Below are 57,671 nucleotides of genomic sequence, written 5' to 3'. Positions count from 1 at the left end.
CGTCGTCGGGCTCGAGCAGCCTGATCAGCTTGTGCGCAAGCCACGCGTTGACGCGCCGGTAGCCGGCGTATTCTTCGCGCTCGTAGCGCGCGAGGTCATTGCGGTAGTGGAACACCGGCCACAGCGTCGCGTTCGAAAAACCACGGTAGTACTGGTCGTAATCCTTGCGCGTGAGGCCGACGGTTGCGAAGGTCACCGCGCCGTCCTGTTCCAGCGTCGGCCCGGCATTGGCGACGGTCTCGCTGACCACGTCGCCGCTCCAGCCGAACCACACGCCGCCCGCGTCTTTCAGCGCGCCGAAGACGCCGACCGCAAGACCGCCGGCCGAGCCTTTGGTTTCCGTCGGCGTTGCGACGCGATTCGACACGACGATAAGTCGGCCCATGTTGTGTTCTCCCTGGTTCGTGCGGCGCGGGCGGGGGCTGGGTGTGGCGATCGGGTTGTAGCGTCGCGCTGCGTGGCCGCTGTCTATGCGCTGCGTACGCTCTGTCCATGCGCCGCGAGACGCGATCAAACGCTGCGACCGATCGCCGAAACCACCATGAAGCGTGCCCTGCCGCGCCGGGTTGGTGAGTCGGTGGACTATTCGACCGCTTTAGTGCCCGATCAGTTGCATCGATCTGCAGGCGCATGAATGCGGTTGGCGGTGGTGAACTGTATCGAACCGACCAGGCCGACCAAGCCGACCAAGCCGACCAAGCCGAACCTGGTCCGAATGCAGTCGCTCGCAGAGCAGTCGCAGCGCAATCCGAGCGCCATGACCATCCGGGCGCCACGCCCTTGCGTCAGACCTTTTCCTGCGCGTTGGACTTTGCCTGCGCAGACTGCGCCGCCGCGTCCGCAGCCACCACCGGCACCCTGCCGCTGCGGCTCGCCACCGGATCGGCCTCGGTATGCGCGGCCGTGCTACCGGCCGGCGTATGCAAGCCGCGCGGCACCCAGTCCAGTGGTTCACCCTTGCCGTTCTCGAGTTCGGCCGATACATCGGCGCGCGCGCGCGGCAGGTACTGCGGATAGTGCTTTTGAATAAACTCGAGCAACCCCTCGCGCACGCGGCACCGCAAATCCCAGTTCAACCCCGAATCGAGCGAACTGACCAGCGCGCGCAACTGCATCGACCGTTCCGTGCCGTCGGTGACCTGCAGCACCTGCACGCGGCGGTCCCACTCCGGCGCGGCCTCGACGATGCGCGCCAGTTCCTCGCGCAGCGGCGCGAGCGGCATACGGTAATCGACGTACAGAAACACCGTGCCGATGATCTGCGAACTGCTGCGCGTCCAGTTGGCGAACGGATTTTCGATAAACCACTGCAGCGGCACGATCAGCCGCCGCTGGTCCCACAGACGCACCGACACGTACGTGCCGGTGATTTCCTCGATCCGCCCCCACTCGCCCTGAATCACGACGACGTCGTCGAGCCGGATCGGCTGCGACAGCGCGATCTGCAGCCCGGCGATCAGATTGCCGAGCACTGGCCGCGCCGCGATACCCGCCACCAATCCCGCCACCCCCGCCGACGCCAGCAGGCTTGCGCCGATCTGCCGGACGTTCGGAAAGGTCATCAGCGCGCCGCCCACACCGATAATCACGATCACCAGCATCACCGAGCGCGCCAGCACCCGCGCCTGCGTATGGATGCGGCGAGCCTGCAGGTTGTCGGCGGTATCGAGCGGATGCGCCTGAATGATCGCCTCGCCGATCGCGGCCGCCGAGCGCACCGACAGCCACGTGATGGCGCCGATCATGGCGATTCCGGCGGCGTCGCGCAGCGGCGTGATGAAAGTGAGCGTGTCGGGCGCCTCCCACCAGACGGCCTCCAGCGCGAGGATCACGAGGAGCAGGCGCGACGGTTTGTCGATATAGCGCAGCACCACGCTGGTCAGCGGATACGGCCGCGCGATGCGCGTCACGATGCGTGCGCCGACGCGTTGAATGCCGAGCGCCAGCAGCGCCGCGACAACCGACACGACCAGCGCGCCGGGCCACGTATGCAGCGGCGCTTCGGCGATACGGGCGAGGTCGTCGAGAGTGGGCATGGGGGGATGGTCCTCCTGACTCGAGAGGTGGAAATGGACGGTCCCCGCGACGGCGGGTCGAACCCGAACCCGGGGCGGGTTCAGACGGGGTCAGCCCGGTTCAGCCCATCTCGCGCGAGGCCGGAGAAGCCTGGCGCGATCAACGCCGGGCGCCCGCCGCACGCGCGTCGAGCACGCGCCGGGCGCCCCGTGGATTCAGCTCAATTACCGCTCTTGCAAGGAAACGCCTTGCCGAGCCCGAGCGAGATCGCCGTGCTGGCGTTATAGCCCGCGACGATCGGATTTTCCGCAATGTATTTGCGCACCGCGTCGGTCAACTGCGCCGAGCGCGCGTCCTGGGGCAGGCAGAAATACTGGCCGACGCGCGGGCCGGTCGTGCCGCCGATTGCGTCGATGGTATTGAAGATGCCGTCGGCGGCGCCTTCGATATAGGCCGCGCATGCACTGCGCGAGGCCACGTCCGTCTTGGTGCACAGCTTGTTGAGGTCGCCCCCCGTGAACGCGGCTGCCGATAGCGGTACGGCAAGCGCGCTGGCGAAAATCAAAGCCCGCAGCATGGTGTTCCTTTCCAGGGTCGTTTATCAGGCGGTCTTTCGCCGCATCCGGACGGCGCGCCAAACGGCGCGCCAAAGTCGTCATTCTGCACTGTTTTGCGAAGCGCAAGCGCGTCAACTGGCGCTATCTTCAGGCAAAACTATGGGAACGGGTGAATCGCGCCGTGTTGCATTCAGGCTTCGGCGCCCTGGCTACCCGGCACGTTGCTTTTCAGGCCCCCGAGCGTTTCCGCCCGTCGGCCACCGTACGCGCTCGCCCCCGTTCCCGCGCCGCTTACTTCTGCTGCATCTGCTGCAGCCGCGCGGTCAGCCCTTCGACCACGTCCGGCTCTTTATACGTCTTCGCGAAATCGAGCGCCGTCAGGCCGATCTGGTTTTTCACCGTCAGATCCGCGCCATTGTCGAGCAGCAGCTTGACCGTCGACACATGGCCGCCGCGCGCCGCCATCATCAGCGGCGTGGTGCCGTTCGGCGAGCCCGCGTCGACATAGGCCGAATGGTCGAGCAGCACCTTGACGATGTCGTCGTGGCCGTTCGCGGCCGCGTAGTGCAGCGGCGCCCAGCCCTTCTTGTTCACTTCGGCGTCTTTCGCGATCAGCTGGTTGACGAAATCGAGGTCGCCGTTGAGCGCGGCCATCATCATCGCGTTCTCGCCGGCCTTGTCCTGGATCTCGATGTTGGTCTTCGGATTGGCGAGCAGCGCGGCGCCGACCTTGTCCGACTTTTCGCGCGCGGCGATCACCAGCAGCGGAATGCCCTGGTTATCGACGCTGTTCGGGTCCATGCCCTTGGCAAGCAGTTTGTTGACGCCGTCGACGTCGTCGAACTTGACCGATTTGATCAGCGAGTCGATCGGCGCGGCCTGCGCCGGCGACACGATCAACGTGCTCAACGTGACGCACGCCAGCGCCGCCGCAAACGCCGAGCGCAGCGCGCGCGACGCGCGCAACACGCCGCGGCGCGACGGAACCCGCACGGTGCGTGCGGCGGAAGTCTTCTGAATGGCAACGATCGACATCGGAATATTTCTCATATTGTGCTTTAGGAACCTTCCCTATCCTATTGATATTTATCGACTTATAAAGTCACGCACCAGCCGGCACGGGAATCTTGAAGAGCCGGAAAAAGTTTTGCGTCGTCGCGGCGGCCAGTGCCGTCTCCGGCATCTCGCGTTGCTGCGCGATGTAGCGTCCGACATAACTCACGTACGCAGGTTCATTGGGCTTGCCGCGATACGGCACGGGCGCGAGGTACGGCGAATCGGTTTCGATCAGCAGACGCTCCAGCGGCACGCGGCGCGCGACGTCCTGCACCTCGGTCGCGCTCTTGAACGTGACGATGCCCGACAGCGAAATGTAAAAATTTTGCGCCAGCGCCTGTTCGGCGACGGCCCACGGCTCGGTGAAACAGTGCATCACGCCGCCCGGCTCGCTCGCGCGCTCCTCGGCCATGATGCGCAGCGTGTCTGCCGACGACGAGCGCGTGTGGATGATCAGCGGCTTGCCAGAGGCATGCGCCGCGCGGATATGCGTGCGAAAGCGCTCGCGCTGCCACTCCATGTCGGCGATCGTGCGGCCTTCCAGGCGGTAGTAGTCGAGCCCGGTCTCGCCGATCGCCACCACCTTCGGATGCGCGGCCAGTTCGATCAGCTCGGCCAGACTTGGCTCGCGCATGTCCTCGTGATCCGGATGCACGCCCACCGACGCGTAGACGTTGTCGTGCCGGCTGGCGATCTCCAGCACCGACGGCAGCGTCTCCAGATCGACCGACACGCACAGCGCATGCGTGACCGAATGGCTGCGCATGTTTTCGAGCACCTGCGGCAAGCGGTCGGCGAGTCCTTCGAAGTTGATGTGGCAGTGCGAGTCGACAAACATGGTGAGGTCCTGCGTAAAAATGACGTGAGGTGAAGCGCGCGCAGCCAGTTGGCTTTAATCGACCCCGGCGGCCCCTACGGCTTCGGTCGGCGCGTCGAGGCGCTTGCCGAGAATCACCAGATCGCGCTCCACGTCGTCCAGCACGGCGACGCGCGGCAGCGAGCCCCACGTGTCGAAGCCGAAGCCGCGGAACAGCCGCAAGCTCGCATCATTGTGGCCGAAGATGAAACCCAGCACCGTGTCGATGCCGAGCGCCGGCGCGGCCGCCAGCGACGCCGCCAGCAGCTGCTTGCCGAGGCCACGGCCACGGGCGCTTTCGTCGAGATAAATACTGACTTCCGCCGTGCGCAGATAGGCCGGCCGGCCGTAGAAATCCGAAAAGCTCAACCACGCGATCACGCGGCCGGGCTGCTGCGAATCTTCCACCACCCATAACGGACGTTTTTGCGGGCCGTGCGCATGAAACCACGCCAGGCGGCTTTCAACGCTGACCGGTTCGAGGTCGGCGGTGACTTGCCGCGACGGCACGGTCGAGTTGTAAATAGCGACGATGGCGGGCAGATCGTCGAGCGTGGCATCGCGGTAGGCAAGGCTCATGGTGCGTTGAAGGTGAGGTAGAAGGTCGGGAGAAGATCCGAGCGGACCCGAATGGACTCAAACGGACCCAAATGGACCCAATCGGGGCTTAAAAACCGCAGAGGTCCTACGCGAACAGCTCGCGGTAGCCGAGAAACAGCTCCTCGAACACCAGCCGCGCATTCAGCGGATGGTTTTCGACAGCGCGCTGGCGCGTCACGGTGCGCATGAAACGCGCGAACGCGCTGGCGTCCGCCTGCGACGCGCAGCGTGTCAACGCCGCCGACGCCTGCGGAAAATAGCGCGGTGCGCCTGCGGTGCGCTCTGCCAGCAAATCGTACATCCAGCGTTGCAGCCAGCCGAGCACCAACGGCACCGGCAGCTTCTGCAGCGCCTCGCCGCATGCGAACGCGTCGCACGCGGCGCCGGCGGCCAGTTGCTTCAGAGTCCAGTCGCGCAGCGCGCGGTTTTCGTCGCTGGCGAGCGCGAGCGCCGCGAGCGGCGCGCCGCCGGCTTCGGCGAGCAATGCGGGCGCGTCGGCCACCCCTTGCGCGGCCAGCCATTGCGCTGCGAGTTCCGGCGCGGGCACGCTCATCGGCCATTGGCGGCAGCGGCTGATGATGGTGGGCAGCAGACGGTCGATCCGCGCCGACACCATCAGGAACACGACGCCCGCCGGCGGTTCCTCGAGCGTCTTCAGCAACGCGTTGGCCGCGGCGATGTTCAGCGCTTCGGCCGGATACAGCACCACCACGCGCGCGCCGCCGCGATGCGATCCCACGCCGACGAAGTCGAGCAGACCCCGAACCTGCTCTATCTTGATCTCCTTGCTGGGCGCGCGGGTCTTTTTACCTTCGTCGGCGTCGGCTTTCTCGGCCTTTTCGTCGGCGGCGCTGTTCAGGCCAGCCTCGGCGGCCAGCGCCTCGGGCACGACGATGCGATAGTCCGGATGATTGCCCTGGCTGAACCAGTTGCAGGCCACGCAGGCGCCGCACGGTTCGCCGTTGGCCCGTTGCGCCTCGCACAGCAAGCCTTGCGCGAGATGCTGCGCGAAGCGCAGCTTGCCGATGCCGCCTTGTCCATACAGCAACAACGCATGCGGCCAGTGGCCGCGCAATTGTTGCAGGCGGTTCCAGTCATCGGCTTGCCACGGATAAATCATCGTTTCTCTTTGAAATCAATCGGCTAGCGAAGCAAGGCAAGATACTGCCCGAACTTTGCCGGCCGTTATAAACCAGGGTTATATTCTTTTAAAATCAAAGAACTGCAATCAATTCTTCAAGTTGTTTCTGAATCCGCGCGATGGTCTGCGAGGAGTCAATGATAGCGAACCGGTACGGCGCCTCTTCCGCACGGCGCAGATATTCGCCGCGGGTGCGGTTGAAGAACGCCGTCGACTCGCTCTCGAAACGGTCAGGATCGCGCACCGCGCTGCGCCGTTCGTCGGCGACTTCCGGGTCGAGGTCGAATAGCACCGTCATATCCGGCTGGAAACCGCCCTGCACCCAGCGCTCCAGCGTTTCCAGCTTGTCGCGCGGCAGCCCGCGGCCGCCGCCCTGGTACGCGAAAGTCGCGTCGGTGAAACGGTCCGAGAGCACCCAGTCGCCGCGCGCGAGCGCCGGTTCGATCACCTCGGCCAGATGCTGGCGGCGCAGCGCGAACATCAGCAGCGCCTCGGTTTCGAGATCCATCTTCTGATGCAGCACGATCTCCCGGATCTGCTCGCCAAGCGGCGTGCCGCCCGGTTCGCGCGTCATGACCACCGCGCGGCCCGTGTTCGCCACCTTGTGCTCGAGGCGCTCGCGAAACCAGCTCAGATGCGTGGTTTTGCCGGCGCCGTCTATGCCCTCAAACGTAATGAATTTGCCCCGCGCCATCATTGCCCTCGAATGTATTTGTCCACGGCCTTGTTGTGATCGCCGAGGTTGTCGGAAAAGATGCTGCTGCCGTCGCCGCGCGACACGAAATACAGCGCGGTGCTTTGCGCCGGGTTCATCGCCGCCTGCAGCGATGCGACACCGGGCAGCGCGATGGGCGTAGGCGGCAAACCCATCCGGGTGTAGGTATTGTAGGGAGTGTCCGTCTGCAGGTCTTTCTTGCGGATGTGCCCCGTGTAAGTGTCGCCCATGCCGTAAATCACGGTCGGGTCGGTCTGTAACGGCATACCCACCCGCAGACGGTTGGCGAACACCGCCGCCACCATCGGCCGGTCGGACGGCTTGCCGGTCTCCTTTTCGATGATCGACGCCATGGTCAGCGCGTCGTACGGCGTCTTGTACGGCAGGTTCGGCGAACGCGCGAGCCACGCTTCGTCCAGACGCTGGCGCATCAGGCGATACGCGCGGCGGTACACGTCGAGGTCGCTGGTGTTCTTGTCGAACAGATAGGTGTCGGGGAAAAACAGCCCCTCGCCGTTACCGATCGACGCTTCCGGCGCACCGATCGCCGTCATCAGATCGGCGTCGCTCATGCCGGCCGTGTCGTGCCTGAGCGCCGGATTGGCGTCCAGTTCGGCGCGCATGCGCTTGAAGGTCCAGCCTTCGATAATGGTCGCCACGTATTCGTTGACGTCGCCGCGCGCGATCTTCTGCAGCACTTCATACGGGCTCACGCCGGTCTTGAACTCGTAGTTGCCCGATTTCAGCTCGCTTTGCAGCCCCAGCAGCCGCGTCATGACGACGAACAGCTCCGGCTCGACCGGCACGCCGCCGCGATTCAGTTGCAAGGTGACGCTGCGCAGGCTGCTGTGCGGTTTGACGGTGACGTCGAGTTGCGCGGGGTTCAGATCGAGCGGGCTGGTGGCCCAGTGATAGCCGGCTGCACCGGCGGCTACGGCCAGCACAACGACGAGTGAGCCGGCGACGAAACATTTCTTCAGGAGGGACATGCCGAACGTGACGGGAGTGGACTGCATATAATACTTGTTTGCCTTAGCTAAAGTCAGAATTGACTGTTCTCCGAATCCATGAACACACCGCTCGCTACCGCTTCAGGCATGGCCCCAGTCAACCCTTCCGCTGCTGCCGCTGCACCGGCTTCGTCCGTCGCGCTGCCCGTGCTGTCGCGTCCGTCCGCCAATGAGTTCGACGCCGTCGTCCAGCACGGCGCCTACATGCCGCTCACGCAGTTCGGCGTGATCGACACGATCGGCGACGACGCGGCCAGCTTCCTGCACGGCCAGCTCACCAACGACACCCAGCATCTCGACGCCGCCAACGCGCGGCTGGCCGGCTATTGCTCGGCCAAGGGCCGGCTGCTGGCGTCGTTCCTGACCTGGCGCAGTGGTGAGGCGATCCGCCTGCTGGTGTCGAAAGACGTGCAGGCCGCGGTGCAAAAACGGCTGTCCATGTTCGTGCTGCGCGCCAAGGCCAAACTGGTGGACGCGAGCGGCGAAGTCGCGGTGATCGGCCTTGCAGGCGACGTGCGTCATGCGCTGTCGGGCGTGTTCGACGCGCTGCCGGACGGCGTGCATGTGAAGGTGGATGGTCCGTCGGGCTCGCTGATTCGCGTGCCCGACGCGCTCGGGCGGCTGCGCTATCTGTGGATCGGCCCGCAAGCGCAGATCGAAGCGCATCTGCCGGCGTTGGAGGACAAACTCAAACGCGTGTCGCCGGCGGTGTGGGACTGGCTCGACATTCGCGCCGGCGAGCCGCGCATCACCCAGCCGGTGGTCGAGCAATTCGTGCCGCAAATGGTCAATTTCGACGTGCTCGGCGCGGTGAATTTCCGCAAAGGCTGCTATCCGGGTCAGGAAGTGGTGGCGCGCAGCCAGTATCGCGGCACGATCAAGCGGCGCACGTCGCTGGCGAATGTGGCGGGCGAACTGGACACCGTGAAGGCCGGCACGGAACTGTTCCACTCGGACGATCCGGGTCAGCCATGCGGCATGGTCGTGAACGCGGCCTCGGCACCGGACGGCGGCGTCGATCTGCTGGTGGAGATCAAGCTCGCGGCGCTGGAAAACGGTTCGGTGCATCTGGGCGCGGCGGACGGCGCGGCACTGCGGTTTCTCGCGCTGCCGTACGGGTTGCCGACCGAGGTTTGAGCAGTCTCCTGGCGTAAGAAGCGGCGCATCAAGGCGCCGCTTTTCGTTGGCGGCAGCAGCGCTGCTGCCAGGTTGAGCGGGTCCAGCGTCAGCATTAAAGGACCGACTCAGGCCGACCCACCCACTCCGATCGACAGGGAGAGTTCCGCCGATGTGCCTGATCGTCTTCGACTGGCGACCCGATGCGGTCGACGGCCCGCTCTTCACGCTTGCCGCCAACCGCGACGAATTCTTTCGGCGCACCGCCGATCCGGTCAACTGGTGGCACGACGCGCCGGCCGTGCTGGCCGGCCGCGACCTGATAGGCGGCGGCACATGGTTGGGCGTGTCGCGCGACGGCCGTTTCGCCGCGCTGACCAATTACCGCGCACCCCATGAAATGCGTGCAGACGCGCCGACCCGCGGCACGCTCGTCAGCGACTGGCTGAGCGGCGCCGCCCGCGACGCGCAGGGTCAGCCGCACACCACGCCGCTCGCGTATCTGCGCCACATCGCGCAAACCGGCGACATCTATAACGGCTTCAATCTGCTGGTGGGCGACTGGACGCGCCGCGAACTCGGCTGGTACTGCAACCGTTCGCCGCTCGCGCCCGCCTTGCTGAGCGCAGGCACGCACGGCATTTCGAACGCGGTGCTCGATACCGCGTGGCCGAAGCTCGTCAACAAGCGCGCCGAACTGGGCGCCCTGCTCGCACGCCAGACCATGCCGCCGCTCGAACGGCTGATCGATCTGATGCGCGACCCGCGTCTCGCGCGCGACGACGAATTGCCGTCCACCGGCATTCCGCTGGAACGCGAACGGGCGTTGTCGGCGGCGTTTATCGAAACGCCGGAATACGGCACGCGCGGCACCACCGCACTGCGCGTGGCCGCGCATGGCGACGTGATCAGCGTGGCGATCGCCGAGCGCAGCGACGATAACGGCTCGCACCGGATAGTGCGGCCCGGCGACTTCGAGCGCAGCTTCGCATTCAATATCGAACGGGAGATCGCGGGATCGGCGGTTTGATGGCTAGTCCACGCCGAACGCACCGCGCAACGCTGCGGCGGCATCGGCGTGCGCCTGCGCCACGTCCGGCACGAAGCCGCCCATCTTGAAGAACTCGTGGATCATGCCCGGGTAGCGCAGCAACATCACCAGATTGCCTGCGGCGCGTAACTTTTCCGCGTAAGCCTCGCCCTCATCGCTCAACGGATCGTATTCGGCGGTGGCGATCCAGGCCGGCGCGAGATCGCCGAAAGCGGGCGCGCCGCGTTGGCCGTCGAGCGGCGCGAAACGCCAGTCGTCGCGATCGCTGGTGTCGCGCACGTAGTGATCGAAGAACCACTGAATCGTCTCGCCCGACAGCAGGTACCCGTTGGCCAGACGCGCATGCGATTCCGTTTGTTGATGGCCGCTCGTGCCGGGGTAGATCAGCAATTGCAGCGCGAGCTCGATATCCGCGTCGCGCGCCAGCACGGCGCAGACGGTCGCCAGCGTGCCGCCCGCGCTATCGCCGCCCACCGCCAGGCGGTTTTCGTCGATGCCGTATTCCGCCGCGTGCGCGTGCAGCCAGCGCAACGCGTCGAACGCGTCGTCGACCGCGGTGGGAAATGTGTGCTCGGGCGCGAGTCGGTAATCCACCGACAACACCGCACAGCGGCCGTCGCGCGCGAACATCCGGCAGAGCGCGTCGTGCGTGTCGACGCTGCCCACCGTGAAGCCGCCGCCGTGGAAATACACCAGCGCCGGAACCGGCTCGGCCCAGCCCGGTTCGGCCGGAAAATAAAGACGCGCGCGAATCGTCGCGCCGTCGCGCGTGGGCACGCGCAGATCGTCGACAGAGAACATCGGCGCGCTGGCGACCTCCAGGATCGGCGCGCTTTTTTCGTAGGACGCGCGCGCCTGCTGCGCGGTCATTTCATGAAGCTGCGGTCGTTTGGCCCGCGCGATCATATCGAGCACCTGCTCGATCTTCGGATTCAGCGGCATGGTGCGTCTAACGGCGCCAATGCGCCAAAAAAGTAAAAAGAGAACCGGCGAACGTCGACTCGGCACGCATCACGACACCGCGCAACACGTCGCAACGAGGCTACACGGCAGCGCGGCAACGCCCCGGTCATGCCGGCGCACCGCTAACCCGCGTTCTTCACTTCGGGCTTCAGCGACATCGGATCGGTCGGATTGCGCAAATGCTCGATATCCTCGTGACGCAGTTCCACCGTCGCCATGATGCCCGGGTGGGTGATGATGTAGAAACGCCGCGCGGCGATCGCTTCGAAAGTGATATCGGCGACGTCGGCGGCGCTCAGCTTGCCCGACTGCACCGCGCGCTGCAACTGCTTGCCGGCAGCGATCTGTGAGCGGGTCGGGCCGCTGTCGTTGCGCAGCGTGGCGGGGCGCGCGCGCTCGGCGTTGGCGATACCGGTCGGCACGAAGGCCGGGCACAACAGCGAACAGCTCACCAGCGCACCGGGTGCGCCTGCCAAACCGTCGGCCCCCGCACGGCGTCCCGGCTGCCCCACTTCCGCAGCCTGCGCCACCTGAGCCGCCTGCGCCAGTTGCAGGTCGTGATACAGCGTTTCGGTGAGCGACACCACCGCATGCTTCGACGCGTTGTAGATGCCCATCGCGGGCGGCGACAGCAAGCCCGCCACCGACGCCGTATTGACGATATGCGCCGGCTCGTTCTGCGCCAGCATGATCGGCGTGAAAACACGCACGCCGTGCGCGACGCCCATCACGTTGACGCCGAACACCCACGCCCAGTCGTTCACCGAGCTCTCCCACAGGAAACCGCCCGAGCCCACGCCCGCGTTGTTGAACAGCAAATGCACCTTGCCGAATGCCGTGAGCGCCGCCTGCGCAAGCGCTTCGACCTGGGTCGCGCTGGCGACGTCGGTCGGCACGCCGATCGCTTCGGCGCCGCCGGCGCGCAAGGCGTCGACGGTTTGCGCGAGCGCCTCGGGATTCACGTCGGCCAGCACGAGTTTCATGCCGAGCGCCGCGCCCTTCTCCGCGAACGCCCGGCCGAAGCCGCTCGCCGCGCCGGTGATCACCGCCACCTTGCCTGTGAATTCGAACATCGTGCGACTCCGTGGTTGGCTCAGATCAGCTTGACGAGTTGCTTGCCGAAATTCTTGCCTTTGAGCAGGCCCATGAATGCCTCGGGCGCCGCGTCCAGACCTTGTGCAATCGTCTCGCGATATTGCAGCTTGCTTTGCGCGACCAGCGTGCCGAGCTGCTTCAGCGCTTCCGGCCACACCTCCATATGCTCGCTGACGATAAAACCTTGCACCAGCAAACGCTGCGTGAGCATCAACGAAGGATGCTTGAGCGGCAACGGCTGGCCGTCATAGCCCGCGATAAACCCGCACAGCGCGATCCGGCCGAACGCGTTCATGCGCGCCAGCGTCACGTCGAGCACTTCGCCGCCGACGTTCTCGAAGTAGCCGTCCACGCCATCCGGCGTCACCGCCTTGAGGTCCTGGTACAGATTGCCGGCCTTGTAGTCGACGCAGGCGTCGAAGCCGAGTGTCTCGACCACGTAGCGGCACTTGTCCGCGCCGCCCGCAATACCGACCGCGCGCGCGCCGGCCAGCTTCGCCAGTTGCCCGACCACGCTGCCCACCGCGCCGCTCGCCGCGCTGACCACCACGGTCTCGCCCGCCTTCGGCGCGATGATGCGGTTCAGGCCGTACCACGCGGTGACGCCGGGCATGCCGACCGGTCCGAGATAGGCCGACAGCGGCACGTGCGTATCGTCCACTTTCTGCACGCCCGCGCCGTTCGAGACGCCGTACTCCTGCCAGCCGAACATCGCGACGACCTTGTCGCCCACCGCGAATTTCGGGTTCTTCGATTCCACCACTTCACCGACCGTACCGCCGATCATCACTTCGTCCAGCGGCTGCGGCGCCGCGTACGACTTGCTGTCGTTCATGCGGCCGCGCATGTACGGATCGAGCGACAGGAAGTGATTACGCACGCGCAATTCGCCCTCGGCGAGCGGCGCGAGCGGCGTTTCGACGAGCCGGAAGTTGTCCGGCGTGACGGCGCCTTGCGGGCGCGAAGCCAGCACGAGTTGACGGTTGATCTGGGGCATGACGGTCGTCTCCATGAGTTGCCGGTTTGCGCGGCGAGTAATTTGAAACGGTTACGGTCGTGAGAAGTAAAAGCGGCGTGGCCGGCGTGGTAATCGGACAGCACATGCACGCTCTCGCACCTGCACTGCGCCGGTGTTCAACCGTCGCTCGGACCGGGTTTCGCCGACGGGTCGCTGCGCAAGCGCTGCCGCGTCACCTCGCGGCCCACCGCGAGGCGTCGCATGTATTTGAACGTGCCGAGCGCCTTGGCGACGAAATGGCCTTCGCTGTCGCGAACCTCGCCTTCGCAATAGGCCATGGTGGTCGAGCGGTGCAGCACGCGAGCGGTCGCGCGCAACTCGCCGCGGCCCGGCTGCATGAAGTTCACCTTCATTTCGACCGTGACCACGCCGACCCCGTCGCCGGCCAGACTGCGCGCGGCCATGGCCAGCGCGACGTCGGCGAGCGTCATCGTGACGCCGCCGTGGGCGACGTCCCAGGTGTTCATGTGATCGGGCTGCAGCGGCAGCACGACTTCGCTGGCGCCGTCCGCTGCGCTCACGAGCCGCGCGCCGAGCCGGTCGACGAACGGGCTCTCGGGCAAGCTCGCGTTATTGCTTTGGGGTGAAGATGAATCGGTCATTGCGGTTGTCTGAATTCATGCTCGACGCGTGATGAATCACGACGCGATACGGGTTGAGCAGGTTGTGTGGTTTCGGCGGATAGCAGCAGGAAATCATACCCGTTATGGCGTTTTCGCATGCGCGGCCATCCGCGTGGCGAGTCGGCCGAGCTTGCGCACCGCTTCGTCGGTCCGTTCGATATCCGTACTCGGACAACTCAGCCGAATGAAATGATCGAAGCGCCCCGCGTTCGAATACACCGTGCCGGGCATCACGCGAATGCCTTCGAGCAAAGCGGCCTCGAAGAACGCCGACGACGACACCGTCCGCGGCAACTCGATCCAGAAAAACATCCCGCCGCGCGGCGGCGTGAACCGCGTGCCCTCCGGAAACGACGCGGCAATCGCCGCCGCCATCCGCTCGCGTTGAAGCCGCAGCCGGTCGCGCAAGCGCCGCAGATGCCGCTCATACGCGCTGGTTTGCAGAAACTCGGCGAGCACCACCTGCGCCAACGGTTCGTTGTGGCGCGACTGCGCAAACTTCAGCATGCCGACGCGCGGATGCCAGCGGCCGCCGTTGATCCAGCCGACCCTCAGACCGGGCGCCAGGGTCTTGTTGAACGACGTGCAGTGGATCACCGTGCCGTCGGTGTCCCACGCCTTGAGCGAGCGCGGCGACGACGCCGCGTCGACGAGTTCGCGATACGGATCGTCCTCGATCAGCGCAATGCCGGCTTGCGAGCACAGTTCGACGAGCCTCGCCTTGTGCGCGTCGGGCATCACGCTGCCGAGCGGGTTCTGCAGGTGTGGCACGACCACCATGGCCTTGATGTCGGGATGCGTTTGCAGCGCGAACGCCAGCGCTTCGACGGCCAGACCGGTGCTTGGACTCGCGGGAATTTCGAGCGCGCGCAAACCGAGGCTTTCCAGTGCCTGCAGCAAGCCGAAAAAACACGGCGACTCGACCGCGACGGTGTCACCCGGCTGGGTCACCGCGCGCAAGGCGAGGTTCATGGCCTCGATGCCGCCATGCGTCATGATGACGTCGTCCGCGCCGATCTGGATGCCGGCCTCGAGCACGCGCCGCGCAATCACCGCGCGCAACGCCGGATCGCCGTGATCGTGGCCGGCGGCGGTCAGCAAGGTGGGCTGCCGGCGCAACGCGCGCAGCGCGGTTTGCTGCAACGCCGCGGTCGGATACAGATCGGGCGACGCGGTCGAACCGCCCAGATTGAGCGCGTCCGGATAGCGCCGGTATCTCGACACGATCGCCGAGATCGTCGCGTGAATCCCGACGAATTGCGCGGCGCCCGGCTGCAAGGCGAGATCCGTCGCGTCCGGTTCGGCGGCAGCCGGCAACGCGGCGGCCGGCGGCACCCGCACGAAATAACCGGCGCGCGGCCGGGCGTCGATCAGCGCGGCGCGTTCGAGCACGCGGTAGCTTTCGGTCGCCGTCGCGAGACTCACGCCGTGGCGCTGCATGAATGCGCGCATCGACGGCATGCGATCGCCGGGCCGCAGCACGCCGCTGCCGATCGCGCGGCGATATTGGTCGGCCAGTTGCCGGTAAAGCGGCTGGCCATCAGCGGCGCGATCCGCCGGGTGCGGGCTGTCCTGCAGGGAAGTGGGCTGTGTCATGCGACGATGGTGCGGACTGTTTGCGTGCTGCAACAGATACACATCGGTGCCATTCGCACCGATACAGCACGAGAAAAAGCTTCACTGTACCGGTTCAGATAGTCGAGCGTTGCGGCTGTTTTCACGTCGACGGACTCCTTAAGCTGTGTGGCATGAAAACGGTTTAAAGGAATCGCTCATGTCGGTCCGTCAACCTAGCGCCTTCTCCCCTCGCGATGCCGCGCCCTTGCAACTGCCCGCCGGTCGACTGGCCATGCATGACCTGCGTGCGCACACCGCGATCGTGGCCGTGAAAGGCGCGCTGCAACTGCAGTTACGCGATCGCTCGCTGGCCTGGCTCGGCGACGCCGTGCCCGTCACCACGATCCGCTTGCAGGAAGGCGAGTGTTTCGTGATACCGCAAAGCGGCGTCGTGTCGATCAGCGCGGTTCACGCGCAAGCGGCGGCGTTCGTATTGCAGCCGCCGCGCCTGCACAACAATCTCTACGACCTGCTCCGCCGGGCGCCGCAATCGCTGGCCGGGCTCGTCAAAACCTGGTGGCGGCGCACTGCCTGACACGCGTGAACGAAAAAGCGGGCGTCATGGATTCATCGCTATTACGCCGAACCGCACGACACCCGCTTTTTTTGCCGAGCCAGATCACGAGAGGTCACGTGAAATCACGCGACCTCGCGCAACAGCCTCACACGACTTCGAACAACCCCGCCGCGCCCTGGCCGCCGCCGATACACATTGTCACGACCACCAGCTTCGCGCCGCGCCGCTTGCCTTCGATCAGCGCATGACCGGTCAGCCGCGCGCCCGACACGCCGTACGGATGGCCGACCGCGATCGCGCCGCCGTTCACGTTCAGGCGGTCGTGCGGAATGCCCAGCTTGTCGGCGCAATACAGCACCTGCACCGCGAACGCCTCGTTCAGTTCCCACAGGTCGATGTCCTCGACCTTCAGGCCGGCCTGTTTGAGCAGCTTCGGCACCGCGAACACCGGCCCGATCCCCATCTCGTCGGGCTCGCAACCGGTCACTGCGAAGCCGCGGAAAATACCCAGCGGCTGCAGGCCTTCGCGCTCCGCCACTTTTGCGTTCATCACCACGCACGCCGACGCGCCGTCCGAAAACTGGCTCGCATTGCCCGCCGTCACGACGCCACCCGGCAGCGCGGTGCGGATCTTCGACACGCCTTCGAGCGTGGTGTCGGCGCGAATGCCTTCGTCGCCGCTAACGGTGACTTCTTTCGTGAACAACCGGCCGCTCGCTTTATCGGCGACACCGGCCAGCACCGTCAACGGCACGATCTCGTCCCTGAACCTGCCGGCTTCGAGCGCGGCCGCGGCGCGTTGCTGCGAGCGCACGCCGTATTCGTCCTGACGTTCCTTGGAAATCGAATAGCGTTTGGCGACGTTTTCCGCGGTCTGCAGCATCGACCAGTAGATTTCCGGCTTGTGCTCGCTGAGCCAGCCTTCGGTCATCATGTGGCGGTTCATCTCGTTCTGCACGCACGAGATCGATTCCACCCCGCCCGCGACGAACACGTCGCCTTCACCGGCAATCACGCGTTGCGCGGCGAGCGCGATGGTCTGCAAACCCGACGAGCAGAAACGGTTCACCGTCATGCCCGGCACGCTGACCGGCAGGCCGCCGCGCAGCGCGATCTGCCGCGCGATGTTCATGCCCGTCGCGCCTTCCGGATTGGCGCAGCCCATGATCACGTCCTCGACACGCGCCGGGTCGAGCTTCGCGCGTTCTACCGCGGCTTTCGTCACGTGGCCGCCGAGCGTCGCGCCATGCGTCATGTTGAAACCGCCGCGCCAGGATTTGGCGAGGCCCGTGCGGGCGGTCGATACGATTACGGCGTCAGTCATGCAAATCTCCTGTTTCGACGAGAGTCAGCCTGTCGGTCGGAGTGAGCGCTTTTAGCGCCGACTCGGGCCCCATGACGCTGACTCTCGTCCCCTGCAAGTTGGTCGGACTATCCCGATCTCGATGGTGGCGCCTGCGCTTCGCCGTACGGCCGTTGGCCGTTATCGGGCACGCGCCACCCCGGTCATTTCACTCGAACGGCCTGAGGCTCTCCCGAGCCTCAGCCGTTGAACCCGCGCCCGCTCGCCGCCAGTGCCGCGATGCTCGGCGCGAGTTGCCACGCGTCACCGTTCGGCCGCGCGGCATAGCGGCGAATCGCGCGCTCGACGTTGTAGAGCCCGACGGTATCCGCGTACAGCATCGGACCGCCGCGATAGAGCGGAAAGCCGTAGCCGGTCAGATAGACCATGTCGATATCCGACGCCTTCGACGCAATGCCTTCTTCGAGAATCTTCGCGCCTTCATTGACGAGCGCGAACACCAGGCGTTCGACGATTTCCTCGTCGCCGATCTTGCGGCGCTCGGCATTGGTTTCCTTCGAAAACGCGCCGATCATCTCGTCGACCACCTTCGACGGATACGCCGTGCGGTCGCCCGCCTTGTAGTCGTACCAGCCGCCGCCGGTCTTCTGGCCGAAGCGCCCGGTCTCGCACAGACGATCGGCGATCTTCGAATAGTGCATGTCGGGATGTTCCTGATAGCGACGCTTGCGGATCGCCCAGCCGATGTCGTTGCCGGCCAGATCGCTCATGCGGAACGGGCCCATCGCGAAACCGAATTTCTCGATGGCCTTGTCGACCTGCGCGGGCAACGCGCCTTCTTCGAGCATGAAGAGCGCCTGGCGGATGTACTGCTCGATCATCCGGTTGCCGATAAAGCCGTCGCAGACACCGGAGACCACCGCGGTCTTTCTGATCTTCTTCGCGAGCTTCATGACGGTGGCGAGCACGTCTTTCGCCGTGTCCTTGCCGCGCACCACTTCGAGCAGCTTCATCACGTTGGCCGGGCTGAAGAAGTGCATGCCGACCACGTCCTGCGGACGCTTCGTGAACGCGGCGATCTTGTCGACGTCCAGTGTCGAGGTGTTCGACGCGAGGATCGCTCCGGCTTTCGCCACTTCGTCGAGTCGCTTGAATACCTGTTCTTTCACGCCGAGTTCCTCGAACACGGCTTCGACGATCAGGTCGGCCTGCTTCAGGTCCTCGTAGGACAGCGTGGGCGTGATCAACGCCATGCGCTGGTCGAGCGCCTCGGGCTTGAGCTTGCCCTTCTTCACGCTGGCTTCGTAGTTCTTGCGGATCGTCGCGAGGCCGCGATCGAGCGCATCCTGTTTCGTTTCCAGCAGCGTGACCGGAATGCCCGCGTTGATGAAGTTCATCGCGATGCCGCCGCCCATCGTGCCCGCGCCGATCACCGCCACCTGGGCGATGTCGCGCACCGGCGTGTCGGCCGGCACATCGGGAATCTTGCTGGCCGCGCGTTCGCCGAAGAACGCATGACGCAGCGCGTGACTCTCGGGCGTCTGCACCAGCGCGACGAAGCAGTCGCGTTCGAATGCGAGGCCCTTGTCGAAACCGTTTTGCACGCCCGCTTCCACGGCGTCGATACATTTGAGCGGCGCGGGGAAATTCTTCGCCATCGCCGAGACGGTGTTGCGCGCGAACTGGATGAAACCGGCGGCGTTCGGATGCTCGATCTTGCGATCGCGCACGCGCGGATGCGGGCCTGCCTGCGCGCCGACCTTGCGGGCAAACGCGAGCGCCGCTTCGGCCAGATCGCCTTGCGCGATGTCGTCGAACAGTCCCGAATCGGCCAGCTTCTCGGACAGGACCGGCGCGCCGGACACGATCATATTGAGCGACGCTTCGAGGCCGATGGCGCGCGGCAGACGCTGCGTGCCGCCCGCGCCCGGCAGAATGCCGAGCTTCACTTCCGGCAGCGCGATCTGCGCGCCGGGCGCCGCGATCCGGTAATGCGCGCCGAGCGCCAGTTCCAGACCGCCGCCCATCGCCACGCTATGAATCGCCGCGATCACCGGCTTCGCGCTGCTTTCCACCACCTTGATGACGGTGGCGAGCGTCGGCTCCTGGGTCGCTTTCGGCGTGTTGAATTCGGTGATGTCGGCGCCGCCCGAAAAGGCTTTGCCCGCGCCCGTCAGCACGATCGCCTTGATGGCCGGATCGTTCTGTGCGCGCTCGATGCCCTCGACGATGCCGGCTCGCGTCGACAGGCCGAGGCCGTTCACGGGAGGATTGTTCAGCGTGATGACGGCCACGCCGTCATGAGTTGTGTAGTCCACTGCCATCTCTGCCTGCCTCCATGCGATTCATGCCATGTTGCGGTTGAGGCGGCGCACGCTGCGCCGCCCGTCCGGTTCACCGGGACGGATCATTGTCCGCTTGTTTCCGCTCGTTGCCGGCGCGTGGGTCACGCACTGGCTCGGCGTGACCGGCTCGCCGACCGGTTCACCGGGGTCAGCAGGCAGAATACACAAAAAAGCACGCTCGTTCAATTTACTGTTGGGCGGGGTTTCCCCTAACCAGCGGACAATCCTTCTGGTCTTCCAACGCCGACGGCAGCACGTGGTCGCGGAACTGATCGCGCAGTTTCAGTTTCTGCAATTTGCCGGTGGCCGTGTGCGGCAGTTCGTCGACAAAGACGACGTCGTCGGGAATCCACCATCTCGCCACCTTGCCGTCGTAGAACGCGAGCAGTTCCTCGCGCGTCACGTCGAAACCCGCGCGCCTGACGACCACCAGCAGCGGCCGCTCGGTCCATTTCGGATGCGCGCAGGCGATGCAGGCCGCTTCGGCGACCGCCGGATGCGCGATCGCGACGTTCTCGACGTCGATCGAACTGATCCATTCGCCGCCGGACTTGATCACGTCTTTCGAACGATCGGTGATGTTCAGAAAACTGTCGCGGTCGATCGTCGCGACGTCGCCGGTGGGAAACCAGCCGTCAATCAGCGGCGAGTCGTCCTTGCGGAAATACCGGTCGATCACCCACGGTCCACGCACATGCAGATCGCCGAACGCGACCCCGTCCCAAGGCAACTCCCGACCGTCTTCGCCGACGATCTTCATGTCGACCCCGTACAGCACATGGCCCTGCTTCTCCAGCGATTTGCGCTGCTCGGCGAGCGGACGTTGCGATTGCTCCCACGTCAGTTTCGACAGCGTGCCGAGCGGCGACATTTCAGTCATGCCCCATGCGTGAATCACCTGCACGCCGTAGTCGTCCTCGAACGCGCGCAGCATGGCCGGCGGGCACGCCGAGCCGCCGATCACCGTGCGATTCAACGACGAAAACCGCACCCCTGCCTCGCGCAGATAGTTCAGCAAACCGAGCCATACGGTCGGCACGCCGGCGGAATACGTGACGCGTTCGCTCTCCATCAACTCGTACAGCGATTTGCCGTCGAGGTCCTTACCGGGGAACACCAGCTTCGCGCCGGTCAATGGCGCGCTGTGCGGAATGCCCCATGCGTTCACATGGAACATCGGCACGACCGGCAGCACGGCGTCGCGCGCGGACAGACTCATGGCATCGGGCAAGGCCGCGCCGAATGCATGCAGCACCGTCGAGCGATGCGAGTACAGCGCGCCCTTCGGATTGCCCGTGGTGCCGGACGTATAGCAAAGGTACGACGCCTGGCGCTCGTCGAGCTCGGGCCACGCGAAGTTGCCGTCCTGTGCGTCGAGCAGCGTTTCGTAACCGAGCACCGGCGTTTGCATGACCGGCAGATGCGCTTCGTCGGCGAGCGCGATCCAGCCGCGCACTTTCGGGCACTGCGGCGCGAGCGCGTCGACCAGCGGCGCGAAGGGGGCGTCGAACATCACGTAGGCGTCGTCGGCGTGATTGACGATGTAGGCGATCTGATCGGGAAAGAGCCGCGGATTGATCGTGTGGCACACGGCGCCGAAACCGGTCGTGCCGTAATACGCCTCGAGATGCCGGTAGCCGTTCCAGGCCAGCGTCGCCACCCGTTCGCCGGGCTCCACGCCTAGCGCGATCAGCGCCTGCGCGAGCTGCTTCGCGCGTTTTTCGCATTCGCGGTAGGTGTAGCGATGCAGGTCGCCTTCGATACGCCGCGACACGATTTCGGTGCCGCCGAAATGCCGCGCGGCATGCGCGAGCAACGAGGATACGGTGAGCGGCACGTCCATCATCTGTCCGGGCAGCGACGTCGTCATAAAGAGAGGTCTCCTCGTTCTGGTTGCGTCAATGGGAAGCCAGCCTGCAGCGCCGCTGGCGCGGACTTACAATATCGGTTAATCCAGAGGCGCTCAACATGTCGTTTTCCCCAAGCTTTGCAGGGTTATCCGGGCCGTTAGCGGCCCTTTCCAATGCACTCGTCACTGCGCCTGAAAACGCGTTCGCGCGGCTCGGCAGCGTCTTTCTGACCCGTCTGCCGGCGGCGCCGCTCAATGCGCCCTACATGGTCGGCTTCTCCGCCCAGACCGCCGCGCTGCTCGGTATAGAGCCGACCCTCCAGCACGATCCCGGCTTCGCCGAGCTGTTCTCCGGCAACGCCACGCGCGAATGGCCCGCCGAGGCGCTGCCGTATGCGTCGGTCTATTCGGGGCATCAGTTCGGCGTGTGGGCCGGCCAGCTCGGCGACGGCCGCGCGCTCGGTCTCGGCGAACTCGCGCATGACGGGCAACGCTTCGAGCTGCAGCTCAAAGGCGCGGGGCGCACGCCCTACTCGCGCATGGGCGACGGCCGCGCGGTGCTGCGCTCGTCGATCCGCGAGTTTCTGTGTTCGGAGGCCATGCATCACCTCGGCATTCCGACCACCCGCGCGTTGTGCGTAGTCGGCTCCGATCAGCCGGTGCGGCGCGAAGAGATCGAAACCGCCGCGGTGGTCACGCGGGTCGCGCCGAGCTTCGTGCGCTTCGGCCACTTCGAGCATTTCTATTCGAACGATCGCACCGACGCGCTGCGTGCGCTCGCCGATCACGTGATCGAGCGTTTCTATCCGCATTGCCGCGATGCCGGCGACCCCTATCTCGCGCTGCTCGGCGAAGCCGTCAAATCCACCGCCGACCTGATGGTCGAATGGCAGGCGGTCGGCTTCTGCCACGGCGTGATGAATACCGACAACATGTCGATTCTCGGCCTGACGATCGACTACGGTCCGTTCGGTTTCATGGACGGTTTCGATGCCGGCTACATCTGCAATCACTCCGATTCGCAAGGCCGTTACGCCTACAAGATGCAACCGCAGATCGCCTACTGGAATCTCTTCTGTCTGGCGCAAGGGCTGTTGCCTCTGCTCGGCGAACAGCACGACGAAAGCGTGCGCGGCGACAAGGCGATCGAAGACGCGCAGCGCGTGCTCGGCGGCTTCAAGGAGCGTTTCGCGCCGGCGCTGGAACGGCGCATGCGCGCGAAGCTCGGCCTCGAGATCGAGCGCGACGGCGACGACGCGTTGGTGAACCGTCTGTTCGAAGTGATGCACGCCAACCGCGCCGACTTCACGCTGACGTTCCGCCATCTCGCGCGCGTATCGAAACACGATGCCAGCGGCGATACGGCGGTGCGCGACCTGTTCCTCGACCGCGCCGCGTTCGACGCGTGGGCGAACGACTACCGCGCGCGCCTGTCCCATGAAACACGCGACGACGCCGCGCGCGCCATTGCAATGAACCGGGTCAACCCCAAATTCATTCTTCGCAATCATCTGGCGGAAACGGCGATCCGCCGCGCGAAAGAGCAGGACTTTTCCGAAGTGGAGCGTCTGGCCGCCGTGCTGAGCCGCCCGTTCGACGAACAGCCCGAACATGAAGCGTATGCGGGACTGCCGCCCGACTGGGCGAGTTCGCTGGAAGTGAGCTGCTCGTCGTGACCCGCCGCAGCCTGCCGTCATTCGCATGAACGCAACCTGACCTAGTGCCGTCCCCAAAACAAGCCCCGAGACAGGAACCCCGACCATGAACAAGCCCGACGACCTCAACCCCAACGCGCCCGACGTCCCCGCCGTGCAGAAAGACGACGCCGAGTGGCGCGCGCAGCTCTCCGACGTCGAATACCAGGTGACGCGCCACGCGGCCACCGAGCGCCCGTTCACCGGCCGCTATCACGACCACTGGGACCGCGGCATTTACGACTGCGTGTGCTGCGGCACGCCGCTCTTCGAATCCGACACCAAGTTCGACGCCGGCTGCGGCTGGCCGAGCTACTTCAAGCCGATCAACGGCGAAGTGATCGCCGAGAAAACCGACCGCACGCACGGCATGCTGCGCATCGAAGTGCAATGCAAGAACTGCGGCGCGCATCTGGGCCACGTGTTCGAAGACGGCCCGGCGCCGACGGGTCTGCGTTACTGCATCAATTCGGCTGCGTTACAATTCGAGCCCAAGTAACGCAGCGCGGAGTCCGACGCATTGCCGGCGGGGCCTGCGTTGCAGGCACCTGCCGGCCGTTTCGCGCCGCGTCCCTCATTCCTCGACTCCTTCTGCGAATTCCCGACCAGATAATGAAATTCCTGTTCGATCTGTTCCCGATCATCCTGTTCTTCGTCGCCTTCAAGATCTGGGGCATTTTCACGGCGACGGCAGTGGCGATCGTCGCCACGCTGGTGCAGATCGCGTGGGTGGCGTTCCGCCACCGCAAGGTCGATCCGATGCTGTGGGTGAGCCTCGGCGTCGTCACCGTGTTCGGCGGCGCGACGCTCGTGCTGCATAACGACACCTTCATCAAATGGAAACCCACCGTGCTGTACTGGGCGTTTTCCGTCGCGCTGATCGTCTCGCAACTGGCCTTCAACAAGAACCTGATCGAAGCGATGATGGGCAAGCAGATCACGCTGCCGCACGCGATCTGGGGCAAGCTGAGCGTGGTGTGGGCGATCTTTTTCGTGCTGCTCGGGCTCGTCAATCTGTTCGTCGCGTACCACTACAGCACCGACCAATGGGTCAATTTCAAGCTGTTCGGCGCGACCGGTTGTCTCGTGGTGTTTATCGTCGGACAGAGCTTGTGGCTGTCGAAGTACATGAAGGAAGAATGACATGACCGCCGACACCAATGTTTTCATGCACGCCACCACCGCGGAGCGCGCCGCGCTGATCGAAGCGCGCCTCGGCGCCGCGCTCGCGCCGGTCGCGTCGATCACCATCACCGACGACAGCGCGCAGCACGCGGGCCACGCCGGCGCCTCGGCCGGCGGTCATTTCAGTGTCACGATCGTGGCCGCCGCATTCGCCGGCAAGGCCCGCGTGGCGCGGCATCGCATGGTGTATGATGCGCTGGCCGATGCCATGCAGCGCGGCATTCATGCCCTTGCAATCACGGCGTATACGCCCGAAGAATTCGCTTTGTTGCCCCGCTAGGAACCTTCCGATGACCTTGAAGAAAACCCACCTTTGGGTATTGCTGGCTGCGTTCGCGGCCGCACCTGCATTTGCACAGAACATCGCAGTCGTGAACGGCACGCCGATTCCGAAAGCACGCGCCGACGCGCTGATCGAACAACTGGTGCATCAAGGCCAGCAAAACACGCCGCAACTTCAAACGGCCGTGCGCGAAGAACTGGTGAACCGTGAAATCCTGATGCAGGAAGCCCTGCGTCGCGGCCTGCCGAATCGTCCGGACATCAAGGCGCAGATCGCCGTCGCGCAACAAACCGTGGTGCTGCGCGCGCTGATCGAAGATTTCGTGAAGAACAACACGCCGAGCGACGCCGAAGTCACCGCGCGTTACAACGCGCTGATCAAAGATGCGGGCGGCAAGGAATATCACCTGCACCACATCCTGGTGGACAACGAACAGCAGGCCAAGGACCTGATCGCGAAGATCAAGGCCGGCGCAAGCTTCGAAGATCTGGCCAAGCAATACTCGAAAGACCCGGGATCGGGCAAGAACGGCGGCGACCTGGACTGGTCGGACCCGAAGGCTTATGTGCCTGAATTCGCGGACGCGGCCACGCATCTGCAGAAAGGCCAGATGACCGACACGCCGGTGCATACGCAATTCGGCTGGCACATCATTCGCCTCGACGATACGCGCGCCATCACGCCGCCGCCGCTGGAACAGGTGCGCCCGCAGATCGTGCAGCAGATCCAGCAGGAAAAGCTGCAAGCGTTCGAAGAAGGTCTGCGTAAGAACGCGAAGATTCAATAAGCGGGCTCTTTGCTAGCCTACTGATCGAAACGAACAAGCCGCCCTCGGGCGGCTTGTTTGCTTTGATGACCTGGTTGTTTTACGTTTTGCTCAGCGTGAAAAAAAACCGCCCGAGGGCGGTTTTTTGTTTCTGCTCGATCTCAGCTTCAACCCAACCAGCGGCGGGCGTTCTGGAACACGCGCATCCACGGGCTTGCGTCCGTGCTGCCTTCGCCCCAGCCTTCCGGATGCCAGCTCATCTGCACCGCGCGATGCACGCGCTCGGTGTGCGGCATCAGCACGGTGAAGCGGCCGTCCGGCGTGGTGACCGACGTGATGCCGTCCGGCGAACCGTTCGGGTTGAACGGATACTGCTCGGTCGCCTGACCACGGTGATCGACAAAGCGCATGGCAACCGCCACCTTCGACGCGTCGCCCTGCTGCGAGAAGTCCGCGTAGCCTTCGCCATGGGCGATCGCCACCGGAATGCGCGAGCCTTCCATGCCGTTGAAGAAGATCGACGGCGAAGCCTGCACTTCGACCAGCGAGAAGCGCGCCTCGAATTTCTCCGACTTGTTGCGCGTGAACTTCGGCCAGGCTTCCGCGCCCGGAATCATCGACGCGAGGCTGCTCATCATCTGGCAACCGTTGCAGATGCCCAGCGCGAACGTGTCTTCGCGACCGAAGAACGCGGCGAACATGTCGGCCAGTTGCGCGTTGAAACGGATCGCCTTCGCCCAGCCTTCGCCGGCGCCGAGCGTGTCGCCGTACGAGAAGCCGCCACACGCCACCGCCCCGGCGAAATCCGCCAGATTGGCGCGGCCCGCCAGCAGGTCGCTCATGTGCACGTCGTGCGCGTCGAAGCCGGCGCGGTCGAATGCGTAGGCGGTTTCGAGGTGCGAGTTGACGCCCTGCTCACGCAGGATCGCGACACGCGGACGCGCGCCCTTGCCGACGAACGGCGCGGCCACGTCTTCTTTCGGATCGAAGCTCAAGACCGGCGTCATGCCCGGATCGGCCGCGTCCGACAGCATGTCGTATTCGGCGTCGGCGCAAGCCGGGTTGTCACGCAGACGCGAGATACGCCAGCTCACTTCGCTCCAAGTGCGATGCAGCTCGGTGCGCGGCGCTTCGTAGATCTTCTTCGCGTCGCGATAGATTTCGATCGTGTCGCGCTCGTTGAGCTTGCCGATCACATGCGAGCACGCCGACAGACCGTGTTCGCGCAATGCGGCGAGCACGGCGTCGCGGTCCGTTGCCCGCACCTGAATCACCGCGCCGAGTTCTTCGTTGAACAGCGCGCGGATCGTGCGGTCTTCGCGACGGCCGCTGGTCTGTTTGGCCCAGTCTTTCGCATCGCCGTAATCGGATTCGTGGTTAGGATCGAGCACCAGCATGTCGACGTTCAGCGACACGCCCACGTGACCCGCGAACGCCATTTCGCACACTGTGGCCCACAGGCCGCCGTCCGAGCGGTCGTGGTACGCAAGCAGCTTGCCTTGTTGATTCAGCGCCTGGATCGCGGCGAAGAAACGCTTCAGATCGTCCGGATCGTCGACGTCCGGCACCGTGTCGCCGACCTGCTGCGTGACCTGCGCGAGAATACTGCCGCCCAGACGATGCTGGCCACGGCCCAGATCAATCGCGATCAGCACCGAGTCGCCCACGCCGTCGGTACCGTTCGCACGACGCAGTTGCGGCGTGAGATGCTTGCGCACGTCTTCAACCGGCGCAAATGCCGAGATGATCAGCGAGACCGGCGCGACCACCTCTTTGGCGACACCGTGGTCTTCCCACTTGGTGCGCATGGACAGCGAATCTTTACCGACCGGAATGCTGATGCCGAGCGCCGGGCACAGTTCCATGCCGATCGCCTTGACCGTGTCGTACAGCGCGGCGTCTTCGCCGGCCGCGCCGCACGCGGCCATCCAGTTCGCCGACAGCTTGAGCTTGTCGAGCGATGCGATCGGCGCCGCCGCGATGTTGGTCACCGCCTCGCCGACTGCCATGCGGCCCGACGCCGGCGCGTCGATCACGGCGAGCGGCGTGCGCTCGGCCATGGTCATCGCTTCGCCGCGGAAGCCCGCGTAATCCATCGTGGTGATCGCGACGTCGGCCACCGGCACTTGCCACGGACCGACCATCTGGTCGCGCGCGGTCGTGCCGCCCACCGAACGATCGCCGATGGTGATCAGGAACGACTTGCTCGCGACCGTGGGGTGACGCAGCACACTGACCGCGACGTCCGGCAACGCAATGCCGGTGACGTCCACCGGTTCCAGCTTCTGCTCGACCCGCTTGACGTCGCGATGCATGCGCGGTGCCTTACCGAGCAGCACTTCCATCGGCATATCGACCGGCTGATGCGCGCTGTCCGCGTTCTGCGCGGAGTCGATCACCTTCAGTTGACGCTCGGCGGTCGCCGTGCCGATCACCGCGAACGGGCAGCGTTCGCGCAGGCACATGGCTTCGAACGCCGGCAGATCGGCCGGCGCGATGGCCAGCACGTAACGTTCTTGCGCTTCGTTCGACCAGATTTCGCGCGGCGACAGCCCGCTCTCTTCGAGCTGGATCTTGCGCAGATCGAACAGTGCGCCCTTGCCGGCGCCGTCGACCACTTCCGGGAACGCGTTCGACAAACCGCCCGCGCCGACGTCGTGAATGCTCAGAATCGGGTTCTTGTCGCCGAGTTGCCAGCACGCGTTGATGACTTCCTGCGCACGGCGTTCGATTTCGGGGTTGCCGCGCTGCACCGAGTCGAAGTCGAGCTCGGCAGTATTGGTGCCGGTGGCCATGGAACTCGCCGCGCCGCCGCCCATGCCGATCCGCATGCCGGGGCCGCCGATCTGGATCAGCAGCGAGCCTTCCGGCAGATCGTGCTTATGCGTGTGCTGGTCCGAGATATTGCCGATGCCGCCGGCGATCATGATCGGCTTGTGATAGCCGCGCACCAGACCCGCGACGTTCTGCTCGTAAGCGCGGAAATAGCCACCCAGATTCGGCCGGCCGAATTCGTTGTTGAACGCGGCGCCGCCGAGCGGACCGTCGATCATGATTTGCAGCGGCGACGCGATGCGGTCCGGACGGCCGTACGCTTCGTGCTGTTCGGCCGGATTGCGGTGGGCGAGCGGCTGCGCGACGTCGCGCGCGTTTTCCCACGCCTCGACGCCGTCCGGCAACGCCAGGTTCGACACCGTGAAGCCCGCCAGACCCGCCTTGGGACGTGCGCCGCGACCGGTCGCGCCTTCGTCGCGGATTTCACCGCCCGAGCCGGTGGACGCGCCCGGGAACGGCGAGATCGCGGTCGGGTGGTTATGCGTTTCCACCTTCATCAGCGTGTGCGTGAGTTCGACGCCACGGCGATAGTGCTCCGGCATCGCGCCGGGCTCGGCCGGCGTACGCGGGAACCAGCGCTCGGCCATGCCGCCCGCCATGATCGCCGAGTTGTCCGAATACGCGACGATCGTGCCTTGCGGGTTCAGCTTCTCGGTATTGCGGATCATGTTGAACAGCGAGATGTCCTGCTTCTCGCCGTCGATAGTCCAGTCCGCATTGAAAATCTTGTGACGGCAGTGTTCGCTGTTGGCCTGCGCGAACATCATCAGTTCGACGTCGGTCGGGTTGCGGCCGAGCTTCGTGAACGCGTCGACCAGGTAGTCGATTTCGTCGTCGGCGAGTGCAAGGCCCAGTTCCGTGTTCGCCGCTTCCAGCGCGCCGCGGCCGTGGCCGAGCACGTCGACGGTTTGCAGCGGCTTGGCCGGCAGTTCGTCGAACAGATGCAACGCGTGGTCGCGCGAGCTCGACACGCTTTCGGTCATGCGGTCGTGCAGCGCCGCGGCGACGGCCGCGCGGGCTTCGTCGGAAAGCGCCTTCTTGCCGCCCAGCAGGCCGCTCTTCAGCGTGACCGTGTACTCGACGCCGCGCTCGATCCGGCGCACCTGCGTGAGACCGCACAGATGCGCGATGTCGGTGGCCTTGCTGGCCCATGGCGAGACCGTGCCGAAACGCGGCACCACGAGGAAGGTTTCGGCCGTGCCGCGCTCATTGCTTGCCTCGAGCGGATCGCCGTAGTGCATCAGTGCTTCGATCTTCGCCGTGTCTTCAGCGGACAGCTCGCTGTGGGCGTTGACGAAGTGCAGATACTGCCCGCGCACCCCGGTGATGTTCGGGTCGATGCGCATGAGCGTGTCGAGCAGGCGGGTTTGACGGAAATCGGAGAGGGCCGAAGCGCCGGGGAAACACGAGAAGTGGGCCATGGACTTGACTTTGCGTCGCTCAGTGATGCCGAGAAGTCGCGCATGCAGGCGACGTGAGGCGGAAAGGAAGTCCGAGATTATACCCCGGGAAAGGGCTTCCGGCGGGCTTGCCGGTGCGCTTTCGGGCCGCTCGCGGCGCGCCGCGCGACGCTTTCCGGCGTGCCGCCCGCGTGGCCGCGCGAGCGCTTTGGCTGCTATCATTCGCCCTTTCACCAGATCGGCGCGAGCGGCCTGAGGCAACGAGTCAGGCCGTGCAATGCGCGCCGCATGTCACGCTCAACGGGAGCGCGCCGCTTCGGCGTCCCGTCGGCCATTCGAATCAGAACATGGATGTCATCGTCATCGGCGGCGGGATTGCGGGCGTCGCCACCGCTTATCAATTGCGCGCGGCCGGTCATCGGGTCTGCGTGGTCGAACGTCACGCCACGGTGGCGCAAGGCGCGACCTATGGCCACGGCGGCACCGTGCTGCCCACGCCGCTCGACGTCTGGTTCGGCCCGACCTTCATGGCGAGCCGGCAGAACGCCAGAAACGGCGTGATCAGCAAGACCGGCTTCACCGGGCCGGCGCGCCAGTTCGTCAAACAGCTCGCCACGTTGCAGGACCCCGAGGCCTTCAGCCGCCAGTATGGCCGGCTGCGTCCGCTGATCGAGCTGTCGCGCGAAACCATGGCCGACGTCGAGGCGCGCTTCGGCCTGGAATTCGAACAGACCAGCGGTTTGCTTTACCTGGTGCGCTCCACCCAGGAGTGGGAGCAGACCCAGCCGGCGCTCGAGTTGCTGCGCCAGAACGAAGTGCCGCATCACGTGCTGACGCCCGCCGAATGCAGCGCGTTCGAGCATTCGGTGCGCGCCGAGCCGGAGTTCGCCGGCGGCGTGCTGTTCGATCAGGAACGCACGGCCAACTCGCCGCTGTTCGCCAAGCTGCTCAAGCAGACGCTCGATACCCAGGGCGGCGTGCAGTTCATGCTCGGCTGCGAAGTCTCGGCAATCCGTCTCGAAGGCCAGCGCGCGTCGGTGGAACTGGCGCCGCGGCCGGGCGCGTCGTCGCGTTCGCGTGAGGTCGACGTGATTCATGCGGACGCGGTCGTCGTGGCGGCCGGGCACGGCAGTCTCGCGCTGCTCGACCCGCTCGGCCTGCGCCTGCCGCTGCATCCGCTGCGTTTGCACACGCTGGTCGCGCCGATCGCGCATGAAGAATGCGCGCCGCACTTGGCGATCGTCGACGCGGTCAAGCGGATTGCGATCAGCCGGATGAATCATCGGCTGCGGATTGCGGGCGGCGCGGTGCTGCAGAGCGCCGCACAGATCGACAAGCCGCTCGGCGAAGCGCTGACCAAGGAAGCGCTGGCGCTGCTCGGCCAGGCCACGCACGACTGGATTCCGGGCGCCGCGCGAATTTCGGCGGCGCTGCCGTGGGAAGGCGTCAAACTGCTGTCGCCCGACGGCTTGCCGGTGATCGGCAACGCGCTGCATCCGCGCCTCTTCGTCAACCTCGGGCATGGCCCGGCGGGCTGGGGGCTGGCTTGCGGCGCGGGCAAACTGATCGCCGATCTGATGTCCGCTCAGACGCCGGACATGCCCGCGGACACGCTGGCGGCGCTGCGCGCGGACCGCTTCTAGCCGTTGCCGGCCGATGGGTTCGCGCGGCGCGCTCATCGGCACTACCATAGCGGCTTCTCCAGCTTCCTCGCCCTGGGCCTTGCGCCCGGGCGAATCGCCCGCCGCCATGACCGAAGCCGACCTCACCCCGCCTATCCTCACCCGCCCTCGCAACAAGGCGCTGCCGCTACTGACGCTGACCGATCTGCGGCTCGCCGAAGCGCAGGCCGCGGCCGGCTTGCCCGAGCACACGCTGATGGCGCGTGCCGGCAAGTCCGCGGCGAGCTTCCTGCAGGAGCTGATCACACGCGACACCTCGATCGAACGCGCGAAGCAGAAGGTGTGGCTGATCGCCGGCCCCGGCAATAACGGCGGCGACGCGCTGGTCCTCGCCACCGAGCTGCACAAGGACGGCATTGCCGTGGAACTGTGCATGCCGGTCGAAGTAAAACCGGACGACGCCCGCTGGGCTCTCGAACTGGCGCGCACTGCAGGCGTGGCGATCAGCGCAACGCCGCCCGCGTCGCTGGACGGCTACACCTGGCTGGTGGACGGCATGTTCGGCATCGGCCTGACACGTGCGCTCGACGGCGTCTTCGCGACGCTCGCGCGGCAGCTCTCGCAGCGTGCCCGGGCGCGGCCGCGCAAGGGCGGCGTGCTGGCACTCGACGTCCCCAGCGGCCTCGACAGCGACACCGGCACCGTGGTCGGCGAGAGCGAACGCGACAGCGTGGCCGTGCACGCCACGCACACGATCAGCTTCATCGCCGCCAAACCGGGCCTGTTCACCGCGCAAGGCCGCGACCTCGCCGGCGCGGTTACCGTCGCGCCGATCGGCATCGACTCCAGCAAGCGCACGGCCGTGCAACTGAACGCGCCCGACCTGTTCGCCGGCTTCCTGCCGCCGCGCGATTTCGCGACCAACAAAGGCACCTTCGGCAGTCTCGCCGTGGTGGGCGGCGACACCGGCATGTGCGGCGCGCCGATCCTCGCGTCGCGCGCGGCGCTTTATACCGGCGCGGGCAAGGTGCACCTCGCGCTGCTGGGCGACGGTGCCCCGCCCTACGATCCGCCGCATCCCGAACTGATGCTGCACCCGATCGACGCGCTGCCGCTCGAGAAGATGGACGCGCTCGCGATCGGCTGCGGCATGGGCGAGCGCGAGCGCGCGACGCAGGTGTTGCACGACGTGCTGCGACTCGACATGCCGAAGCTGTTCGACGCGGACGCGCTGAATCTGATCGCGAAAAATCCGTCGCTCGCGGCCGAACTCACCGCGCGCGGCGCACAAGGCGATCCGTGCGTTCTCACGCCCCATCCGCTCGAAGCCGCACGCCTGCTCGGCACCGACGCGCCCGGCGTGCAGCGCGACCGGCTCGGCGCGGCGCGCGCGCTAGCCGCGCGGTTTGCCAGCGTGGTGGTGCTGAAAGGCACCGGCACGATCGTCGCCGCCCCCGACGGCCGCCTCGCGATCAATCCGACCGGCAACGCCGCGCTCGCGACGGGCGGCACCGGCGACGTGCTCGGCGGCATCATCGGTGCGTTGCTCGCGCAGCATCTGCCGCGCTACGAGGCGGCCCTCGCGGGCGTCTATCTGCACGGCCTCGCCGCCGATACGCTGACGGCGCAAGGGCACGGTCCGGCGGGCTTGACGGCGGGCGAACTGGCGCCGATGGTGCGGAGTTTGCTGAACCGGCTGTTTTATCCGTCGGCGGAAGGCTGAGATGTGGCAAGTCAGGCACGCGAGGCCCGCGCGCGCTCAAAGCGCGCCTGCCTGTCACCCTTCACGCAAGGCCGCTATACTGAACGACTGCGCCGCGCGTCGGATTCGAAGCGGGTGGCGGCGAAGCTTTCGCGCACGTTCGCATCGCGCGGCGAACGCCGCAAGCTTCCCCACCGCTCATGCATCGCCGGCCGCGCGGCATCGCTCTAACAGCATCGTTGCTTCATTCTCGGCAGCGCTTCACGCGCTCGCCTCCCTTCGTGCCCTTGGTTAGACGGACGCTATGACGCAGAACTCGCTCCCCTCCTGGTCCTCGCTGCAAACGCATTACGAGAAGATTCGCGATGCGCACCTGCGCGACTGGTTCGCCCCCGAGAACGATCCCGCCCCCACTCGCGCCGAGCGCTTCGCGTTCGCCGGCGGCGGTCTCGCGGCCGATTTCTCGAAGAACCGCATCACCGACGAAACGCTGCAGCTGCTCGTGCAACTCGCGCGCGAAGCCGGCGTCGAAAAGCGCCGCGACGCGATGTTCGCCGGCGAGGTCGTGAACCCGACCGAAGGCCGCGCCGCCTTGCACACCGCCTTGCGCGCCACCGACCCGAAAGCGCCGTTCTTCGACCAGGTGCAGGCCGAGCGCGCGAAGATGGCCGCGTTCGCCGACCAGGTGCGCAGCGGCGCGTGGACCGGCTACACCGGCAAGCGGATCCGCTACGTGGTGAACATCGGTATCGGCGGTTCGGATCTCGGACCGAAAATGGTCGTGCACGCGCTGCATCACCTGGCGACACCGGAGATCGCCACGCACTTCGTGTCGAATGTGGACGGCGCCGATCTGTACAACGTCATGCAGCAGATCGATCCCGAGGAAACGCTCGCGATCATCGTCTCCAAGACGTTCACCACGCTCGAAACCATGACCAACGCGCGCTCGCTGCGCGACTGGTTCATCGAGAAGGGCTGCCCGGAAAGCGCGCTGGCGAAGCACTTTGTCGGCGTGTCGGCGAATCCGTCGGAAGTGATCAAGTTCGGCATCGCGAAAGAGAACGTGTTCGAGATGTGGGACTGGGTGGGCGGGCGCTATTCGCTGTGGTCGGCGGTGGGCCTGTCGATCATGATCGCCATCGGTCCGCAGCAGTTCGGCGAACTGCTCGCCGGCGCCAACGAGATGGATCAGCATTTCCGCGACGCACCGCTCGAGAAGAATCTGCCCGTGCTGCTCGGCATGATCGGCATCTGGTATCGCAACTTCTTCGGCTCGCAAAGCTATCTGGTTGCGCCGTATTCGAATGCGCTGCATTTCCTGCCGTCGTATCTGCAACAGCTCGAAATGGAAAGCAACGGCAAGTCCGCGCGACTCGACGGCGCGATGGTCGACTACCCGACCGCCGCCGTGACGTGGGGCGAACCGGGCACGAACGGCCAGCACGCCTTCTTCCAGATGCTGCATCAGGGTCCGACGATCGTGCCGATCGACTTCATCGCCGTGATGACGCCGGAGCATCCGCTCGTCAGCCATCATCCGAAACTGTTGGCCAATTGCTTCGCGCAAAGCGAAGCGCTGATGCTCGGCCGCACGCTGGAAGAAGCGAAGAAAGTGGCCGGTCCGGACAAGCCGGAGCTCGCGCCGCACCTGGTGTTTCCGGGCAACCGGCCGACCAGCACGCTGCTGGTCGACGCGCTGACCGCGCGCGCGCTCGGCGCTTTGATTGCGCTGTACGAGCACAAGGTGCTGGTGCAGGCGTCGGTGTGGAACATCAACCCGTTCGACCAATGGGGTGTGGAGCTCGGCAAGATTCTCGGCAAGGTGGTCGAGGCCGATCTGACCTCGGCCAGCGTGGACGAGAAGAAGCATGACTCGTCGACCTCGGCGTTGATCGCGCGGGCGCGGGCGGCGTTGAAGAAGTGACTTGAGTCGCGCGAGCGATCGCGCTGACCAGGCAATAAAAAAGCGGGCCATGCGTGGCCCGCTTTGCTTTTGATGCGACGGTTTTGTAACGCCGGTTCCGGCTGGCGTCAGGCGAGTGACGAGGTGGTCGCCTCAAGCCAGCCGACCCGCCTCGATCGTCACGGTCGTGTCGCAACGACGCGCCAGTTCGATGTCATGCGTCACCAGAATCAGCGTGGCGCCGTTCGCGCGATTCATCTCGAACATCAGGTCGATCACGGCATGGCCGGTGGCGGCGTCGAGACTGCCGGTCGGCTCGTCCGCGAAGAGGATGGCCGGATGCGTGACGAACGCGCGCGCCAACGCCACACGCTGCTGTTCGCCGCCCGACAGCAGCTTCGGATAATGGCTCGTGCGCTGGCCGAGCCCCACCTGCTCCAGCAAAACGCGCGCACGTGTGGCGGCTTCGCGCGTGCCCACACCGCCCTGCAACTCGAGCGGCAACGTGACGTTTTCGAGCGCGGTCAAGTGCGGCATTAATTGAAACGACTGGAACACGAAACCGACCGAGCCGCTGCGCAATGCGGCCCGCTCGTCTTCGCTCAATTCGGTGAGCTCGCGCCCAAGCAGTCGAACCGAGCCCGAGCTCGCACTGTCCAATCCCGCGAGCAGGCCGAGCAGCGTAGACTTGCCCGACCCGGATGCGCCGACGATCGCCACGCTGCTGCCGGCATCGATAGCAAGATCGATGTTGTCGAGAATCGTCAGCTCGCCCGTTGCATCCTTAACCTTCTTGCACAAACCCCGCACTTCAATGACCGGATCAGTTTTGTTTAGCATGGTGAAGCGTAGGTTGAAAGTGCTTGCCATGGCGCCGCGTTCTGCAACGCCGACTTCGGCATTCGGCTTGGGCCTGATGGCCGCCACCCTGTTTGCGCTGCCCTTCGCGGCGCGTGCCGCCAACGCGCCGGAACCGGCCAGGCCGGTAATCGTCGTGCTCGGCGACAGCATCTCCGCCGAATACGGCCTGCCGCGCGACACGGGCTGGGTTGCCTTGATGCGCCAGCGCCTGGCGGCAGAGCGAATCGATTATAGCGTCGCCAATGCAAGCATTAGCGGCGACACCACCAGCGGCGGACGCGCCCGTTTGCCGGCCTTGCTGGAACGTTTGAAGCCGAGCATCGTGATCGTCGAACTCGGCGCTAACGACGCCTTGCGCGGCGTGCCCCTCTCGACCACCGACGACAACCTGCGCACGATCGTCGAGCAGGCTCAACAGGGTCACGCGAAGGTCGTGCTGGTCGGCATGTACGTGCCGCCTAATTACGGCCCCGACTACACCCAAAAGTTCCACGCCATGTACGGCCAGCTGTCGCAGCAATTGCATGTGCCGCTAGTGCCGTTTCTGCTCGCCGGCATCGCGGACAAACCGGACATGTTCCAGGCCGATCAGATGCATCCGACCCAGCAGGCACAGCCAGTGCTACTCAACAACGTGTGGCCTGTGGTTAAGCCGCTCCTTCGACCAAGTTCGCCGCGCTGAATAGCGCGCCGACAACTTGTTTTTAGAACTTTGGGAACACGGATCGGCAAGGTCTATCCGACACTTACGTAATCCCGTGTCACCCGGCTCGATTTTTGAGCGACTCTTGAGGAGATAACGTGAAATATCTACCGTTAATCGCTTTGACCGTGGCAATTTCTGCCTGCGCCGCTCAACCGCCTGCAGGCGTCCAATCTGTCGGTCAAAGCCAGCAACCGGTGAAGGCCGTTGCCACCTGCATCGCGCAGAAATGGGCGGACGGCTCGCAACAGCAGGTCGTGTCGCAGGACACGATGGCTAACGATCAGGCCGTGGACGTGTATGTCCCGGGCCAGCAGCCGCCTAACGGCGCGGCCGCGGTGGTGCGTCCGTCGTATTCCGGCAAGGGTACGTGGGTGGGTTTCCGCGCGAATGGCGGTGCGGGTAGCGACGCTACCGGCGCCATTAGCGGCTGCCTGTGATCCGCTCTTTGAAACACTGCAGCAAACCGTTTGGCGATCCCTATCGGTAAAGCGTCTGGAACTCCGGCACGCTCGCCAAATGAAAAGCCCCGCACTATGCGGGGCTTTTTTTGCATGCTGCAGCAATCGGCGCGAATGTTAAGGCTTATTCGCCGCTCGCCTGCGCATTGCTGCTGTCCAACGCGCCGAAGAACTTCACCTTCGAACGGGCTCGCACGGCCTGCAGATACGCTTCCGATTCGGACTGCGCGTCGACTTGTCCAATCTGTTGCTGCGCCGCAGCCAGACGCTGTGGGTCGATCGGTGCGCCCGCAACCACCGCGTTCACACGATAGATCGCGTAACCGTCGTCACCGAGGTCCACGCCGACGTAGGCCGGCAATTTTTGCGCGTCTGCCTTGTAGATTGCACTCAGTGCTGCCGGCGGCACGCCTTGCGCATCATTGCGCGACACCTTCAGCGGCGACGAGAAACCCGCGGTCGATTTGGACTTCTCAAAGTCGGCCAGCTTCGCGATACCGTCTTTGTGCGCCGCTTCGTCCGACTGCACTGCGATCACCTTCTGACGCACCGCGTCTTTGACCGCGTCGAGCGCCGGCACGGCGGCCGCTTTGTAATCGGTGACGTGTGCCGCGATCAGCGTGTTGCCGCCAACGTCGATGGCCTGCGTGTTGTTGCGCGCGGTCACGGCGTCGCTCGCGAATACGGCGGCCAGGAACTTCGGATTGCCGAGCGGGCTGCCAGGCGGCAGCTTCGGATCCGGCTGCGGCGTGACCGTGGCGGTTTGCACTTGCAGCTTGTACTTGTCCGCGGCCGGTTGCAGGCTCTTCGCTTTTTCGTAGACGATCGACGTGAAGCCTTCCGAATCGTCGCTGAATGCCTTGGTTGCCAGTTGCGTCTTCAGGTCTTTCGAGATCTGATCTTTGACTTCGTCGAACGGCTTGGTGACCGCCGGCTTCACGTCCGTCACCTTGACGATGTGATAGCCGAAGTCCGTTTGCACGATGCCGCTGACTTCGTCTTTCTTCAACGCGAACACCGCGTCGTCGAAGGCCTTGCCGCCGGCGATCATGCCGGGACCGAAGTAACCGAGATCGCCGCCCTTCGACGCCGAGCCCGGATCTTGCGAATTCTGCTGCGCGAGCTGCGCAAACTGATCCGGGTGTGCCTTGACCTGCGCGAGCAACGCTTCAGCTTTCTGCTTCGCCTTGGCTTTGTCCGCCGCGCTCGCGTCTTTCGGCGCCGCGATCAGGATGTGGCTGGCTCGCACCTGGCCGTCCGTGCGGAAGTGCGCGATGTTGTCGTCGTAGTACTTTTTCAGATCGGCGTCGCTCGGCTGCGCGGACGCCGCCAGCGTGGCCGGCGACATCACCAGATACTGGATCGTGGCGGTGGCGGGCGTGGCGAAGTCGTTCTTGTGCGCGTCGTAATACGCCTGCAGTTGCGCGTCGGTCGGCTGCACTTTCGCCGCGTAGTCGCGCGGATGGAAGGCGATGCCCTGCACTTCACGCTGCTGCTCGGCGAGCTCGGTCAGATGCTGCGCAAGCGTCTTCGACGTGAACGCGCTGCCCTGAATCGAGGCCGGCAGTTGCTGCGTGGCGATGCTGTAGCGCACGCGCTCGTCGTATTGATCGGGCGTCATGCCTTGCATGGCGAGCAACTGCTTGTAGTGCTCGACGTCGATCGAACCGTCGGGATTCTTCAGCGACGAGATCACCGGGTCGTTCAGCAGCACGCGACGCACCGCGTCGTCCGACGCAGTGAGATGCAGGCGCTGTGTTTCGTCGGCCAGTACGCGTTGCTCGATCAGACCGTCGAGCATTTCGCTACGACGTTCAGGCGTATCGAACGACTTCATGTCGAACTGCGCGCCGAGCATCTGACGGGCACGGTCGAGTTGCTGACGCATCGCGTCGTCGTATTCGGCGCGCGTGATCTTGTGACCGTTGACGCTCGCGACATTCGCGCTTTCGTCGAAGAAGCCGCGGAAGCCTTGAATACCCACAAAACCCAACCCCGGCACAATGACGAGGATGAGCATGACCATCATCAGGCGTTTGTGATTACGGAAAAAATCGAGCATGCGTGAGGGGTGCCAAAAACAGAACGCCCGATCTTACAACAGCGGGCAATAAAAAAGGCGAACCGTAGTTCGCCTTTCGAGGATGTCTGGCGGAGTGGACGGGACTCGAACCCGCGACCCCCGGCGTGACAGGCCGGTATTCTAACCGACTGAACTACCACTCCTTGTACTTCACTGTTACTGCGCTGACTGAGACACTCGATTAAACCGGAAACTGGTGGGTGCTGAGAGGCTCGAACTCCCGACCTACGCCTTGTAAGGGCGCCGCTCTACCAACTGAGCTAAGCACCCGTTTCACGATCCAATACCACTTCAGTGAATCAGCTTGCTTATTTTCTGCCGCCTGATTTCCCAAGCAGCAAGCCCATTAGTTTAGCGCATCCTTCAGAGCTTTGCCAGGCCTAAATTTGGGCACCTTTGCCGCCTTGATCTTGATCGCGGCGCCCGTGCGCGGATTGCGGCCCGTACGCGCGGTGCGCTTGCCGACCGCGAACGTACCAAAGCCGACCAGCGTCACCGATTCGCCCTTCTTCAACGTTCCTTTGACACCGCCGATCACGGCGTCGAGCGCGCGGCCCGCCGCAGCCTTCGAAATGTCGGCTTGCTGTGCAATGTGATCGATCAATTCCGTCTTGTTCATTCCAACCCCCGAGAATGTGTATGGCGATCGTGATGGCGCTCTGCAGCGCCTGGCTTCACGCGGCCGGCGGGCTACGCCGAGCCGAATCATTAGAATTGGCCGAAACCCTTGTGTCAAGCGGGGTTGAGCCTGATTCGGCGGGTTTTGCAAAGGCCTGTTTATCACCGAATCTTGCCGTCAATCGATGTACGTGCAACCCGTCGGCGCGCAGGTCGTGCGATTGTTCAAAGGTTGGGAAACCCGGTGCTAAAGCGGCATGACAGACGCGCTGCGAAACGCGTGGCGAGGCGCGATGGAGATCAAGCGATAACCGGGCGATAAAAGGAGCAGGCAATAAAAAACCCGCGGCATGACCGCGGGTTTTTTGTCCGGCAAGCAGCTTTCGCCGTGTGCCGCTTTAGCGCTTGAACATTAGTGCTTTACGACTTCCGTCGCACCGACATCTTTACCTGCCTCAGCCGCAACCGGAGTAGCCGGTTTCGGCTCTTCCTCCGGCAACGCCTGCGGCACACGTTCGAGCGCCAGTTCGAGCACCTTGTCGATCCAGCGGACCGGCACGATTTCGATTGCGTTCTTCACGTTGTCCGGGATCTCCGTCAAGTCCTTGACGTTTTCTTCCGGAACCAGCACCAGCTTGATGCCGCCGCGATGCGCCGCCAGCAGTTTTTCTTTCAGGCCGCCGATCGGCAGCACTTCGCCGCGCAACGTGATTTCGCCCGTCATCGCGACATCGGCACGTACCGGAATACCGGTCAATACCGACACCAGCGCGGTCGTCATCGCGATACCGGCCGAAGGGCCGTCTTTCGGCGTGGCGCCTTCCGGCACGTGAATGTGAATGTCCTGCTTCTCGAACGCTTCGTCCTTAATACCGAGACGACGCGAGCGCGAACGAACCACCGAACGTGCAGCCTCGACCGATTCCTTCATCACGTCACCGAGCGAACCCGTGCGGATCACGTTGCCCTTACCCGGCATCACCGCGGCTTCGATGGTCAGCAGATCGCCGCCCACTTCCGTCCACGCGAGACCCGTAACCTGGCCAACCTGATTTTCCTTCGCTGCCAGACCGAAGTCGTACTTGCGCACGCCAAGGAACGTGTCGAGGTTGCTGCCGTCGACCTTCACCGCGCCTTCCGCCTTCTTCAGCAGAAGCATCTTCACGACCTTGCGGCAGATCTTCGAAATTTCACGCTCGAGCGAACGCACGCCCGCTTCACGCGTGTAGTAACGAATGATGTCGCGGATCGCCGTTTCCGTCACATCGACCTCGCCTTCCTTGAGGCCGTTGTTCTTCTTCTGCTTCGGCAAAAGATAACGTTGCGCGATGCTGACCTTCTCGTCTTCCGTGTAACCCGACAGACGGATCACTTCCATCCGGTCGAGCAGCGGCGGCGGAATGTTCAGCGAGTTCGACGTCGCCACGAACATCACGTCCGACAGATCGAAGTCGACTTCGACGTAGTGATCGGCGAACGTATGGTTCTGTTCCGGATCAAGCACTTCCAGCAATGCCGACGACGGATCGCCGCGGAAATCCTGCCCCATCTTGTCGACTTCGTCGAGCAGGAAGAGCGGATTGCGCACGCCGACCTTGGTCAGGCTTTGCAGAATCTTGCCGGGCATCGAACCGATATACGTACGACGGTGACCGCGAATCTCGGCTTCGTCGCGCACGCCGCCGAGCGCCATACGCACGAACTTGCGGTTCGTGGCACGAGCGATCGACTGGCCGAGCGACGTCTTACCGACACCCGGAGGCCCAACGAGGCACAGGATCGGCGCTTTCACCTTGTCGACACGTTGCTGGACCGCGAGATACTCGAGAATGCGTTCCTTCACTTTCTCGAGACCGAAGTGGTCTTCGTCGAGCACGCGTTCCGCATTCGAGAGGTCGTTGTTGACCTTGCTCTTCTTGCGCCACGGCAAGCCGATCAGCGTGTCGATATAGTTACGCACGACGGTGGCTTCAGCCGACATCGGCGACATCAGCTTGAGCTTTTTCAGCTCGGCGTCAGCCTTCTTCTTGGCTTCCTTCGGCATGCGGGCAGCCGTGATGCGCTTCTCGAGTTCCTCGAGATCCGCACCTTCCTCGCCTTCGCCGAGTTCCTTCTGGATCGCCTTGACCTGCTCGTTCAGGTAGTACTCGCGCTGGCTCTTCTCCATCTGGCGTTTGACACGCCCACGGATGCGCTTTTCGACCTGCAGAATGTCGATCTCGGCTTCGAGTTGCGCGAGCAGATGCTCGAGACGCTCGATCACCGGGAACATTTCGAGGATGTGCTGCTTCTGGTCGAGCTTCAACGGCAGATGCGCCGCGATCGTATCGGCCAGACGACCAGCCTCGTCGATACCCGACAGCGACGTCAGGATCTCCGGCGGGATCTTCTTGTTCAGCTTCACATACTGGTCGAACTGCGACACGATCGCGCGGCGCAGCGCTTCGGTTTCAGCGCTGTCGGCGTGGTCGGGTTCGAGCGGCATGACTTCGCACGAAAACTGCGTTTCCTGTTCTTCGATGGAAAGCGTCTTCGCGCGCTGCAAGCCTTCGACGAGCACCTTCACGGTACCGTCGGGCAGCTTCAGCATTTGCAGGATGTTGGCGATACACCCTACTTCGTACATGTCCTTTTCGGTCGGCTCATCTTTCGCAGCCGTTTTCTGGGCGACGAGCATGATGTGCTTGCCGCCTTCCATCGCTGCTTCGAGAGCCTTGATCGACTTCGGGCGGCCTACGAAGAGCGGAATCACCATGTGCGGGAAAACGACTACGTCACGCAGCGGGAGCAGCGGGAGCGTAATGCGTTCCGGCGGGAGGAGTTGGGTTCCTGACATTTCATTTCCCCATGAGTGGAATCAGTTCGTTCGATAGGTGAGGCCAGCAGAAAATATTGCAAGCCTCCGCGTGTGGGAAAAGTTCAGTGACTCCGAAGGTTCAGTGACTCCATAGTGAAAACAGACTTCCTTGACCACACGATAAACGAAAAAAGCCGTTCACGTCGCCATGAACGGCTTTTTTTGCAGAACCCGAAAGCCGATCAGTTCGAACCCGCCACTTTTGGCGCGTCTTCATAGATCAGCAGCGGTTTGCCGTCGCCATCAATCACGTTGTCGTCGATGATGACCTTGCTAACACCTTTCATTGCCGGCAGATCGTACATCACGTCAAGCAACGCCTGTTCCAGAATGGAGCGCAGACCCCGTGCACCCGTCTTGCGACGAATCGCCTTACGTGCCACGGCCTGCAACGCGCCCGGGCGAATTTCGAGCTCGACGCGTTCCATGTTGAACAGCTTGTGATACTGCTTCACCAGCGCGTTCTTCGGTTCGACGAGGATCTTCATCAGCGCCGTTTCGTCGAGCTTGCCGAGCGTGGCCACCACCGGTAGACGACCGATCAGTTCCGGAATCAGACCGAACTTGATCAGATCTTCCGGCTCCACTTCGCGCAGCACTTCGCCGGCGTCGCGGTCCTGCTTGCTCTTCACGCTGGCGCCGAAGCCAATACCGGTCTTCTCGGTACGATCGACGATGACTTTTTCGAGTCCGTCGAACGCGCCGCCGCAAATGAACAGGATGTTGGTCGTGTCGACCTGGATGAAATCCTGATTCGGATGCTTACGACCGCCCTGCGGCGGCACCGACGCCATCGTGCCTTCGACCAGCTTCAGCAATGCCTGCTGCACGCCCTCACCCGACACGTCGCGGGTGATCGACGGGTTGTCGGACTTGCGGCTGATCTTGTCGATTTCGTCGATGTAGACAATGCCGCGCTGGGCTTTGTCGACTTCGTAATTGCAGTTTTGCAGCAGCTTCTGGATGATGTTCTCGACGTCTTCGCCGACATAGCCGGCTTCCGTCAACGTGGTTGCGTCGGCAATCACGAACGGGACGTTCAGAAGACGCGCCAATGTCTGCGCGAGCAAAGTCTTGCCGGAACCCGTCGGGCCGATCAGCAGAATGTTGCTCTTGGAGAGTTCGATCTCGTCTTTCTTGTCGAGATGCTTGAGGCGTTTGTAGTGGTTGTACACCGCCACAGCGAGAATCTTCTTCGCGCGTTCCTGACCGATCACATACTGGTCGAGGATTTCACGGATTTCCTGCGGGCTCGGCAGATCGGACTTGGACAAGCCGGCCTCGATGCCCGCACCTGCCGCTTCGTCACGAATGATTTCGTTGCACAGGTCGATACATTCATCGCAGATGAACACCGACGGGCCGGCAATCAGTTTTTTGACCTCATGCTGGCTCTTGCCGCAAAACGAGCAATACAACAGCTTTTCGCTGTTAGAACTTTTCTTGTCCGCCATAGATGTGTGAGCCTCCGGACACTCGATTACATGATACGCCGTTTGCCCCGGCCTCACAGTTGGGGCGCGGCAGGGGCTGAGCCAAGGTGACGGCGTTTGCCGCAGGCGCTCGGACGAGTTTTGATTATTTCACAAACCGATCGGACGACGGCTTTGCCTCGTTTCGAGGCAAAGCCGCACCAGATCAAGGACGCTTGTGCGCGACCTGGTCGACCAGACCGTAAGCTTGCGCGTCGTCACCCGACATGAAATTGTCGCGGTCGGTGTCGCGTGCAATACGCTCGACCGGTTGGCCGGTATGGTGCGCCAGCAGATGATTCAGCCGCTCCTTCAAATACAGGATTTCGCGCGCCTGAATTTCGATGTCCGACGCCTGACCACGTGCGCCACCCAACGGCTGGTGAATCATCACGCGCGAGTTCGGCAACGCGAAACGCTTGCCCTTCGCGCCGGCCGCCAGCAGGAACGCGCCCATGCTGGCCGCGAGCCCCATGCACAGCGTGGAAACGTCGGGTTTGATGAACTGCATCGTGTCGTAGATCGCCATGCCCGCCGACACCGAGCCTCCCGGGCTATTGATGTAGAAGCTGATGTCCTTGTCCGGATTTTCGCTTTCAAGGAACAGCATCTGCGCGACAACCAGATTGGCCGTCTGGTCGTTCACCTCGCCGACCAGGAACACAATGCGTTCCTTCAGCAGACGCGAATAGATGTCATACGAGCGCTCGCCCCGGCCGCTCGTTTCCACGACGATCGGCACCAGTCCGAGCGCCTGCGCTTCGAGATCCCGGGACGACTGGGAGGTCAACGTGTCCAGCATTTGGGCGCGAAAGGTCATGCAATTGATCCTTGTCTGGAAATATTCTAAATATTAGATGCTAGACAGGTGTGGTCGACGAGCCCGTATTCAAGTGCGCGATCAGTGCGAGCGCCGCATGCAACGTGGCGCAACACGCCATGCAAAATACAACGCATGCTCACTACCCGTTCGCCGCACAAAAAAACGGCGTGCGGGCCGTCACTCCGACAGCCGGCACGCCGTTGCAGCGACGCTTACGCTTGCGCCGTTGCGCTTGCCAGTTCTTCGAAGCTTACTTCCTTGTCCGTCACCTTGGCCTTGCCGAGGACGAAATCGACGACGTTGGCTTCAACGACATACGCTTCCATTTCAGCAAGACGTTGCTGGTTGGAATAATACCAGCGGACGACTTCCTTCGGGTCTTCGTAGCTTTTCGCGAATTCGTCGACTTCGGCACGAATCTGCTCAGGCTTGGCTTGCAGCTCATTCGCCTTGACCAGTTCGGCCAGCACGAGACCCAGCTTGACGCGGCGCTCGGCCTGGTCCTTGAACATGGCAGCCGGGATCGGTGCGTCTTTGGCGTTCGGCACGCCGCGCTGCTCCAGATCCTGACGCGCCATCACGACGAGGCGTTCCTGGTCCTGTTCGATCAGCGCGTTCGGCACGTCCAGCTCCGAAATCTTCAGCAGCGCGTCCATCACCTGATTCTTGACGATCGCTTGCGTGCGGCGCTTCGCTTCACGTTCGAGATTGTCTTTGATCTCGGCGCGCATCTTGGTCAGATCGCCGTCTTCGATACCGAGCGACTTTGCGAATTCAGCGTCGATTTCCGGCAGATGCGGCCATTCGATCTTCTTCATCGTGATCGTGAATTGCGCGGTCTTACCGGCGACTTCCTTGCCGTGGTAGTCCTCAGGGAACGCCAGGTCGAATTCCTTCGACTCGCCGACCTTCAGGCCCGTAGCAGCCTGTTCGAATTCCGGCAGCATGCGGCCTTCGCCCAGCACGAAAGCGAAGTCGTCAGCGCTACCGCCCTGGAACACTTCACCTTCGATCTTGCCGACGAAGTCGACCGATACGCGATCGCCTTCTTTTGCCGCCGTGTCCGCGCCGCCGTCACCATGGTCGCCGGCTTCGCCGCGAGCGTGGAAATGCACGCGCTGCTTGCGCAGGATTTCCAGCGTGCGGTCGATTTCCGCTTCGGTGATGGTGGTCGTGGTGCGCTCGATTTCAGCCGTGGCGACGTCGCCCAGCTTCACTTCCGGATACACCTCGAAGGTCGCGTCGAAAGCGTAGTCGCCTTCCACTGCGTCGGATTTCGGCGCGAAGCTCGGCTGACCTGCAACCCGCAGGTTTTCAGCGCGGCTGATGTCGAAGAATTCCTTGCCGACCTTGTCGCTCAGCACTTCGGCTTCCACCTGACCCGAATACTGTTGCGTCACCATCTTGAGCGGCACCTTGCCCGGGCGGAAACCCGGCATGCGCACGTTCTTCGCGAGTTGACGGATACGCGAGTCCACTTCCTTCTGCACGGCGTCCTTCGGCAGGGAAATCGTGACGCGGCGTTCGAGCTTGCCGAGGTTCTCAACAACGTTAGCCATGGCTTCAATCGTCCTAAAATTATTCGAGCGAATCAGTTATCTTCTCCGTGCCGCGTTTCGACGTCGCTTCACAGCGTGGCGTTGCGTCGATTGCGCGCCTGCGCCGCGGGCTTGCAGGCCGCCGGCAGCACGGTTGGGTCCAAAGAGCCGAATATTTTAGCAAACTATTTGCGCGCCCAAGCGGGATTCCTCGATTCACCGCATTTTTCTCGCGATTCGAGCCGCTTTCCACGCCGTTTCGGCACGGTTTCGGCCATGTGCGGACGATCCCGGCTATGCCGTTCGACATATTCAGTCGGCGCGCCCATGCTGATAAAGTTACGCACGCGCCCGGGGCTGCGCCCGAAATGCTTGCGCGGCGCCGTCGCCGCACCTGCCCTCGCCACGATTCCAAACTATCAGAGACACCATGCCGAATTCGCCGTCCTCGCCCGTCGTCGTCATTGCTCCCGATTCTTTTAAAGGCTCGCTTAGCGCGGAACAGGTCGCGCAGTCGATCGCGTCGGGCATTCGCCGCGCCCGGCCCGACGCCGACGTGCGCATCTGCCCGATGGCCGACGGCGGCGAAGGCACGCTCGACGCCATGCTGACGAGCGGCGGCGAACGCCGCACGCTTAGCGTGCGCGGCGCGGCCGGCCCGGTGCGCGAGGCGCTCACGGGTCTGCTCGCCGACGGCAGCGCGATCGTCGAAACGGCGGAAGTGGTCGGCATCACGGACCCCGTCGGCATGGGCGTGCCGGTCGAGGCGCGCAGCACGCGTGGCATGGGCGAAGCGATCCGCACGCTGCTGGACGCAGGTGTGCGGCGCTTTTACGTCGCGCTCGGCGGCAGCAGCACGAATGACGGCGGCGCCGGCCTGTTGACCGGCCTCGGCCTGAAACTGTTCGATGCGCAAGACAATGAACTCGAGGCTACACCCGAACAACTCGCGCGCGTCGTGCGACTCGACGTGTCGCAACTCGACGCGCGGCTCTCCAGCACGCAATTCGTCGGCATGTCCGATGTCGACAACCCGCTGACGGGCGAGCACGGCGCCACCGCCGTGTTCGGCCCGCAAAAGGGCGTGAAGCCCGAGCAGATCGCGTCGATCGACGCCGCGCTCGCCCACTTCGCCGATCTGCTCGAAGCGGCGCTCGGACGCAGCGCGCGCGACCTGCCGGGCGCGGGCGCGGCCGGCGGCCTCGGCTTCGCGCTGCATATGCTCGGCGCGCAATTCGAGCCGGGCGCGGAAACCGTCGCGCGCCAGATCGGACTCGACGCCGCGCTCGAAGGCGCCAACTGGCTGATCACGGGCGAAGGCCGGTCGGACGTGCAAACGCTGCACGGCAAAGCGCCCTTCATCGCCTGCCGCCACGCTCAAGCCGCCGGCGTGCCGGCCACCTTGCTCTCCGGCGCGGTGGACTCCGCAGCCTTGCCGCGGCTCGCCGAGTACTTCAGCGGCTGCTTCTCGCCGGCGCCCGGCCCAATCACGCTCGACGTCGCAATTCGCGAGGCCGCGCGTCTGCTGGCCGACGCGGCAGAACAATTGACGCGCCTGAAATTCGGCGCGCGTTGACCGACGCAACGGTTGCGGCAACAATCACAGCGCCGCGACCGCATCACTCACTACGGGAAGACCATGAAGGACTCCGCCAAAGCCGGGCTCGAGCAGTTCCTCACGTATCGCCTGCATGTGCTGAACAAGCTTGCCGAGCGTGGCATCAGCGAGCGCTATCAGGAAAAGCTCGGCGTGACCTTGCCCGAGGCCCGCGTGATTGCATCGGTGGGCTCGTTCGGGCCGTTCTCGATCATGGAACTGGCGCGGCATGCCAACCTCGACAAAAGTCAGGCGAGCCGCGCGGCGGAAGCGTTGATCAAGCAAGGGCTCGTGCAGCGCGAGCCGAGCGCCGAAGACGGCCGCGTCGTGCTGGTGTCGCTGACCACGCAGGGTCGCGCGCTATACCGGAAGGTGATGCCGATCGCGCGCAAGTGGAATGGCGATCTGTTCGATTGCCTCGACGAGCAGGAAAAAGTCGCGTTCGGCCATGCCCTCGACAAAATCATCGAAACGATGATTGCGCGCGAGGAGTGAGACGTGATGGCGAAAGCTGAGTCGACATGCGTGAGCTCAGGTTTTGCCTTCACGTTTGGCGCTTGACGTCGGCGCTGAGATCAGGCTTTACCGTCACGTTTGGCGTTGAGACCGAGCTCAGGTTTTGCCGTCACCTTTAATGCCGGCATTCACTCCAACGTTGGACCGCGCGGCACCCGCATCTTCAGCCGGAGCGTTCACTCCTCCGGATTCGACTGGCAGGCCATTTGCCTTCGCTCCACCCGCCTGCACCTGCGCCCGCGTGCGAGCACCGCGCGCAAGTCGCCATCCAAGCGCCGCGAGCGAACCCACCCCGAGCAGCAACGCCGTCCACAACAGATAGCGACGCCGCGCATCCGGCTGCGCGGGTTGGGCATCGGCGTCCGGCGCAAGTGATAACGCACCACCCACGTGCGCCGTCGCCGCAACCGATGACGCGCCCGCCGTCACCTCATCCCGACTCACCGCCGCCGACACGGTCGCCGCACTCCCCACCGAAAGCGTGAACGGCGCGGCCCCACGCGCGGCGAAAAGCAGCGTCGCCGGACGCCAGCCGGCGGCAACCGTCAAGGTCCCATTGCCCAGTCCGCCATTGTGCGCATCGACCACCACCCGCCATTGCCGATCGGTATCGGGCGCGAACGAGAGCGACGGATTGCTCTGCTCGACCGTGCCGTTGTGCAAGCGGAACAGCGTCGCGCTCGTTACTTCGCGCCACGGCGCCCCCAGACCCGCGCGCGAATAGACGACCGCGGGCGCCACCGTATCGGGCTGCGGCAGATTCAGACGAAGACGGTCGACCGGATAGGGACCGCCCGTCGCGAAGAAATATTCGCCGGGCTTCGGCCCGGCATGAGCGACGATGCCTTCGCGCCAGCTTCGTTGCGCGTCGGCGCGTTGCGCGTGAACGGCGACGGCCTGCACTTCCATGTCGATCGACTCGACATAGGGCGTGCCGTCGAGCCAATGCAGGCGGAGATAGCGCGCCGGCGCACCATCCAGTTCGATGCGGTCCTGGCTCAGCGCGCTGCCGTTGGCGTTGACCTTGAGCAACTGTGCCTCGCCGGCGGGTTGCCAATGACGCAGATCGTCGCTGGCTTCGACCGTGACGCGCCCCTGGTAATTGTCGTCCCGCAGGTGCACGAGCAACGCGCTCACGCGGCCCGCGCGCGCCGCACGCCCCGCGTCGATCAGATCCGTGTCGTGCTGTTCGCGAGCCGGCGGAGCCGCGGTGGCACGCAGCGAGCCGTCGGCGGCCATGGCCACACCGTATGGCGCGCTGGACGCGCCGGGCAGCGCCGGCGGCAATGGAAACCAGTTCACCGGACGCAACGTGGGCGCGCTGCGCGCGGCGTCGCGTGGAATTTCGAGTGAGTAAGGCATGGCTTCGCCGGCGCTGTCGACGACACGCACGTCGCCCAGATCGCTGCGCTGGCTCGCCGCGTAGACGGTGGCAGGCAAGCTCACGCTGTAATAGGCGGCGCCATTGTCGAGTTGCAGCGCGAAGCGCTCCGCGAAATTGTCGGCGGCCGACGCCTGCGCCGACAGCCACGCGAACACGAATGAACCACACCAGCCGGTCAGTTTCAGGACACGCTTCATTGCTCGGTTTCCACGACCACAGCCTTGGGCGGCAACGGCTAGATGCAGGCAACCAGCAGCCACATCGAACCCATACCGATGAACAACACAAACCGCTCGACAACACTCTCGCGCAACAGGTTAAACAGAGTACGTGTCACCCATGCCGAGCGCCTGCCGCGCACAGAACCGCTAAAACCCGCCCCGACGCATCGCCCGGACCTGCTGACGACGGAGCACGCTTGCGCACCTTCCAGCATAACGGTCTGGGGGCCGCATAAGCACCGTCCGCGACATCGCGCCGAGCCGATACCGCGCAACGCAAGCCACGCTAACGAAGCACCCGCGCCGCGAGCGCAGCGCATTGAACCACACCGACGACCTGGCCACCACCTCGCCGCCACGCGGCGACCCGCCAACCATGTCAAAATTCGGCAACGGCCACCGAGCCTTCAATCTCCCACATCTCATCCAAGGAAGTTGCAGTGGACATCAACAAACAGGTCGCGGCGCTCACCGCTTCGGAACTCCAGACCGCCGGCGCCAGCCAGGCGACAGCGATTGCCGTCAGCGTGCTGCTGCGTCATCTGCGCTCGCCAGAACTGGCGAAACTGCTGTCATCGGCATTCGACAACCATCAAGCCGTGATGTTGAAAACGCCGTGGCCCGAACCGATGCTGCAAGCGTTCGATTCGACCCGCCGTTTCCTCGAAGGCGCGACGCAAGCCGAACTGCCGGGGATGCAGGCGCAAGCCGACGACGCGCCAGAAGCTTGAGCCCGGCCGCTTGAGCACAGCCGGGCAGGCAGCACCTGCCCGGCACCGCCAAAAACCCGGGCTGAAAACAAAAAACCCCGTTAGTCCAAAGACTTCACGGGGTTTTTCGTTACAGATGAATGGTGCGAGGGAGGGGACTCGAACCCCTACACCCTTGCGGGCGTCAGGACCTAAACCTGGTGCGTCTACCAATTTCGCCACCCTCGCAGCCGGATAGACGCGATGCGCCTTTTCCGATGTCCTGCAGGCTTGCAGCCGCGCTCAAAACTCGCGCCCGAAACCGTAAGCGCGAGATTCTAACCGATAGATTCGCGCTTGTCTGCATCTGCCGGGCATCTGTACGCAGGGCGCCGATGCTACAATTTTTGGCTCGATGCACGAACCCCGTGCCCTTTCCTTGCCGCCTGTTCCCCCTTACACCCAATCCAGTGAATTTCGACGACTATTGCCAGCAAAAAGCGGCGCCACCCGGATCGGGCACTTACTACGCGCTGCGTCAGGCGTCTGCGAAAAGCCAGCCGTTGCTTACCGCGCTGTTCGCGCTGCGCCGCGAGTTCGAGGAAACGGTCAAGGAGACCAGCGATCCGACCATCGGCCGGACCAAACTCGCGTGGTGGCAAAACGAATTGGCCGCGCTGGCCTCGGGTTCGCCGTCGCATCCTGTGTCGAAGGCGCTGGCCGCGTATCTGCCCGACGTGAAGTCCGAGTATCCGGCGCTGCAGAGCTTGCTTGCCGGCTTCGAGATGGATCTCGATCAGGCGCGCTATCTGGACTATCCGAATCTGCGGCGCTATGTGCAAGGCGTCGGCGGCACGTTCGCCGCGCTGGTGGCGCGCGCGGCGACACGGAACGCTGCGGACGGCGCGCAGCTTTCGAGCTGGTCCGCACCGCTCGGCGACGCGCTGCTGCTCGCGCAGCTCGTGGTCGAGACCGGCAACGACGCCCGCCATGGCCGCATCTATATTCCGATCGACGAGATGCAGCGCTTCAACGTGACCGCGGCGGATCTGATCAATCGGAAATATACCGACGCCTTCACCGACCTGATGCGCTTCGAGACGACTCGCGCGCGCGACGCGTTGCATGCCGCGCTAGCGGCCGTGCCCGCTACCGAGCGCAGCGCGCAGCGCACGCTGCTCGCGCTCGCGGCGCTCGCGTTGGCGCTGCTCGATGAGATTGAACGCGATGGCTATCACGTGCTGCATCAGCGCATCGCGTTGACGCCGGTTCGCAAGCTGTGGATCGCGTGGCGCGCGAAATAGACGGGCTAGACGAGCGGCTGGTTGCGCGCTAGATCGGGTCGTCATGAAACGACGCGCCTGAAGCGCCTCTCGTCAAGCGCCCCTAAACGCGCCCCGCCTCACGCGCGCAACAACGGCAACGGCTCGAACCGCTGCTGCAAAATCGCCGGCGCGTCGAGCCCCCACCACGGCCCCAACACCGTCGCATAGATCTGCCGGAAATCCACACCGACCGGCAGATTGCCATTCCCGTCGAGTCTCGCCAGAACCGGCGGCACGCCATACAGACCGCCGCGCACACGCCCGCCCATCACGAAGTGAGGCGCCACCGTTCCATGATCCGTGCCGTTGCTCTGGTTCTCACGCGGACGGCGCCCGAACTCGGCATACGTCATCACCAGCGTGTCGTCCCAGCGACCGAGTTCGGTCAGCGCCGACTTCATCGACGCGAATCCTTCCGCCAGTTGTTTGAGCAACGCAGCCTGTTGACCCGGCTGGTTCTGGTGCGTATCGAACCCGTTCAGTGTCAGACGGATCACGGCAACGCCCTGCCCGCTCTTCGGCTTTTCCTGCGACGTATCGCCGGCCGCTAAAACCTGCATCGCCGTTTTGATCGAACTGCCGAACGCGCCGCCGGGAAACACCGTCTTCAATTGCGCCTGGCCCTGCGTGGGACGCAACCGGTCCGCCGCTTTCACGATGTCGTTTTCAACGTCGAGAATATGCGCGAGTTCCGGGTTGCGTTCGTGCAGCGAGACCGGCGTCGCGAGGCGCGACGCCTTGACGAACTGCGCCGGATTGACCAGCGCGATGGCGCGCGCGCCATTCGCGAGCGGTCCCATTTCGGCGCTGCCGATCACCACGCCGTCGGCGGCAAAACCCGGCGGCACCGGCGACTGCGCAAACGCGCGCGTGAGCCAGCCTTCGCGCAGATACTGGTCGGAGCGCGACGCGGTGTCCCAGATCTCGATCGAACGGAAATGCGACAGGTTCGGTTGCGCGTAGCTCACGCCTTGCACGATCGCCAGTTGCTGGCTGTGCCAGAGCGGCATCAGCGGTTGCAGCGACGGATGCAGCGCGGTGCGCTCGTCGAGCTGAATGCCCTGCTCGCGTTTGATGCCGATGTTCTTGCGCAACTGATAGTAAGCAGGGTCGGCGAACGGGATCACGGTGTTCAGGCCGTCGTTGCCGCCCTTCAATTCGACGAGGATCAGCAGGTTGTCGTAGCCGCGCACCCGCGAGGCGCCGAGTCCGTCGAGCTGCGCGCCGAACGCGCGAGGCAGCCAGAGCGTCGCGCTCGCGGCGGCGCCCATCGAGAGAAAGCTGCGTCGTTTCATCGTGCACCTCGTTCGATCGTTATGGCGTGAGCGGCTTGCTTCAAAGGCTCGCCTGAACTGCCTGTTTCAACGGCTCACTTCAACTGATAAGCCGGGTCCATCAGCAACGCTTCCAGGTAGGCGCTCGCGATCGAATCGGTTTCGATCGCGTCCACCGGCGTCAGCGGCAAGACCGCGTGCTGCAACTGCAACTCCGCCGACAACCCCGGTTTCGCCGTCGGCGCGGTGTTGTAATGCGCGAGCCACGTGTCGATATCGAAGCGTACGCCCCCTTGCGCGTTTTGACCCGTTCGCGCGATCACACGTTGTAACGGCGAATTACCTGCCATGCCGCTGGCCGGTGCGCCGCCTGCCGCAACCTTGCCGTTCATCGCGCCGTTCATCGCATTGTTCATCGCGCCGTTCGCCGGCTTGCTCATCGGACGCGGCCTGGCGGCCTCGGTCGCGCGGAACAACTGCTCGACGAACTGCTTGCGCGCCAGCAGCGTCGAACTGTTGATCCACGTCGTGCCGCCCGGCCAACCTTTGACGTTCGGCGGATAAAACAGGTTTTCGCCGAGGTTGCGAATCTCCGCGGCGAACGGCGCGGTGTTGTCGTAGCCGATATCGAAAGCGCGCAGCGTGCCCACCACGAATTCCACCGGCGACTTCACGAGCACGCCGCGATCGTCGTCGTCCCAGAACGCGTCGCTCAGGAAAAGGCCGCGCAGCGCGACCTTGATGTCGTAGTGACTGGCGCGGAACTGCGCCGCGATCGGTGCGATTCGCGCCGGGTCCGGCGTGTCGGACACGAATTCGCGCCACAGCTTGGTGGTGATGAAGGTGGCCGTATCCGGCCGCGCGAGCAGAATGTCGAGCACCTGATCGCCATCGAACGGCCCGGCCTCGCCGAGCACCGTCTTCTCGCCGTCGTCGTGCTGGTTCGCGCGCCACACGTACGCCTGCGTATCGGGATCGAGACTCCAGCCGGTGTAAGCGCGCGCCGCCTCCGACACATCGCGCTGCGAGTAATGGCCCTCGCCCAACGTGAACAGCTCCATCACCTCACGAGCGAAATTCTCATTGGGCTTGCCCTTGCGATTGCTCGCGCCGTCGAGGTATTGCAGCATCGCCGGATCTTTCGCGACGTCGTGCAGCATCTCGCCGAAGTTGCCGAGCGCGTCGCGGCGCAACAGCATGTTCTGCTGCGCCATCTGCTGCGGATAGCCGACCTTGTCCTGGCCGGAGGTGAAGTGATTGGCCCAGAACAGCGTCATGCGCTCGGTCAGCGGCGACGGCGTGGTCAGCATCTCACGCACCCACCATGCGCGTAATGCGTCGTAGCGCTGGCCACGCAGACGTTGCTCGTCGCGACGCTGATCGTCGCTCCACGTTTTACGGACGTCGCGCGTCGGGACCGGTTCGAGCACCCACTCGGGCAACGGCGTCAGGGCTTCGGTTCGCGTGCCGGCCAGCACTTTGTCGACGGCCTGGGCGCGCGTCAGTCCCACGTATTGGGCGACCTCCGCGTTGTCCGGGGCGAAGCCGACCCGTGTCAGGAAGAAGCGCGCGTCGTCGGCGTCGAGCATGCCTTGTTCGCTATCGGAAGTAGCGGCCGCCGCACCGGATGCCGCGGCCCGATGCTTCGCGTGCGGGACGCGAGGCACGCCCTGCTGCTGCACGGCCGAAGCCGGCGTGGCGGAAACCACAGCGCAGACCGCCGCCGCGAGCACGGTGGCCGATGCGGCGAGCAAGCCGCTGCGATTACCACGTCCTGGCAATTTCATCATGGATCATCCGGGTTGGCGCAACGGGTTGGCGCAACGTCACGGAGCGGCGTTTGCTCATCCCGTACGCGACAAGCGGCGCTCCGCTCTGACCACTCAACGGCAGATCAAACGGGAAAGTTGACGGGGGAAGTGCAACGAAATTTTTCACGCGACGACGACGCGCGAGATGCCGGCCGAGGGCAGGCACGGAAATAGCTAACGCTTGTAGAGTTCGCGGACGGCATCTTCGATGTGCTGCCGTAACAGACGCCGTTCGTCTGGCGTCATATGGCCGTCACGACGGCGTTGATCGAGATCGGGGGGGACTGCGGTGCGCAACATGACGTCGGAAGCCGGACGGTCGAGATTGGCGTTGTGGCGGTTGGGCCTGGGGTTGCCGGGTCTGGGCGCGCGTTCGCTCGCAGCTCTGTCGGCGGAAGGCTGGGCATGGGCGAGCGTGGGTCCCAGTGAGCCTGCAAGCGTACCGGCAACTGCCAGTGCAATAACGCTTAGGCGCACATTTGGCCAAACCCCTCCCTTCATGTTGTTCCCTTCGTGGCGCGGCAACCGGCTACCTCAAATGCGTATACAAACCCCGGTAACGAGCCGGGTGCGAGAGTTTTAGTCGAGTGAAGTATCCACCGAACAGCCGCATTCAGTAAAGCAGTCTACCTGCCCATGCTTTACGTCGTGCCACAGTGCGGGTAAATTTTGTAACTGACTGTAACCCGATAAATGATGCAACCGCGCACCCCTTTCTAATCGCGCTAAGATGCCGACCATGGAAACTAAAAACCCTTCGAAAATCCTCGTCGTCGACGACGATCCACGCCTGCGCGATCTGCTGCGCCGCTACCTCGGTGAACAGGGCTTCAATGTCTATGTCGCCGAGAACGCGCCGTCCATGAACAAGCTCTGGGTGCGTGAGCGCTTCGATCTGCTCGTGCTCGATCTGATGTTGCCCGGCGAGGACGGCCTGTCGATTTGCCGACGCTTGCGCGGCAGCAACGACCGCACGCCGATCATCATGCTGACGGCCAAGGGTGAAGACGTCGACCGTATCGTGGGCCTCGAAATGGGCGCCGACGACTACCTGCCCAAGCCGTTCAACCCGCGCGAACTGGTCGCGCGGATTCACGCGGTGCTGCGCCGCCAGTCGCCGTCCGAATTGCCGGGCGCGCCGTCGGAAACCACCGAGGTGTTCGAGTTCGGCGAGTTCGCGCTGAACCTGGCCACCCGCACCCTCACCAAGGCCGGCCAGGAAATCCCGCTGACCACCGGCGAGTTCTCCGTGCTGAAGGTGTTCGCGCGTCATCCGCGTCAGCCGCTGTCGCGTGAAAAGCTGATGGAACTGGCGCGTGGCCGTGAATACGAAGTGTTCGACCGCAGCCTCGACGTGCAGATCTCGCGTCTGCGCAAGCTGATCGAGCCGGACCCGGGCAGCCCGCGTTTCATTCAGACCGTCTGGGGTCTGGGTTACGTGTTCATCCCCGACGGTGCAGCCTGAGTTTGCTCTCGCCGCCTGTTTTTGATTTCAGATAAGAAGGGCCCATGCGGATCGACCGGCGCCTCCTGACGCTCGCGTTCGGCGGCCTTTTCTGGCGGACCTTTCTGCTGATCGCGCTGTTGATCGCAGTCAGTCTCGCCGCCTGGTTCCAGAGCTTCCGGGTGATCGAACGCGAGCCGCGCGCGCAGCGCGTGGCGCTGCAGCTCGTGGCGATCGTCAAGCTCACGCGCACCGCGCTCCTTTATTCCGATCCCGACCTGCGGCGCGCACTGCTGCAGGATCTGGAAAGCAATGAAGGGGTGCGCGTGTACCCGCGCGAAACCACCGACAAGTACAAACTCCAGCCCGACGAGTCGCTGAACCGCCTGATCGAACACGACATTCGCGGCCGGCTCGGCGACGACACGGTCATCGCGCAGAGCGTGAACGACATTCCCGGCGTCTGGATCAGCTTCAAGATCGACGACGACGATTATTGGGTCGCCCTCGACCGCGATCAACTCGACAACGCCACCGGGCTGCAATGGGCCGGCTGGGGCGTGTTCGCGCTGGCGCTCTCGCTGTTCGGCGCGGCGTTCATCACGAGTCTGGTGAACCGGCCGTTCGCGCGCCTCGCCATGGCCGCACGCAAGGTCGGCTCGGGCCAGTCGCCCGAACCGCTGCCCGAGCGCGGCATGGGCGTGGCCGCCGAAACCAATCGCAGTTTCAACCAGATGGTGCAGGACCTCGAACAACTCGAGGCCGACCGCGCGCTGATGCTCGCGGGCATTTCGCACGATCTGCGCACCCCGCTCGCGCGGCTGCGGCTCGAAACCGAAATGAGCCCCTCCGATCAAAGCACCAAGGATGCGATGGTCGACGACATCGAGCAGATGGACATGATCATCGGCCGCTTCCTCGATTACGCGCGGCCGGTGCAACGGGTGCCGGAACCGGTCGACCTTTCCGTGATCGCAGGGGAACTGGCCGCGCGCATGCAGAGCGAGGACAGCATGCGGCTGATCACGCGGCTCGCGCCGTCGGCGGTGATCGAGGCCGACGAAACCGACATGCGGCGGGTGGTGGGTAATTTGCTGGAGAACGCTCGCAAGTACGGTCTGAGCGAGGGCGACGGCATTCCGCACGTGATTCT

At 64.3% G+C, this 57,671-nt stretch carries 48 protein-coding genes and 3 tRNA genes (2 of these 51 only partly in view); 19 read left to right on the top strand and 32 right to left on the bottom strand.

Annotated elements, in window-relative coordinates:
* The 9 genes from otsA to mltG all read right to left on the bottom strand — a co-directional run.
* A protein-coding gene (gene otsA / locus BX591_RS07885; RefSeq protein WP_111930098.1) for an alpha,alpha-trehalose-phosphate synthase (UDP-forming) crosses the window boundary here: on the bottom strand, positions 1-385 show its beginning. It extends 1,028 nt beyond the left edge of the window; the window shows 385 of its 1,413 coding nt (coding positions 1-385); its start codon is at positions 383-385; the stop codon falls past the left edge of the window.
* Between the two features lie 400 nt (positions 386-785).
* Positions 786-2,036 (bottom strand): mechanosensitive ion channel family protein, encoded by a 1,251-nt coding sequence (locus tag BX591_RS07880; protein ID WP_111930097.1) that lies wholly within the window; start codon positions 2,034-2,036, stop codon positions 786-788.
* Between the two features lie 200 nt (positions 2,037-2,236).
* Positions 2,237-2,593: a Rap1a/Tai family immunity protein gene (locus tag BX591_RS07875; protein ID WP_035550226.1), complete on the bottom strand. Its 357-nt coding sequence runs from the start codon at positions 2,591-2,593 to the stop codon at positions 2,237-2,239.
* 271 nt (positions 2,594-2,864) lie between these two features.
* The gene (locus BX591_RS07870) at positions 2,865-3,608 is read right to left on the bottom strand and encodes an ankyrin repeat domain-containing protein (protein ID WP_244146867.1); all 744 of its coding nucleotides are present in this window, start codon (positions 3,606-3,608) and stop codon (positions 2,865-2,867) included.
* A 67-nt stretch (positions 3,609-3,675) separates the two neighbouring features.
* Entirely contained in the window at positions 3,676-4,467 is a 792-nt protein-coding gene (locus BX591_RS07865) for a TatD family hydrolase (protein WP_111930095.1), read from the bottom strand.
* Between the two features lie 54 nt (positions 4,468-4,521).
* Positions 4,522-5,064 (bottom strand): GNAT family N-acetyltransferase, encoded by a 543-nt coding sequence (locus BX591_RS07860; RefSeq protein WP_111930094.1) that lies wholly within the window; start codon positions 5,062-5,064, stop codon positions 4,522-4,524.
* Between the two features lie 106 nt (positions 5,065-5,170).
* A complete protein-coding gene (locus BX591_RS07855; RefSeq protein ID WP_111930093.1) occupies positions 5,171-6,205 on the bottom strand; it encodes a DNA polymerase III subunit delta' in 1,035 nt (344 codons plus the stop codon).
* Positions 6,206-6,299: 94 nt separating this feature from the next.
* On the bottom strand, positions 6,300-6,920 hold the full coding sequence (gene tmk, locus BX591_RS07850) for a dTMP kinase (protein ID WP_111930092.1): 621 nt from the start codon (positions 6,918-6,920) through the stop codon (positions 6,300-6,302).
* Entirely contained in the window at positions 6,920-7,930 is a 1,011-nt protein-coding gene (mltG, locus tag BX591_RS07845; protein WP_111930276.1) for an endolytic transglycosylase MltG, read from the bottom strand. The genes tmk and mltG overlap by 1 nt, the downstream gene beginning before the upstream one ends.
* A gap of 78 nt (positions 7,931-8,008) precedes the next feature.
* Between mltG and ygfZ the strand changes: the two genes are divergently transcribed.
* Together ygfZ and BX591_RS07835 are read left to right on the top strand one after the other, a co-directional pair.
* Positions 8,009-9,088 (top strand): CAF17-like 4Fe-4S cluster assembly/insertion protein YgfZ, encoded by a 1,080-nt coding sequence (ygfZ, locus tag BX591_RS07840; protein ID WP_111930091.1) that lies wholly within the window; start codon positions 8,009-8,011, stop codon positions 9,086-9,088.
* Positions 9,089-9,239: 151 nt separating this feature from the next.
* Positions 9,240-10,097 carry an NRDE family protein gene (locus BX591_RS07835; RefSeq protein WP_111930090.1) on the top strand — a complete coding sequence of 286 codons (858 nt, stop codon included), beginning with the start codon at positions 9,240-9,242 and terminating at the stop codon, positions 10,095-10,097.
* Positions 10,098-10,100: 3 nt separating this feature from the next.
* Here the strand turns inward: BX591_RS07835 and BX591_RS07830 are convergent, their stop codons facing one another.
* The 5 genes from BX591_RS07830 to BX591_RS07810 form a co-directional block, all read right to left on the bottom strand.
* Positions 10,101-11,060 (bottom strand): alpha/beta hydrolase, encoded by a 960-nt coding sequence (locus BX591_RS07830; RefSeq protein ID WP_111930089.1) that lies wholly within the window; start codon positions 11,058-11,060, stop codon positions 10,101-10,103.
* Positions 11,061-11,203: 143 nt separating this feature from the next.
* Positions 11,204-12,154: an SDR family oxidoreductase gene (locus BX591_RS07825; RefSeq protein WP_111930088.1), complete on the bottom strand. Its 951-nt coding sequence runs from the start codon at positions 12,152-12,154 to the stop codon at positions 11,204-11,206.
* 20 nt (positions 12,155-12,174) lie between these two features.
* The gene (locus tag BX591_RS07820; protein ID WP_111930087.1) at positions 12,175-13,173 is read right to left on the bottom strand and encodes an NADP-dependent oxidoreductase; all 999 of its coding nucleotides are present in this window, start codon (positions 13,171-13,173) and stop codon (positions 12,175-12,177) included.
* A 137-nt stretch (positions 13,174-13,310) separates the two neighbouring features.
* A complete protein-coding gene (locus tag BX591_RS07815; protein WP_111930086.1) occupies positions 13,311-13,796 on the bottom strand; it encodes a PaaI family thioesterase in 486 nt (161 codons plus the stop codon).
* A 102-nt stretch (positions 13,797-13,898) separates the two neighbouring features.
* Entirely contained in the window at positions 13,899-15,413 is a 1,515-nt protein-coding gene (locus BX591_RS07810) for an aminotransferase-like domain-containing protein (protein ID WP_111930274.1), read from the bottom strand.
* Between the two features lie 178 nt (positions 15,414-15,591).
* On the opposite strand from BX591_RS07810, the gene BX591_RS07805 reads away from it, so the two are divergent.
* Complete coding sequence (locus BX591_RS07805) at positions 15,592-15,969, top strand: cupin domain-containing protein (RefSeq protein WP_111930085.1); 378 nt, start codon at positions 15,592-15,594, stop codon at positions 15,967-15,969.
* A 127-nt stretch (positions 15,970-16,096) separates the two neighbouring features.
* Here BX591_RS07805 and BX591_RS07800 read toward each other — a convergent pair whose 3' ends face one another.
* From BX591_RS07800 to BX591_RS07790, 3 genes are all read right to left on the bottom strand, one after another.
* Positions 16,097-17,275, bottom strand: coding sequence for an acetyl-CoA C-acyltransferase (locus BX591_RS07800; protein ID WP_111930084.1), 1,179 nt, complete (start codon positions 17,273-17,275; stop codon positions 16,097-16,099).
* A gap of 218 nt (positions 17,276-17,493) precedes the next feature.
* Entirely contained in the window at positions 17,494-19,578 is a 2,085-nt protein-coding gene (locus BX591_RS07795; RefSeq protein ID WP_111930083.1) for a 3-hydroxyacyl-CoA dehydrogenase NAD-binding domain-containing protein, read from the bottom strand.
* Positions 19,579-19,786: 208 nt separating this feature from the next.
* A complete protein-coding gene (locus BX591_RS07790) occupies positions 19,787-21,469 on the bottom strand; it encodes a 3-(methylthio)propionyl-CoA ligase (protein WP_111930082.1) in 1,683 nt (560 codons plus the stop codon).
* A 98-nt stretch (positions 21,470-21,567) separates the two neighbouring features.
* On the opposite strand from BX591_RS07790, the gene BX591_RS07785 reads away from it, so the two are divergent.
* The 5 genes from BX591_RS07785 to BX591_RS07765 all read left to right on the top strand — a co-directional run bounded on the left by BX591_RS07785 (position 21,568) and on the right by BX591_RS07765 (position 25,397).
* Positions 21,568-23,124, top strand: a complete 1,557-nt coding sequence (locus tag BX591_RS07785; RefSeq protein WP_111930081.1) for a protein adenylyltransferase SelO — start codon at positions 21,568-21,570, stop codon at positions 23,122-23,124.
* A gap of 85 nt (positions 23,125-23,209) precedes the next feature.
* Positions 23,210-23,641: a peptide-methionine (R)-S-oxide reductase MsrB gene (gene msrB, locus BX591_RS07780; protein WP_111930080.1), complete on the top strand. Its 432-nt coding sequence runs from the start codon at positions 23,210-23,212 to the stop codon at positions 23,639-23,641.
* A gap of 113 nt (positions 23,642-23,754) precedes the next feature.
* Positions 23,755-24,285 (top strand): septation protein A, encoded by a 531-nt coding sequence (locus BX591_RS07775; RefSeq protein WP_111930079.1) that lies wholly within the window; start codon positions 23,755-23,757, stop codon positions 24,283-24,285.
* Position 24,286: 1 nt separating this feature from the next.
* Positions 24,287-24,607 carry a BolA family protein gene (locus tag BX591_RS07770; RefSeq protein ID WP_111930078.1) on the top strand — a complete coding sequence of 107 codons (321 nt, stop codon included), beginning with the start codon at positions 24,287-24,289 and terminating at the stop codon, positions 24,605-24,607.
* A gap of 10 nt (positions 24,608-24,617) precedes the next feature.
* On the top strand, positions 24,618-25,397 hold the full coding sequence (locus BX591_RS07765; protein ID WP_035550281.1) for a peptidylprolyl isomerase: 780 nt from the start codon (positions 24,618-24,620) through the stop codon (positions 25,395-25,397).
* Between the two features lie 146 nt (positions 25,398-25,543).
* Here the strand turns inward: BX591_RS07765 and purL are convergent, their stop codons facing one another.
* Positions 25,544-29,632: a phosphoribosylformylglycinamidine synthase gene (purL, locus tag BX591_RS07760; protein ID WP_111930077.1), complete on the bottom strand. Its 4,089-nt coding sequence runs from the start codon at positions 29,630-29,632 to the stop codon at positions 25,544-25,546.
* Between the two features lie 326 nt (positions 29,633-29,958).
* On the opposite strand from purL, the gene BX591_RS07755 reads away from it, so the two are divergent.
* From BX591_RS07755 to pgi, 3 genes are all read left to right on the top strand, one after another.
* Positions 29,959-31,254: an FAD-dependent oxidoreductase gene (locus BX591_RS07755; protein WP_111930272.1), complete on the top strand. Its 1,296-nt coding sequence runs from the start codon at positions 29,959-29,961 to the stop codon at positions 31,252-31,254.
* A gap of 106 nt (positions 31,255-31,360) precedes the next feature.
* Positions 31,361-32,956: an NAD(P)H-hydrate dehydratase gene (locus tag BX591_RS07750; protein ID WP_111930076.1), complete on the top strand. Its 1,596-nt coding sequence runs from the start codon at positions 31,361-31,363 to the stop codon at positions 32,954-32,956.
* 283 nt (positions 32,957-33,239) lie between these two features.
* Positions 33,240-34,862, top strand: a complete 1,623-nt coding sequence (gene pgi, locus BX591_RS07740; RefSeq protein ID WP_111930074.1) for a glucose-6-phosphate isomerase — start codon at positions 33,240-33,242, stop codon at positions 34,860-34,862.
* Positions 34,863-34,994: 132 nt separating this feature from the next.
* Here pgi and BX591_RS07735 read toward each other — a convergent pair whose 3' ends face one another.
* Positions 34,995-35,681 (bottom strand): ABC transporter ATP-binding protein, encoded by a 687-nt coding sequence (locus BX591_RS07735; protein WP_111930073.1) that lies wholly within the window; start codon positions 35,679-35,681, stop codon positions 34,995-34,997.
* 28 nt (positions 35,682-35,709) lie between these two features.
* Here BX591_RS07735 and BX591_RS07730 point away from each other — a divergent pair, with 28 nt between their 5' ends.
* The gene (locus tag BX591_RS07730; RefSeq protein ID WP_244146866.1) at positions 35,710-36,384 is read left to right on the top strand and encodes an arylesterase; all 675 of its coding nucleotides are present in this window, start codon (positions 35,710-35,712) and stop codon (positions 36,382-36,384) included.
* A 119-nt stretch (positions 36,385-36,503) separates the two neighbouring features.
* On the top strand, positions 36,504-36,845 hold the full coding sequence (locus tag BX591_RS07725; protein WP_111930071.1) for a hypothetical protein: 342 nt from the start codon (positions 36,504-36,506) through the stop codon (positions 36,843-36,845).
* A 145-nt stretch (positions 36,846-36,990) separates the two neighbouring features.
* Here BX591_RS07725 and BX591_RS07720 read toward each other — a convergent pair whose 3' ends face one another.
* From BX591_RS07720 to tig, 8 genes are all read right to left on the bottom strand, one after another.
* Complete coding sequence (locus BX591_RS07720; protein ID WP_111930070.1) at positions 36,991-38,928, bottom strand: SurA N-terminal domain-containing protein; 1,938 nt, start codon at positions 38,926-38,928, stop codon at positions 36,991-36,993.
* Between the two features lie 87 nt (positions 38,929-39,015).
* Positions 39,016-39,092, bottom strand: a tRNA-Asp gene (locus BX591_RS07715).
* 51 nt (positions 39,093-39,143) lie between these two features.
* Positions 39,144-39,219 (bottom strand) — tRNA-Val (locus tag BX591_RS07710).
* Positions 39,220-39,295: 76 nt separating this feature from the next.
* Positions 39,296-39,568: an HU family DNA-binding protein gene (locus BX591_RS07705; RefSeq protein ID WP_035550302.1), complete on the bottom strand. Its 273-nt coding sequence runs from the start codon at positions 39,566-39,568 to the stop codon at positions 39,296-39,298.
* Positions 39,569-39,979: 411 nt separating this feature from the next.
* Complete coding sequence (gene lon, locus BX591_RS07700; protein WP_111930069.1) at positions 39,980-42,403, bottom strand: endopeptidase La; 2,424 nt, start codon at positions 42,401-42,403, stop codon at positions 39,980-39,982.
* Positions 42,404-42,606: 203 nt separating this feature from the next.
* A complete protein-coding gene (gene clpX, locus BX591_RS07695) occupies positions 42,607-43,878 on the bottom strand; it encodes an ATP-dependent Clp protease ATP-binding subunit ClpX (protein ID WP_111930068.1) in 1,272 nt (423 codons plus the stop codon).
* Positions 43,879-44,062: 184 nt separating this feature from the next.
* Positions 44,063-44,716, bottom strand: a complete 654-nt coding sequence (gene clpP, locus BX591_RS07690; protein ID WP_007182010.1) for an ATP-dependent Clp endopeptidase proteolytic subunit ClpP — start codon at positions 44,714-44,716, stop codon at positions 44,063-44,065.
* Positions 44,717-44,931: 215 nt separating this feature from the next.
* On the bottom strand, positions 44,932-46,278 hold the full coding sequence (gene tig, locus BX591_RS07685) for a trigger factor (RefSeq protein ID WP_111930067.1): 1,347 nt from the start codon (positions 46,276-46,278) through the stop codon (positions 44,932-44,934).
* Positions 46,279-46,687: 409 nt separating this feature from the next.
* On the opposite strand from tig, the gene BX591_RS07680 reads away from it, so the two are divergent.
* Together BX591_RS07680 and BX591_RS07675 are read left to right on the top strand one after the other, a co-directional pair.
* On the top strand, positions 46,688-47,833 hold the full coding sequence (locus BX591_RS07680) for a glycerate kinase (RefSeq protein WP_111930066.1): 1,146 nt from the start codon (positions 46,688-46,690) through the stop codon (positions 47,831-47,833).
* Between the two features lie 63 nt (positions 47,834-47,896).
* On the top strand, positions 47,897-48,349 hold the full coding sequence (locus tag BX591_RS07675; RefSeq protein ID WP_111930065.1) for a MarR family winged helix-turn-helix transcriptional regulator: 453 nt from the start codon (positions 47,897-47,899) through the stop codon (positions 48,347-48,349).
* A 117-nt stretch (positions 48,350-48,466) separates the two neighbouring features.
* On the opposite strand, the gene BX591_RS07670 is transcribed toward BX591_RS07675, so the two are convergent.
* Complete coding sequence (locus tag BX591_RS07670; RefSeq protein ID WP_111930064.1) at positions 48,467-49,951, bottom strand: DUF3999 domain-containing protein; 1,485 nt, start codon at positions 49,949-49,951, stop codon at positions 48,467-48,469.
* Between the two features lie 464 nt (positions 49,952-50,415).
* On the opposite strand from BX591_RS07670, the gene BX591_RS07665 reads away from it, so the two are divergent.
* Positions 50,416-50,706, top strand: coding sequence for a hypothetical protein (locus tag BX591_RS07665; protein ID WP_111930063.1), 291 nt, complete (start codon positions 50,416-50,418; stop codon positions 50,704-50,706).
* 120 nt (positions 50,707-50,826) lie between these two features.
* Here the strand turns inward: BX591_RS07665 and BX591_RS07660 are convergent.
* Positions 50,827-50,913 (bottom strand) — tRNA-Leu (locus BX591_RS07660).
* A gap of 221 nt (positions 50,914-51,134) precedes the next feature.
* Here BX591_RS07660 and BX591_RS07655 point away from each other — a divergent pair.
* Positions 51,135-51,968, top strand: coding sequence for a squalene/phytoene synthase family protein (locus tag BX591_RS07655; RefSeq protein ID WP_111930062.1), 834 nt, complete (start codon positions 51,135-51,137; stop codon positions 51,966-51,968).
* Positions 51,969-52,066: 98 nt separating this feature from the next.
* On the opposite strand, the gene BX591_RS07650 is transcribed toward BX591_RS07655, so the two are convergent.
* From BX591_RS07650 to BX591_RS36860, 3 genes are all read right to left on the bottom strand, one after another.
* Positions 52,067-53,284: a DUF1501 domain-containing protein gene (locus BX591_RS07650; RefSeq protein ID WP_111930061.1), complete on the bottom strand. Its 1,218-nt coding sequence runs from the start codon at positions 53,282-53,284 to the stop codon at positions 52,067-52,069.
* Between the two features lie 74 nt (positions 53,285-53,358).
* Positions 53,359-55,053 carry a DUF1800 domain-containing protein gene (locus tag BX591_RS07645; RefSeq protein ID WP_420849349.1) on the bottom strand — a complete coding sequence of 565 codons (1,695 nt, stop codon included), beginning with the start codon at positions 55,051-55,053 and terminating at the stop codon, positions 53,359-53,361.
* 195 nt (positions 55,054-55,248) lie between these two features.
* Positions 55,249-55,575, bottom strand: a complete 327-nt coding sequence (locus BX591_RS36860) for a hypothetical protein (RefSeq protein ID WP_111930060.1) — start codon at positions 55,573-55,575, stop codon at positions 55,249-55,251.
* 229 nt (positions 55,576-55,804) lie between these two features.
* On the opposite strand from BX591_RS36860, the gene ompR reads away from it, so the two are divergent.
* Positions 55,805-56,539: an osmolarity response regulator transcription factor OmpR gene (gene ompR, locus BX591_RS07635; protein ID WP_006048917.1), complete on the top strand. Its 735-nt coding sequence runs from the start codon at positions 55,805-55,807 to the stop codon at positions 56,537-56,539.
* Between the two features lie 44 nt (positions 56,540-56,583).
* Positions 56,584-57,671, top strand: the 5' portion of a protein-coding gene (locus tag BX591_RS07630) for an ATP-binding protein (RefSeq protein WP_111930059.1). The gene runs 262 nt beyond the window's last position; only the first 1,088 of its 1,350 coding nucleotides appear in the window; its start codon is at positions 56,584-56,586; its stop codon lies off the right edge, out of view.

Origin of the sequence: Paraburkholderia bryophila, assembly GCF_003269035.1 — a bacterium.
In the GTDB taxonomy this organism is placed as follows: Bacteria; Pseudomonadota; Gammaproteobacteria; order Burkholderiales; family Burkholderiaceae; genus Paraburkholderia; species Paraburkholderia bryophila.
Note: the sequence above shows the minus strand (reverse complement) of the source record. Positions and strands in the feature narration are given on the sequence as shown.

What these genes read in the sequence shown, in the direction of transcription:
- BX591_RS07880 (WP_111930097.1), bottom strand. Translation starts at nt 2,036, where the DNA reads ATGCCCACTCTCGACGACCTCGCCCGTATCGCCGAAGCGCCGCTGCAT.
- BX591_RS07875 (WP_035550226.1), bottom strand. Translation starts at nt 2,593, where the DNA reads ATGCTGCGGGCTTTGATTTTCGCCAGCGCGCTTGCCGTACCGCTATCG.
- BX591_RS07870 (WP_244146867.1), bottom strand. Translation starts at nt 3,608, where the DNA reads ATGTCGATCGTTGCCATTCAGAAGACTTCCGCCGCACGCACCGTGCGG.
- BX591_RS07865 (WP_111930095.1), bottom strand. Translation starts at nt 4,467, where the DNA reads ATGTTTGTCGACTCGCACTGCCACATCAACTTCGAAGGACTCGCCGAC.
- BX591_RS07860 (WP_111930094.1), bottom strand. Translation starts at nt 5,064, where the DNA reads ATGAGCCTTGCCTACCGCGATGCCACGCTCGACGATCTGCCCGCCATC.
- BX591_RS07855 (WP_111930093.1), bottom strand. Translation starts at nt 6,205, where the DNA reads ATGATTTATCCGTGGCAAGCCGATGACTGGAACCGCCTGCAACAATTG.
- tmk (WP_111930092.1), bottom strand. Translation starts at nt 6,920, where the DNA reads ATGGCGCGGGGCAAATTCATTACGTTTGAGGGCATAGACGGCGCCGGC.
- mltG (WP_111930276.1), bottom strand. Translation starts at nt 7,930, where the DNA reads ATGTCCCTCCTGAAGAAATGTTTCGTCGCCGGCTCACTCGTCGTTGTG.
- ygfZ (WP_111930091.1), top strand. Translation starts at nt 8,009, where the DNA reads ATGAACACACCGCTCGCTACCGCTTCAGGCATGGCCCCAGTCAACCCT.
- BX591_RS07835 (WP_111930090.1), top strand. Translation starts at nt 9,240, where the DNA reads ATGTGCCTGATCGTCTTCGACTGGCGACCCGATGCGGTCGACGGCCCG.
- BX591_RS07830 (WP_111930089.1), bottom strand. Translation starts at nt 11,060, where the DNA reads ATGCCGCTGAATCCGAAGATCGAGCAGGTGCTCGATATGATCGCGCGG.
- BX591_RS07825 (WP_111930088.1), bottom strand. Translation starts at nt 12,154, where the DNA reads ATGTTCGAATTCACAGGCAAGGTGGCGGTGATCACCGGCGCGGCGAGC.
- BX591_RS07820 (WP_111930087.1), bottom strand. Translation starts at nt 13,173, where the DNA reads ATGCCCCAGATCAACCGTCAACTCGTGCTGGCTTCGCGCCCGCAAGGC.
- BX591_RS07815 (WP_111930086.1), bottom strand. Translation starts at nt 13,796, where the DNA reads ATGACCGATTCATCTTCACCCCAAAGCAATAACGCGAGCTTGCCCGAG.
- BX591_RS07810 (WP_111930274.1), bottom strand. Translation starts at nt 15,413, where the DNA reads ATGACACAGCCCACTTCCCTGCAGGACAGCCCGCACCCGGCGGATCGC.
- BX591_RS07805 (WP_111930085.1), top strand. Translation starts at nt 15,592, where the DNA reads ATGTCGGTCCGTCAACCTAGCGCCTTCTCCCCTCGCGATGCCGCGCCC.
- BX591_RS07800 (WP_111930084.1), bottom strand. Translation starts at nt 17,275, where the DNA reads ATGACTGACGCCGTAATCGTATCGACCGCCCGCACGGGCCTCGCCAAA.
- BX591_RS07795 (WP_111930083.1), bottom strand. Translation starts at nt 19,578, where the DNA reads ATGGCAGTGGACTACACAACTCATGACGGCGTGGCCGTCATCACGCTG.
- BX591_RS07790 (WP_111930082.1), bottom strand. Translation starts at nt 21,469, where the DNA reads ATGACGACGTCGCTGCCCGGACAGATGATGGACGTGCCGCTCACCGTA.
- BX591_RS07785 (WP_111930081.1), top strand. Translation starts at nt 21,568, where the DNA reads ATGTCGTTTTCCCCAAGCTTTGCAGGGTTATCCGGGCCGTTAGCGGCC.
- msrB (WP_111930080.1), top strand. Translation starts at nt 23,210, where the DNA reads ATGAACAAGCCCGACGACCTCAACCCCAACGCGCCCGACGTCCCCGCC.
- BX591_RS07775 (WP_111930079.1), top strand. Translation starts at nt 23,755, where the DNA reads ATGAAATTCCTGTTCGATCTGTTCCCGATCATCCTGTTCTTCGTCGCC.
- BX591_RS07770 (WP_111930078.1), top strand. Translation starts at nt 24,287, where the DNA reads ATGACCGCCGACACCAATGTTTTCATGCACGCCACCACCGCGGAGCGC.
- BX591_RS07765 (WP_035550281.1), top strand. Translation starts at nt 24,618, where the DNA reads ATGACCTTGAAGAAAACCCACCTTTGGGTATTGCTGGCTGCGTTCGCG.
- purL (WP_111930077.1), bottom strand. Translation starts at nt 29,632, where the DNA reads ATGGCCCACTTCTCGTGTTTCCCCGGCGCTTCGGCCCTCTCCGATTTC.
- BX591_RS07755 (WP_111930272.1), top strand. Translation starts at nt 29,959, where the DNA reads ATGGATGTCATCGTCATCGGCGGCGGGATTGCGGGCGTCGCCACCGCT.
- BX591_RS07750 (WP_111930076.1), top strand. Translation starts at nt 31,361, where the DNA reads ATGACCGAAGCCGACCTCACCCCGCCTATCCTCACCCGCCCTCGCAAC.
- pgi (WP_111930074.1), top strand. Translation starts at nt 33,240, where the DNA reads ATGACGCAGAACTCGCTCCCCTCCTGGTCCTCGCTGCAAACGCATTAC.
- BX591_RS07735 (WP_111930073.1), bottom strand. Translation starts at nt 35,681, where the DNA reads ATGCTAAACAAAACTGATCCGGTCATTGAAGTGCGGGGTTTGTGCAAG.
- BX591_RS07730 (WP_244146866.1), top strand. Translation starts at nt 35,710, where the DNA reads ATGGCGCCGCGTTCTGCAACGCCGACTTCGGCATTCGGCTTGGGCCTG.
- BX591_RS07720 (WP_111930070.1), bottom strand. Translation starts at nt 38,928, where the DNA reads ATGCTCGATTTTTTCCGTAATCACAAACGCCTGATGATGGTCATGCTC.
- BX591_RS07705 (WP_035550302.1), bottom strand. Translation starts at nt 39,568, where the DNA reads ATGAACAAGACGGAATTGATCGATCACATTGCACAGCAAGCCGACATT.
- lon (WP_111930069.1), bottom strand. Translation starts at nt 42,403, where the DNA reads ATGTCAGGAACCCAACTCCTCCCGCCGGAACGCATTACGCTCCCGCTG.
- clpX (WP_111930068.1), bottom strand. Translation starts at nt 43,878, where the DNA reads ATGGCGGACAAGAAAAGTTCTAACAGCGAAAAGCTGTTGTATTGCTCG.
- clpP (WP_007182010.1), bottom strand. Translation starts at nt 44,716, where the DNA reads ATGACCTTTCGCGCCCAAATGCTGGACACGTTGACCTCCCAGTCGTCC.
- tig (WP_111930067.1), bottom strand. Translation starts at nt 46,278, where the DNA reads ATGGCTAACGTTGTTGAGAACCTCGGCAAGCTCGAACGCCGCGTCACG.
- BX591_RS07680 (WP_111930066.1), top strand. Translation starts at nt 46,688, where the DNA reads ATGCCGAATTCGCCGTCCTCGCCCGTCGTCGTCATTGCTCCCGATTCT.
- BX591_RS07675 (WP_111930065.1), top strand. Translation starts at nt 47,897, where the DNA reads ATGAAGGACTCCGCCAAAGCCGGGCTCGAGCAGTTCCTCACGTATCGC.
- BX591_RS07670 (WP_111930064.1), bottom strand. Translation starts at nt 49,951, where the DNA reads ATGAAGCGTGTCCTGAAACTGACCGGCTGGTGTGGTTCATTCGTGTTC.
- BX591_RS07650 (WP_111930061.1), bottom strand. Translation starts at nt 53,284, where the DNA reads ATGAAACGACGCAGCTTTCTCTCGATGGGCGCCGCCGCGAGCGCGACG.
- BX591_RS07645 (WP_420849349.1), bottom strand. Translation starts at nt 55,053, where the DNA reads ATGATGAAATTGCCAGGACGTGGTAATCGCAGCGGCTTGCTCGCCGCA.
- BX591_RS36860 (WP_111930060.1), bottom strand. Translation starts at nt 55,575, where the DNA reads ATGAAGGGAGGGGTTTGGCCAAATGTGCGCCTAAGCGTTATTGCACTG.
- ompR (WP_006048917.1), top strand. Translation starts at nt 55,805, where the DNA reads ATGCCGACCATGGAAACTAAAAACCCTTCGAAAATCCTCGTCGTCGAC.